Below are 54,791 nucleotides of genomic sequence, written 5' to 3' on the forward strand. Positions count from 1 at the left end.
TCGCCGGCCTGCTGATCACCACCGAGGCGATCATCACCGAGCAGCCCAAGAAGGACGCCCCCGCGATGCCGGGCGGCGGCGGCATGGGCGGCATGGGCGGCATGGATTTCTGATCCGCGCTCCCGAAACCTTGAAGAAGCCCCGGAGCGATCCGGGGCTTTTTTCGTCCGGGCGGCGATTTCGCGCGCATTTCCCGTCGGGCGTGAAATCGAGGCGCTTCCAAAACTTTGTGGATGTGCTCTAATTCGCGGGGGAGAAAATCAGGGGGGAGTCCGGTGACGACGGCAGCGTCGGAGCCGCGTTTGCGCGCGGCAAGGAGAACGGCCACTCGCGCGGCGCTGCTTGACGCCGTCTACGTCGCCTGCCCAGGGCTTTCGCGCGCCCAGGCGCGCCAGATCTTCGAGATGGCGCTCGAAGAAATCTGCGAGGCGCTGGTGCGCGGCGACAGCGTCAAGCTGCGCTCCTTCGGCCTCTTCTCGGTGCGCGCCAAGCGCGAGCGCGTCGGACGCAATCCGCGCACCGGCGTCGAGGCGCCGATCAAGCCGCGCCGCGTGCTCACCTTCAAGCCGTCGCCCGTGCTGCAGGCCTGGGTCAACGGCGCGCCCGACCCGCACGCCGAAGACTGAGCCCCGCCGCGCTTCCTCACATACAATTAAGATGTGACAGCCGCCTGAAAGCGGCTATAGCCCCTGCGACCAAGCTTCGCCAGCGCGCCCGTCGCCGCTCCGGATTCGGCGGACGCTCTCGAGCCACGCTTTCCCGCATTTTCCCGACGCGAAGTCTGCGGCCTTCGCTGAAAATGCTCTTGCCAGGGACGCTCCATGCGAACACTCGCCGCCGTCGTCGCCGTCTTCGCCCTCTCCGCCGCGGCGGTCGGCTTCCTGCATTTCGACGGGGTGACGCTGTTCCTCGCCGTCGTCTCGCTCATCTGCGCCTTCTGCGCCTGGCGCACGACGGTCACCTCGCCGCTCGCCGGCCCCTTCGCCCGGGCGCTTGGCGAGGCGCGCGCGCCGTGGCTGCGCCGCCTCTCGCGCGGCCTGACCGACGAGACCCCCGAGACCTCGACCTTCCTGCGCATCTTCATCGCCATTTTCGCAGCCGAGACGGTGATCTTCGGCGCCCTCGTGCTCATCGCCAAGATCGGGCTGTGGCCGGCGTCGATGGAGGACTATGTTCCGCCCGAAAGCGTGGCGCTCACCGTCGCCATGTTCGCGATCCTCGTCTACGGCATCTCGTTCTTTCCGGTGGTGCGCGCCATGACGCGCATCGGCGACCGCTATTTCGACGCGATGGGCCTGACCCATGCGCGGATCTGGCCGCTGCCCGCCTTCGCGATCCGGGAGCGCTGGCTCGCGACGGCCATGATCGTGTTTCTGGTCGTGATCAACCAGACGCAGGTCGGCATCAACGTCCGCCTGTCGTTCTTCTCGCGCGACTGGTTCAACGCCATCCAGAACAAGGACGCCGTGACCTTCTGGGCGCAGCTGCTCTGGGTGTTCGTGCCCTGGGCTTTCATCTACATCGCCTCGGCCATCGTCGAATTCGTGGTCGCCTCGACCCTCGTCATCCGCTGGCGGCGCTGGCTCACCGACAATTACGTGTCGCGCTGGCTCGACGGCCACGCCCATTACCGCATGGCCCTCGCCGGCGGCGCCGCCGACAACCCGGACCAGCGCATCGCCGAGGACGTCAACCGCTTCATCAACGGCGGGCAGGAAGGCTATGGCATCTATTCCTTCGCCATCCTGCTGATCGCCAACCTCTCCTCGCTGGTCTCGTTCTCGATCGTGCTGTGGGGGCTTTCGTCCAATTTCACCCTGCCCGGAACCTCGATCCCCGTGCCGGGCTTCCTGTTCTGGGTGGCGCTGATCTACGCCGGCGTCGGCACCTGGGTCACCCATCTCATCGGCCGCTCGCTGGTCTCGCTGTCGTTCCAGCGCCAGCGCTTCGAGGCCGATTTCCGCTTCTCGCTCGCCCGCCTGCGCGAATATGACGAGCAGGTCGCCCTGCTCGACGGCGAATACGCCGAAAAGGCCTCGCTCGGGCGCCGTTTCGGCGCGATCATCGCGAATTATTTCCAGATCGTGCGGGTGCGCAAGAATCTCATCGGCTTCACCGCCTGCTACGGCCAGCTGTCTCCGCTGATCCCCTACATCGTCGCCGCGCCCTTCTATTTCGCCAACAAGATCACGCTGGGCGTGATGACGCAGACGGCGCGCGCCTTCGGCAGCGTCGACAGCGCGCTGACCTTCTTCGTGACCTATTACGTCTCGCTCGCCGACTTCAAGGCGGTGCTCGACCGACTTTCGTCCTTCGACGCCTCGATCGAGGCGGCCCATGGACGCGTCGGCCTGCGCCATGCGCAGACGCACGGGCCGGACGCGCGCGAGATCGTCCTTTCCGACGTGACCCTGCGCCTGCCTGACGGGCGCGCCATCGTCGAGCACGCCGACCTGCGCCTCTCCCGGGGCGAATCGACGCTCCTGACCGGCGCCTCGGGCTCCGGCAAATCGACCCTGTTCCGGGCGCTGTCGGGCGTCTGGCCCTTCGGCGAGGGCCTCGTCACGACGCCCGAAGGCGCGAAGCTGATGCTGCTGCCGCAAAAGCCCTATCTGCCGATCGGCCCGCTGATCGGCGCCGTCACCTATCCGGCGACGCCCGACGCCTATGAGGAAGACGACGTGCGCGCCGCGCTCGCGGCGGTTCAGCTGCCGGGGCTCGCCGACCAGCTGTTCGTCGAGGACAACTGGGGCCATCGCCTTTCAGGCGGCGAACAGCAGCGCCTCGCCGTGGCCCGCGCGCTGCTCGCCAAGCCCGACTGGCTGTTCCTCGACGAGGCGACGGCGGCCATGGACGAGACGCTCGAAGCGGCGATCTATGACGCGCTGGCGCGCAACCTGAAAGACGCGACCATCGTGTCGATCGGCCACCGTTCGAGCCTGCTCGCCATGCATGACCGGCATGTCGAGCTGCGGCCTGCGGGCGACGGCGCCTCGAAACTGTTCGAGGCGACCGTCCCGGCGTGAGGCCGAAGCCCGCACGCCCCGGGCCGGTCGGCCGCGCATGACCGACGCGCGCGGCATGGCCCCCGGCCCCTCATTGCTGTCTTTCCTCGCGAGCGCGGAGGGGGCGCGGCTGCGCGCCCGCTTTGTCGAAAAGACCATGCCGAAAGGCGCGCTGTTCCGCGACCAGGACCGTGCCGACCGCGTCTTCGTCGTGCTGTCCGGGCGGCTGCGCGTCTATCTTGCGACCGAGGACCGCGAGCTCTCGCTCTCCTATCTGACCGAGGGCGACATTTTCTCGACCCATACGCGCGCGCAGCTCGCCGCCGCCGAGGAAAGCCGCCTGCTGCTCGCCGAGCGCGGCGTGCTCGAAGGCGAGCTCGACGCCTGCCCGCCGCTGCGCGCGGCGATCATCCGCGTGCTCGCCCGAACCCTGACGCAGAGCCTGACCGCGATCGAGGACCTCGCCTTCCATGACGTGCGCGGGCGGATCGCGCGGTTTCTGCTGCGCTGCGCCGAACGCGAAGGCGAGGCGCGCGCCGGCCGGATCATCGCGCCCGGCCTCGGCATGGACGAGATCGCCGCCCTGCTCGGCGCGAGCCGCCAGAGCGCCTCGACCGAATTCAACGCGCTGATCCGCGAGGGCGCGCTCGAGCGGCTCGACCGGCGCCGCCTGCGCCTCCTCGACGTGAGAAAATTGCGCGCCGCCGCCGGAAATGTCGCCGAGGCGACAGACCGGGTTCGACGCCGCCCCTAAAGCAAGGGTCCGTCAGCTTTCTGAAGGACCGCCGGAATGGGAAAATTCGACCGCTACGTCAGCTTCGTCAACGCCGACTGGCAGGGCCGCTCGGCCCGGGTGATGGAGGGCCTCATCGCCCATATCGAGGCGCGAGACAGCGCCTTCTGGCCCTATTTCGAGCGCCAGCGCGAACTCGCCCATGCGCGCGGCCTCGACGACCTGCGCGTGTTGCATAATTTCCTGCCGACCCTCAAGGAGCTTCTCGAGGAGCTCGGCGACGCGGCGACGCTCGAACAGCTCGAGGATCTCGAAGAAAACTGCATGTGAGGGCGCGGGCGGCGCGCCTCGCCGGACACGCGCGGTCACGTCCCGGCCGCGGCCGCCCGCGCCAAAAAGGCTGCGATTTACGCTCGGATGCTCTAGTTTGGCCCCGAATCGCCCGGAAGTCGGGCCTTGTCGGGGGCGGGACGGCATGAAGGCGCTTCTGTTTTCGATCGCGGCGCTCGCCGTGGTCATGGCCGGCGGCCCGGCGACGGCCGAGGACGGCGTGATCAGGGGAACGGTCGCCTATCGCGAGCGGATGGCGCTGCCGCCCAACGCGCAGGTCGAGGTCACGCTGGTCGACGTTTCGCGCGCCGACGCGCCGGCCGACGTCGTCGCCCGCGCCGTGTTCGAGGCGCAGGGCCGCCAGTCTCCGATCGCCTTCGAGCTGCCCTATGAGACGGCGGCGATCCAGCCGCGCGCCCGCTATGCGCTCGAAGCCCGCGTCACCATCGACGGCCGCATCGAATTCCGCACCGCCGCCTATCATCCGGCCTTTCCGGCGGGCGGGCGGCCGATCGAGCTCATGCTGCGCCGCGTCCGCATCCGCCCCGAGGCGCTCGCGCCCGAGACGCCGACCGGCCGCTGGCTCGCCGAGCGGATCGCGCCCGGCGCCGTCATCGACCGCGCGCAGACCACGCTCGAACTCACCGCCAGGGGCGGCGTCTCGGGCTCGGGCGGCTGCAACCGCTATTTCGGCAAGGCCGAGATCGACGGCGACAGGATCCGCTTCGGCAAGCTCGGCTCGACGCAGATGGCCTGTCCGGAGGCGCTCATGGAGCAGGAGCGCCGCTTCTTCGGCGTGCTCGAGGAGGCGCGCAGCTGGATCGTCGATCCGCTGCGCCGCAAGCTCACGCTGTTCGACGCCTCGGGCGCGCCGCTCGCGACGTTCTCGGCGATGTGAGCGGCGGCGCCTCGCGCCTGGGGCGTTTTCAGTAAAAGTTGCAGACTTTTACGTCAAGAAAATGCGTAAAAACAAGATTTTGGAGCGCGTTCACGACTCGATGAACGCGCTCTAGGGCCTGCTCCAGGAGAGACGGATTCTGAACTCCGGCGAGGCGTCCTCGCCGACCACCCACAGGTCGCCCTCGGAGCTGAGCGTCGCGCCGAATTCGACCTCCACGGTCTCGGGCCGGTTGGGCAGCGCGCCGACGGCGCGCTCGAGCGTCGCGGCGATCTCGCCCAGCGCGCCAAAGGCGCCCTCGAGCACGCTGGCGGCGGCGCGGGTCGCGCCGTTCATCAGCCCGCCGTCGGCGACGCCCTCCTCGGGGGCGCCCCCAAACAGCACGATCTGGCCTTCCGAAAAATCGATGATCATGCGTGCGGACATGGCGACCTCCTGTTTCGACGCGCCTCGCCTCAGTCGCCGCGACGCGACGCCGGGCCAAGGCGGGTCAGAAGCTTTTCGTAAAGCGGATTTTCGGCGGAAAACACATAATCGAGCGCCGCGACGCCGACATGACCGGCGCCCCGCGCGATCAGCCAGTCGGCGAGCGCCGCGGCCTGCGCGTGCGGGCAGTTGAGGCAGACCCGCCCATCCTCGGCGCGAAAGCGCAGCCGCGCCGCAAACAGCGTCTGCGCCTCCATGAACAGCGCCGGCGGCGCGCCGGGCAGAAACGCCGTCACCTCGCGCGTCGTGCGCGCCGTCTCTTCGGCGGCGATGCGCGACAGGATCACGCGCGCCCGTTCGAGCGACTCGCGGCTCCAGCGCGCCGGCAGCGAGGCGACGAGATTGGCCTGCGAGCGCAGGATGATCCCGTCGTCGAGAATCTTCAGCGCATTGGCTTCGAGCGTCGCGCCGGTGGTGGTGATGTCGACGATGAGCTCGGCCTGGCCGGCCGCCGGAGCGCCCTCGGTCGCGCCCGAGCTTTCGACGATGCGATAGTCCGACACATGCATTTTGGCGAAAAAGCGCCGGGTCAGGTTGACATATTTGGTCGCGACCCGCATCCGCCGCCCGCGCCGCGCGCGAAACCCGGCCGCGACGTCCTCGAGGTCGGACATCGCGCGCACGTCGATCCAGGCCTGCGGCACGGCGACGACCACATTGGCGAAGCCGAAGCCGAGCGGCGTCAGGAGCGCGAGCCGGTCGTCGGCGTCGGGCACGGATTCGCGCACCAGATCCTCGCCGGTCACGCCGAGATGGACCTGCCCCGAGGCGAGCTGGCTCGTAATGTCGCCGGCCGAAAGAAAGGCGATCTCGACGCCGGGGAGCCCGGCGAGCGCGCCGCGGTAGTCGCGCGCGCCGCGCCCCTTGACGATCTCGAGCCCCGCCCGCGCGAAAAAGGCCGAGGCGTTTTCCTGCAGCCGCCCCTTGGACGGCACGGCGAGGACGAGCGTGCCCGCCTCGTTCATGCCGGCGCTCCTGCCGGCGCTCCTGTCCGCGCTCATGGCCGGTCCTCCTGCGTCTGCGCGGGCCGCAGGCCGTCGACCCGGATCGCCGCGCCGACCGCAGGAATCGGCGCGCGCGCGCCGAGCGCCTTCAGGAGCCCGTCGTAGCGGCCGCCGGCGACGACCGGCCTTGCGTCGGGCGCCAGCCCGTCATGCGCCTCGAACACGAAGCCCGTGTAATAGTCGAGGTCACGCGTGAAGCCGGCCTCGAAGACGAGCGAGGCGAGGTCGAGGCCGAGCGCCGCGATGAAGCCGAGCCGCATGTCGAAGGCGTCGAGGCTCGCCGAAAGGTCGAGCCTGGCGTCGGCGGCGAGGCGGCGCATTTCGAGCGAGGCGACGTCAGGGTCGCCCTTGATCTGAAGAAAGCGCTCGACCACGGCGATCTTTTCGCGCGGCGCGCCGGCGCCGGCGTGGGTCGCCGCCTGCTCCAGAAAGCGGTCGGCGATCTCGGCCGCGCTGCGCCCGCCGACCGAGGCGATGCCGGCGATCGAGAGCAGATCTTCGACGAAGGCGCGCGCGCCCTTCATGTCGGCCCCCTGCAACAGCGAGATCACGCCCGAATGGTCGTGCGCGCCGCCGTTTTTCGCGGCGCTGAGGATTTCGGCGACGCTTTTTCCCTGCGCATGGCCGCGCATGATGCGCCGGCGCCATTGCGGACCGAGGTCGAGCGCCTCGATGAGCCGCGCGAACAGCCCGGCGTCGCCGATGCGCACCTTGTGGGCGCCCTCGCCCACGACGCTGGCGGCGTCGAGCGCGAGCGTCAAGATCTCGGCGTCGGCGGCTTCGAGGTCGGGCCGGCCGAAACTCTCGACGCCGGCCTGCACGAATTCGCACTTTTCGCCGGCGGCGTAGCGGAACACCGGCCCGCAATAGGAGAAAGCCGCCGCCTCCCCCGCAAGCTCGGAGGCGAGATAATGCTGCGACACGGGGATGGTGTATTCGGGCCGCAGGCAATATTCGGCGCCCGAAAGGTCGCTCGTCAGATAGAGCTGGCTGCGCAGATCCTCGCCCGAATCGAAGAAGATCGCGGCGGGCTGCAGGATCGACGGCTCGCAGCGCTGATAGCCGGCGTTGGCGAGATGGGCCGCCACGGCGTCGAAGGGATTTTGGGTCACGGCGGGCTCGGGAGACTGGGGCGCTGAGCCCTCGGCGGGCGAAGGCGGTCTGAGACGTCGAGGCTCTCTTAAGGCATGGGCGCGGCGAAGGGAACCGCGCTCCGCCTCAGCCTGCGCGCCGCGCCAGCACCTCGCGCACCGCCTCGACGAGCCGCGCCTCGGGGACTGCGACCTGCGCCCGCGCCCGCATTTCGAGATAATCCGCGCGGTCCTTGTTCATGCCGGCGATCTCGGCCCCGAGCGCGAGGTCGCGGATCATGACCTGCGGCCCTTCGGCGTGCTCGCGCTCGTTCGTGCCCTGGATGACGGCGCAGAGCGAGCCCCGCCGGTCGGCGTATTTGAGCTGCGCGTTCATGCCCGACGCGCCAAGATAAAGCTCGGCCCTGATCCCGGCCGCGCGCAGCTCGCAGACGAAGCGCTGGTAGCGCGCCGTTTCGCCCCTGTCGAGCGCCAGCACCACCACCGGCCCCGCCTGCGCGCCCGACGCGACGACGGGCGAGCCCGCAGCCTTCAGCGCCGCATAAAGCCGCGACACGCCGATCGAGAAGCCGGTCGCGGGCACGTTCTCGGCGCGGAAGCGGCCGACGAGCCCGTCATAGCGCCCGCCGCCGCCGACCGAGCCGAAGCGGACCGGCCTGCCGTCGTCGCCCGGGACTTCAAAGGTCAGCTCGGCCTCGAACACGGGGCCGGTGTAATATTCGAGGCCGCGCACGACGGAGGGGTCGATGCGGATGCGGTCCTCGTATCCGGCGGCGTTAAATAAGGCGGCCATCGCCTCAAGTTCGGCGCGACCCTCCTGCCCGATGGCGCTGTCGCGCAACCTGACGTCGATAGACGCGATATCGTCGCCCGCGTCTTTCGGGCGATCGAGCATGCCGAGCACGCATTCGATTTCCCCAGCGTTCAGCCCCGCGCCTTTCGTGAAATCCCCGCTCTCGTCCCTGCGCCCTGCGCCCAGCAGCAGCGCCACGCCGTCGGCGCCAAATTTGTCAAACTTGTCGATCGCCCGCAGCACGGTCAGCCTGCGCCCGGCGTTTTCCTCTCCGCCAAGGCCGATCGACTCCAGCACGCCGTCGAGCACCTTGCGACTGTTGACCTTGATGACGTAATCGCCGCGCCTAACGCCGAGCGCCTCCAGCGTGTCGGCGGCCATCATGCAGATTTCGGCGTCGGCGGCGACCGAGGCCGAGCCGACCGTGTCGGCGTCGAACTGCATGAACTGGCGGAAGCGCCCCGGCCCCGGCTTCTCGTTGCGAAAAACGTAGCCGGCGCGATAGCTGCGATAGGGTTTCGGCAGCCGGTCGTAATTCTCGGCCACATAGCGGGCGAGCGGCGCGGTGAGGTCGTAGCGCATCGACAGCCAGCTCTCGTCATCGTCCTTGAACGAGAACACGCCTTCGTTCGGGCGGTCGAGGTCGGGCAGGAACTTGCCGAGCGCCTCGGTCAGCTCGATGAACGGCGTCTCCACCGCCTCGAAGCCGTAAAGCTCGTAGACCTCGCGGATTTTAGCCAGCATGCGCTCGGTCGCGGCGATCTCGGCCGGCCCGCGGTCGCCGAATCCGCGCGGCAGCTTCGCGCTAGCGCGCGGTTTTTTCTCGTCAGTCACGCCCATCGTCCGTCGCGCCGGGCTGGCCCGGCCTTTCCAAAATTTAACGCGGCTTTCTACGGGCGGCGGGCGCGGGCCGCAAGCGCGCCCTCTGGCGCGACGCGGGGCGCGCCCTACCTATAAGGCGGCGGCGCGCCGCCTCCTTATCAACCGGAGTAGACCATGTCACCCGAGGAACGCCAGCTGATTCAGGGCCTGTTCGACCGGATCAAGGCCGCCGGCGACGGGCCGCGCGACAGGGAGGCCGAGGCGTATATCGCCGAGGCGGTCAAGGCCGCGCCCCATGCGCCCTATCTTCTCGCCCAGACCACCATCGTTCAGGACCAGGCGCTGCGCGCCGCGAGCGAGCGCCTGCAGCAGCTCGAGGCGCAGGTGCGCGACCTCAACGAGCGCCTGGCGCAGCAGCCGCCGCAGCAGCAGGGCGGCGGATTTCTCAGCGGACTCGGCTCGCTGTTCGGCGGCCAGCCGCAGCAGCCGCCGCAGCAGCAGGCTTGGGGCCGTCGTCCGCCGCAGCAGGGCGGATGGGGCGGCCAGCCGCAGCAGCCTTATGGCCAGCCCTTCGACCGCAACGGCCAGCCGATGGGCGGCCCGGCGGGCGGGCCGTGGGGCCAGCCCCAGGGCGGCCAGATGGGCGGTCCCCAGATGGGCGGTCCTTGGGGCCAGCAGCCCGGCATGATGGGCGGCGGCATGATGGGCCAGCCGGGCGGCGGCGGCTTCCTCAAGGGCGCGCTCGGCGCGGCGGCGGGCGTCGCCGGCGGCGTGCTGCTCGCGGATTCGATCAAGGGGCTGTTCGCCGGCGGGCATGACCCGCATGGCGTCAGCGCCGGCGTCGCCGATGCGGGCGCGGGCGACGCCGGAGCGGCCGACCTCGCCAGCGCGCAGGGCGGCGACACCATCATCAACAATTATTATGGCGACCAGGGGCCGCAGCAGGCGGACGCCGGCGGCTTCTCGACCGGCGGCGACTATCAGAACGCCGACTACGACCCGGGCTATGACGCCGGCTACGACTACGGCGACGATTCGACCGACGTCTAGGCCGACGCATCCAGGCCGCCCGCGCCGCCCGGGTCCCTGATCCGGGCGGCTTCCTGTGGACGCCCCCGGCGTGCGTCAGGTCCACACCCTTGCGCGAAGTCATGGCCCCGCGCGTCCGCCTCTGGTCGACTGGCGGGGACGCAATCCGGTCGCGGGAGGAACGCATGAAGGCGCTGGTCTATCAGGGTCCGGGCAGGAAGGCGCTCGAGGAGCGGCCGAAGCCGCGCGTCGAGGCGCCGGACGACGCGGTGGTCAGAATCGTCAAGACCACCATCTGCGGCACCGACCTGCATATTCTCAAGGGCGACGTGCCGAGCTGCGCCCCCGGCCGGGTGCTGGGCCATGAAGGCGTCGGGATCGTCGAGGAGGTCGGCCCCGCCGTCGCCATGTTCAGGCCCGGCGACCGCGTGCTGATCTCCTGCATCACCGCCTGCGGGCGCTGCGCCTATTGCCGGCGCGGCATGTTCTCCCATTGCGAAACCGGCGGCTGGATGCTCGGCAACACGATCGACGGGACGCAGGCTGAATATGTGCGCACGCCGCACGCCGATTCGAGCCTCCACCCCATTCCCGAAGGCGCCGACGAGGAGGCGCTCGTGATGCTGAGCGACATCCTGCCGACGGGTTTTGAGTGCGGCGTGCTCAACGGCAAGGTGAAGCCCGGCTCGACCGTCGCCATCGTCGGCGCGGGGCCGATCGGCCTCGCCGCGCTGCTCACCGCGCAATTCTATTCGCCGGCGCGGATCGTCGTGATCGACCTCGACGACAACCGGCTCGAGGTCGCGCGCCGCTTCGGCGCGACCGACGCCGTCAACAGCCGCGACGGCGGGGCCGCGCAAAAGGTTCTGGAGATGACCGGCGGGGTCGGCGTCGACACGGCGATCGAGGCGGTCGGCGCGCCGGCCACCTTCACGCTCTGCGAGGACATCGTGGCGCCTGGCGGCGTGCTCGCCAATGTCGGCGTGCATGGCGTCAAGGTCGACCTGCACATCGAGCGGCTGTGGGCGCACAACGTCACCATCACGACGGCGCTCGTCGACACCACATCGACCCCCATGCTGCTCAAGACCGTCGAGGCGAAGAAGCTCGAGCCGGCGAAGCTCGTCACGCATCGCTTCGGGCTCGACGACATTCTCGAAGCCTATGACACGTTTGGCCGCGCCGCCGAGACGCGGGCGCTCAAGGTGGTGATTTCGCCTTAGGCGTTTTCAGCGAAGGTCGCAGACGTTCGCTTGAAGACAATGCGCTTCAACAGCGAGCCGAAGCGCGTCGCCGGCGAGCGTCCGCCCGGCGCGCTTCAGGTCGCGGGCGGGCGCTCGCCGGCGAAGGAGAGCAGCACGTCGGCGTAGGCTTCGGCCCCATGCGCGCGCGCGAAATCGGCGGCGAGCGCCGAAGCCCGCGCATGGGCCGAGGGAAGCCTGGCCGCGAGCCGAAGGATCGCCGCGGCGAAGGAGCGCGCGTCATAAGGCGAAAAGATTTCGCCCTCGGCCTCGCCCCTGGCGATCGCCGCCGCAGCGAAGGTGCCCTGCGCCGCGACGACCGGGCGCCCCGCCGCCGCCGATTGCGTGAAGACGCCAGAGCCGCGCAGCCCGAACAGCGCCGGATCGTAAGGCAGCAGCATGGCGTCGACGCGCGCCGTCTCGGCGGCGTAGTCGGCGTCGCTCAGGGCGCCGTCGAGGAGCCGCGCCGCGCCGCTCGCGCGCAGGCGCCGCTCGGCCGCGATGGTCGCGGGCTCCCAGCCGCCGTGCTGGACCTGCACGACGAAATCCGCCTCGAGCTTTTTCGCGCGGCAGAGGTCGAGCGCCTCGGGCAGCAGATGAAAGCCCTTGTCGCATTTGGAATAGCCGAAGAAGCCGAACACGGGCCGCGCCGGAACCGCGCGCGCCGGCGCGACGTCGCCGAAGGGCACGGGCAGGATCGCCGCCTCGACGCCATAGGCCTCGCGGTAGGAGCGGGCGATCTCGACGTTCTCGGCAGAAAAGAACAGGCACTTTCCGGTCAGCGCGCGGGCGCGGCGGAAGGCCCTGGCGTAAATCTTCGGCGCGAGCCGGCCCTTGCGGCCCCAGGGCGTCCAGTCCGGCGCGAACATCAACTGGCAGAGGACGCGCGGCCGCCGTTCGGGCGGCGTCGCGAGCAGGGCCTCGACGAGGCCCGGAAGCTGGTGCTGCGACACGGCCGGCAGCACGACGAGACAGGTTTCGCGCGCGTCGGCCGGAAGCGCCAGAAAATCCTCCCGGAACTCGCGGTTGAGGAGTCGGGCCGAGGCATGTTCGGTCGGCGCGTCCGGATCGAAGCGCCGCATCGCCAGAAAGGCCAGCGCGCGACGCAGCCGCCATTCGTTCGACGAGGCGCCCACGCTTTCATAGAGCGAGCGCCGGAAATGCGCCGTCGCGCCGAGTTCGGCCAGCACCTCGGGGCGCGCGGCGCGCGGCGCGAAGACGCGCCAGCCGACGCCGCGGCGCGTCAGCGCCTCGCCGACCTGGCGGATCAGGCTGTAGCTGTGCTCGCCCTTTCCCAGAAGACCCGGATCGAGGAAACTTATTTTCATCTTCTGTCCGACGCCTTCCCCGCGCCCTGCCGCGCTTTATTCTGCGCTCATCGCGCTTTCCGGGCGGCGCGACTTGCCGGATTTCCGGAGCGGCCGATGCATCCCAATTCACGTGGCGCTGTCAAATCGTTCCAGTCTTTGATATGACCTTTGGCTTATCAAGGCGCTGCGGAGCGCATCGTGTCGCCTCTCGACGCGGCCGCGGCCTTGACCTCGATCAACTCCGTCGCCGCGCTCAAGTCATGCGCTGCGCCGGAACGCCCGCTTCAAGCGCAAATTGAGGACGACGCGCGGCTTACGCGATTCCTTTCGTCAGCATTCAGGACTTTGTCAAATTCCATGAAGTATTGACTCGCCAAAGATCTTCCATGACCGCGAGAGACAAAATCGCGGCGCGCATCGCGCCCGGCGCAGGGGCGCTCCAATATGACGACTTCAAGACCAGTCCGCAGGAGCGTTCTGTAATATCTGCAGCTTGACTTTTGTGCTCCGCCCGCTCATTATGTCGTCATCTGCAAGAAAAGTAGATGCAGGCGTCCCGGTTTCGAGAAGAACAAGCCTTTGTTCTCCTTCATGCGCCGGACCGCTTTTTTTGACGAACCCTCGTGCAGGGCGTCGACCGTTCCCAGCCGCAACCGCCCGATAAAGACGGCGGGACCGGCGCATCTGAAAGATCCCCCTTTGGACGATTTCTCCGGACTCGGCCTCGCCGAGCCGCTTCTCCTCGCCCTGGACAAAATGGGCTTTTCAAAGCCGACGCCGATCCAGGCGCAGGCCATCCCCCATGTCCTTTCCGGCCGCGACCTCGTCGGCATCGCCCAGACCGGCACCGGCAAGACCGCCGCCTTCGCCCTTCCCATTCTCCACAAGCTCGCCGAGAACCGCCAGCAGCCGCCCCGCGGCGGCGCCCGCGTGCTGGTGCTGAGCCCCACCCGCGAGCTCGCGAGCCAGATCGCCGAAAGCTTCCGCAACCTCGGCTCGCAGATGCGGCTTAATGTCGCCGTCATCTTCGGCGGCGTGCCGCATGGCGCGCAGATCCGCGCCCTGCAGCGCGGGCTCGACGTGCTGGTCGCGACCCCCGGCCGCCTCGTCGACCATCTCGACGCCGGCGCCGCGCATCTCGGCAAGACTGAATTCTTCGTCCTCGACGAGGTCGACCAGATGCTCGACCTCGGCTTCGTCAAGTCGATCCGCCGCATCGTCGGGACGCTGCCGCGCGAGCGCCAGAACCTGTTCTTCTCGGCCACCATGCCGACCGAGATCGCCAAGCTCGCCGGCGACCTTCTGAACAATCCGGCGCAGGTTTCCGTCACGCCGGTCGCCAAGACCGCCGACCGCGTGGCGCAGCAGGTGCTGTTCGTCGAGACGCACCGCAAGCGCGACGTGCTCGTCGACCTGTTCGCCGATCCGGCGCTGTCGCGCGCCATCGTCTTCACCCGCACCAAGCGCGGCGCGGACAAGGTCGCCCAGCATCTCGAGGAAGCCGGCGTCGCCGCCGCCGCCATTCATGGCAACAAGAGCCAGAGCCAGCGCGAGCGCTCGCTCGCGGCCTTCCGCTCGGGCCGCGTGCGCGCCCTGGTCGCGACCGACATCGCCGCCCGCGGCATCGACGTCGACGCCGTCACCCACGTCGTCAATTTCGAGCTGCCGGAAGTGCCCGAGGCCTATGTCCACCGCATCGGCCGCACGGCGCGCGCCGGCGCCGAGGGCATCGCCATCTCGCTGTGCGACGGCGCCGAACGCGACCTTCTGCGCAACATCGAGCGGCTGACGCGCCAGCGCGTGCCGTCGGAAGATCGCCGCGCGGCCCCGGGCTCGCCCGAATCGCGCCCGCCGCTGCGCACGCAGCAGCGCCCGCTCGACCAGCGCCGCGCGCCCTCCGCCCCGCCGGCGAGCCGCGTGCAGGAGCGCGGACCGGAACAGCGCGGCCGCGGCGCGCCCAACGGCGCGGCCGGAGGCCATGCGGCGGCCCATGCCGGCGCCCATCATGCCGGCGGCGCCCATCACGCCAACGCCCATGGGCCGGCGGGCCAGCCCGCAGGCCATGCCGGCAGGTCGCGCTTCCCGTCGAACCGGCCGCAGGGCGAGCGCCGCTCCAGCGACCGGCCGGCGCCGCGCCCCGCCTGACGCTGGCCGCGGCCCTGGCCGCGACAGAGCGGCTCATCTGAAAAGGCGCGGCGGCCGCTTCGGCCCCGTGCCTTTTTCATGTCGCGCGCCACCCTGTTTCAGATCGCCAGATTTCGCGTCGCGGACGGGCGCGCCGGAACCGGAAACGGCTCCGCGCAATTTCGCCGCTTCGCCAAGGCCGGCGCGCTTCGCCGCCTGAACCAGGCTCGCCGCCTGAACATTGTCCCGCGCCTGCGGAAAATATCGGAAACTTTGGCCATGACGCCCACGCCCCTCGCCAAAAATCCGGGACGGATCGCGCCGTCGCTTGCGCGGCTCGCCCTTTGCCTCGGGCTCTGCGCGGCGATCGCCGCTGTCGGCGGCGCGACGACCGCGCCGCAAATCGGCTCATGGTACGCTTCGCTCGCAAAGCCCGCGTTCACGCCCCCGAACGGGGCGTTCCCGATCGTCTGGCCGGCGCTCTACGGCCTCATCGCCGTGGCGCTCTGGCGGCTGTGGGACCGCGCCCCCGCCTCTCCACAGCGGCGCGCGGCGCTGCTGACGCTCGGCGCCAATCTGGCGCTGAACGCGCTCTGGTCGCCGGTCTTCTTCGGCCTCCACGCGACGAAATGGGGGCTCGCGATCATTCTTGCGATGATCGCGACGCTCGTCGCCGCGATCATCGGCGCGGCGCGGGCCGACCGCCTCGCCGCGGCCCTGCTCGCGCCCTATCTGGCCTGGATCGTCTTCGCGGCGGCGCTCAACGCCGAGATCGTCCGCCTGAACCCGTAAGGGCCCGCGGCCTCAGGCGGCCGTCCAGCCGCCGTCCATGGAAAGATTGGCGCCGGTGATCTGCGCGGCCGCGTCGGTGCACAGGAAGCAGGCGAGCGCGGCGACCTCGTCGACGGTGACGAACTGCTTCGTCGGCTGCGCCGTCAAAAGAACGTCATTGATGACCTGCTCGCGGGTCAGGCCGCGGGCCGCCATGGTGTCGGGGATCTGCTTTTCGACGAGCGGCGTCCAGACATAGCCGGGCGAAATGCAGTTGACGGTGACGCCGAAGGTCGCGAGCTCGAGCGCCGCCGTCTTGGTGAGGCCGTCGATGCCGTGTTTGGCGCTGACATAGGCCGACTTGAAGGGCGAGGCGACCTTGGAATGGGCCGAGGCGGTCGAGATGATGCGCCCCCATTTGCGCGCTTTCATGCCGGGGATCACGGCCGCCATGGCGTGGAACGCGGCCATCAGGTTGATGGCGATGATGAGCTCCCATTTCTCCGGCGGAAACTCCTCGATCGGCGCGACGTGCTGGATGCCGGCGTTGTTGACGAGCACGTCAACGGCGCCGAACGTCTTTTCGGCGTCGGCGACCATGGCGCGGATCTCGGGGCCCTTCGACATGTCGGCCGAGGAATAGACCGCCTTGACGCCGAACTCCTTCTCGATGCCGGCTCGCTCGGCTTCGATCGCCGCGGCGTCGCCAAAGCCGTTGATGACGACATTGGCGCCTTCCCTGGCGAAGGCGCGGGCGACGGCGAGGCCGATTCCGCTGGTGGAGCCGGTGACGATGGCTGTGCGGGACTTGAGCGACATTCAAAGCTCCATGCGTGCGATTTCAGGCGCGGGCCGCCGGCCGGCGGCGTGGACGGGCGCCATTTTGGCGCCATGACCGAATCCGCCTGGCGGCGAGAGAGTGCAGCAGCGCCGCCGCCCCGCGCAAGCCCCGGCCCGGGCGCGCCGGACGGCGTCGCACGCCAGCGCAGCCTCCGCCCCCAAGCTTGCGCGAACCCGGCGCAGGCGCGACGCGCGCGCAAAAAGCCTTTAAACTGCGCCCATGACGGATTCTTCGCACGGTCCAGCAAAGGCGGCGCCCACAAGGCCGGCTCCCGCAAGGCATGGCTCCCCCGGGCATGATTGCGCCGACGCTTCGCATGGCGTCTCGCATGACGGCGCGCGCGGCGCCGCCATGCCGGCGCATGAGCCCGCCGCGCGCCCCCCGGAGGGGCTGACCCCGAGCCGGCGTCGCGTGCTCGACATTCTCGCCGCCGCGAACCGCCCGCTCGGGGCCTATGACCTCATCGACCTCGTCGGCGAGGCGACCGGCAAGCGCCCCGCCCCGATTTCAATTTATCGCGCGCTCGATTTTCTGCTCGAACGCGGGCTCGCGCACCGGCTCGCCACGCGCAACGCCTATGTCGCCTGCGGCCACGCCCATGCGCGCGAGGCGACGGTGGTTTTTCTCATCTGCGAGCGCTGCGGGACGGTGGCCGAGGCCCATTCCGGCGCGGTCGCCGAAGCGCTCGACGCGCTCGCCGCAAGGGCCGGCTTCGCGCCGCGCACCCAGGCGGTCGAGGTCGCCGGCCTGTGCCGGGCTTGCGCCGGCGCGACGCCGGTCACTGGCTGAACACGCCGGCCCATTGCAACAGGGCCGGCAGGCCGATGCTGCTGATCGGCAGCGCGACGGCGGCGATGGCCGGCTGAGCGAGAAACGCGCTGAAGGAGCCCTCGCTATAAGAGCTCACCCATTCCCGGCATTCCGTCCAGCGATCCTTGTTCATCTCCCCATCCGCGCGAGCGTGATCCAGCGCGCCGAGAGTTTGCTCGCGCGAACGGTCCGCAGCATTATTCAACGCCAAGGCGCACCCGAAGGCCATGGCGAGGCCGGTCATGTGCAATAAAATGAACGGAATGCTGGTCGGAAAATTCGCGAAATAGGAGCTGTTCGCGACGATCAGAAGCGCAAAGACGATGAAGGGATACCAAATCAGGTTGTTCACGCATTTTGTCCGCTTGGCGATGAACAGCATGTCCAGATACTGGTTGCGCACGATCTGCTCGGCTCTGGATAGAGCGGCCATCCGATGCGAGCTGGCGTTAGTCGAGCCAAATCTTTTTTCCCAAAGGTAATATGAGCTTTGCGGCCATGCCGTTGTCACGGTTCCAAGCCGGCGCACAAAAAGAAAACACGATAATGTGACGTCAACGACAATATATAAAATAAATACGGCTAGCACTATGTTAATAGTGCATATTACATTGAAAATATGTATTGAGTAGATAGATTTTCCATGATTGCTCTGATTTAAAATGTATGCGCTAAAATAAAATATTATTATAAATGCCGGAATACAGAATACAATAAAAACACGAAACATCCTGACCAGGCCCGCGCCGTGCCTGATAAACACTTTCCAGTTATCTTCCATATTGTAAACAGATAAATTCGCGGACTTCTGCCGGCTGTCCTGCTCAGGTTCCGTGACGGCGCCTGTATAATATAAGATGTCCGCAAGACCGCGCCAGGAAAAGATAAGCTGCGCCTGCTTCAGCAGGCGCAGCGAGCAGCGGTGTGGCCCATTACCCTGCATCACGTCGTCAGGCGCCATCAAATGAAATGTATTCGCAATTTCAACGGCATTATTTTCAAGATGCCGCAACGCTGCAACAATGAACCAGAAGCTTAACACTGCGATGAACAAATGAAAGACGAGCGGCCCGATGAGGCTCACGCCGCTGAAAATCAGCAACGGCTCTCGTAATTTTTCTACAACTCCCAGCACGTGATCAAATCCAAAGACAATGAAGAGGATGGCTAAACCGCTGACGACTAAAAAAGCATTCCAGTAATATTTGTAAATATAGTATAGCATTCGACACGTCCTCTGCGGAGCAGACGGCGCGCCACGGTGCAGAAGCGGGGCCAAAATCCCAAGAAATATAAACGCGAACCCGAGTGTGGCGTAGGCGTAGTCGGCTGAATTCTTTTCCAGCTGCGGCTGAACGCTCGGCTTCTCGGCGCCCTCGCGTTCTCCGCGAAGCTCAATGAATTCGCCGCGACGGGAAAGTTCAAACAATCGCGCCGGCGTTTGCTGCGACTCCGGATGCTCCAACAAGCCCAACGTGTCAGACGACAGCTTTGGGTCGAGGCAACCCGGCCCGTCTACGCCCCCCTGTGAGCGCATCTTCACGCAAGCCTGCGCGAGAGCGATCTGGACGGCGAGAAACAGCGAGGTTTGATCCGAGTCGCGAAACTGGGGAATGTCGTTTTGCAGGGCCTGCGCCAGCTTTTCGCCGTAGCCGGAGGCGATCAGAAGGTTGCGCGAGTCGCGCTGGTGATCCGGCAGCGCGAGGTGGGCGTTATATTCCGTTGTGAAGAAGATGGCGTCCGGAAGCGCCGCCTTGAGGGCCTGCAGCAGAGACAGCTTGTCGAAGACGTCGTTGCCAAGCAGACCGACCGCCTTGATGCGCGGACGCTGGTCGCGACGGGCCTGATCGTTGATCTTTGCGAGTTCGGCGGCGAGACGACGGATGTAATCGAACTGACTGACGCCAATCGTGCTTTCGCGGGTGAACGGCTCACGCCAGGCCCGGACGAGCTGCTCCACCGTCGAGATCGGGTCTTTTGCGCCCGACTGCGGATCTTTCGCGCCGATCTTGTCGGACGACGCCACATCGCCGTCCACGCCTCGCAGATAGGTTCGGATGATAAGGTTTTCGTCCTCGCAATTGTTTTTCTCTTTTGTTGTTGAATTGGTCTTTTTCTGCTTAATAAGCTCCTTCTTCATGGTCTTGAGAAGGAGCCTTCCGTAAAGCGTGTCCCATTCGGCGACGAGCGCGATACGGTCGGGGCCGAGGTTAACGCCTCGGCGATCCAGCTCTTCAGCTATTACTTTTGATAATTTGTCATCCTGCGGTGTCGTCCGTTCTATTTTAAATTTGGACGAGGCCACGTGTCCGTTCTGTCCAGCTTCGCACGTCTTATCTGAGAGCAACTCATCGTCAGCCGCTGTGGCGTTGGCGGAATAGAAGAGAACATGATTTAAGTTGTTTATTTTTTCAAATTTTTCCTCGTCTTTAATATTTCTGCATTTTCCATATGTGCATTTATCGTATTCGGCGATGTCCCGCTTCAGCTTTTGGAGCCCATCCGAGGTCGATGGCGCGATGATCGCCACGGGATAAGTGTCGGGATGCCGCGTCACATGACCGACGACGCTCGAAAAATACTTGAGCGGGTCATCGACAAGGTTCGCCTCGTCCATCCAGAGGACGAGAACCTGGAGTTTGCGCGGCCGATCAGGCTGCGTCTCGAACACTTCGAACGGAATCGCCGCGCGCGAGGTGGCCGTATCGCAGTCTTTCTTCGACTCCGCGAGGTAAAAAAACCCGATATGCTCTCGGTCTTTCGGCGCGAACCCGTGTCTGCCGAGGGCGCTAACGGTGGCGTAGCGCGCTCTCCGCCGCGCCTCCTCGTCCGCCGCATAAGACGAGCCGCTGACCGAGATGGCGAGCGTGATGGTGTCCGGCGACAAAGAATTGACGTAAGAGTTCGGCGGCGGCTCTTCCCGATTGTTTTTTGGTTTCGGCGGCGCCTTGTCCGCTCGTCGCTTTTTGCCGGCCAGCGCGGACGATCCGTCCAAACTGTCGTGTTCCTTCACCAACACGCCCTTAGACGGGGCTATATGAAAGCATTTCGCTGTCTTGTCGGCCTCGGCGACAGTCTTCGCCCTCAGGACCGAGCCGAACGGGTCTTCCCAAAGACGCGCCTGAACTTCCTGCGGCGGCGAGGGCTGGTGCAGACGAGCGGTTTCCGCTTTCGGACGCGTGCCCTTGAGTTCGCCGTGTTGCGACGCCGCCAGAGCGACGAGGGAAAGCGCGGCGACGGCAATGGCGCCGACATTTGTGAAACCGCCGTTCGTCTCTCCAGGCATGACGGCGCCGTTTTTTTTAATGATTAAAATCAAATGCTATAATTTTGTCACAGTCGTAGCGGTCGGTTTTGCTGTCAAGCCTTTTTGCGATTCGTCGCCACGAAACGCCGGCGATTGACGCCCCACGCCATTTTCTCCACCACTGTGGCCGGCCGATCGGCTAGGATCGGGGCGACGCCATCAACGGGACCATCGCCCGCATGACCTCGACGACCGACGCCCTGACCGCCCCGCTCGCTTCATTGCAGACGCCCGCCTTCGACTACGCCGGCGAACTCGCCGCCGCCCCCGCGCCGCGCCGGCGCTCGGTCGGGGTTCTGGTCGGCGAGGGGCCGGCCGCGGTCATGGTCGGCGGCGGCGCGCCGATCGTCGTGCAGTCGATGACCAACACCGACACCGCCGACATCGACGCCACCGTCACGCAGATCCTCGCCCTCGCCCGCGCCGGCTCCGAGCTCGTGCGCATCACGGTCGACCGCGACGAGGCCGCCGCCGCCGTTCCGCATGTCCGCGAAAAGCTCGCCCGCAAGAACTGCTTCGTGCCGCTCGTCGGCGATTTCCATTACATCGGCCACAAGCTGCTCGCCGATCATCCGGCCTGCGCCGAGGCGCTCGACAAATACCGCATCAATCCCGGCAACGTCGGCTTCAGGGACAAGCGCGACCGGCAGTTCTCGGCGATCGTCGAAATGGCCATCCGCCACGGCAAGACCGTGCGCATCGGCGCCAACTGGGGCTCGCTCGACCAGGAGCTGCTGACCGCGCTGATGGACGAGAACGCGAAAAGCCCCGCCCCCGCCGCCGCCGACGCGGTGATGCGCGAGGCGATGGTGCGCTCGGCCCTGCTTTCGGCCGCGCGCGCGGAAGAGCTCGGCCTTTCGCGCGAAAAAATCATCCTGTCGGCCAAGGTGTCGGCGGTGCAGCAGCTCATCGCCGTCTATCGCACGCTCGCCGCGCGCAGCGATTATGCGCTGCATCTCGGCCTGACCGAGGCCGGCATGGGCTCGAAGGGGATCGTCGCCTCCTCGGCCGCGCTCGGCGTGCTGCTGCAGGAGGGCGTCGGCGACACGATCCGCGTCTCGCTGACGCCCGAGCCCGGCGGCGACCGCTCGCTTGAGGTCAAGGTCGGCCAGGAAATCCTGCAGACCATGGGCTTTCGCACCTTCGTGCCGCTGGTCGCCGCCTGCCCGGGCTGCGGGCGCACCACCTCGACCGTGTTCCAGGAGCTCGCGCGCGACATCCAGCGCTATATCGTCGACGAGATGCCGAACTGGAAGACGCGCTTTCCCGGCGTCGAGAACCTCAACGTCGCGGTGATGGGCTGCATCGTCAACGGGCCGGGCGAATCGAAACACGCCGACATCGGCATCTCGCTGCCCGGCACGGGCGAAACGCCCACCGCGCCGGTGTTCATCGACGGGCAGAAGGCCATGACGCTGCGGGGCGAAAACATCGCCGCCGAATTCAAGCAGATCGTCGACGATTACATTCTGCGCCGCTTCGGCGGGGCGAAAAGCGCGGCGGAATAGCGCCGCGCTCTTTGGCTCATTTGCCTCGCTGCATGTTCTTTTTGAGCTGCGCGTCTATGGCGTAGTCCGCCGGGGTCTCGACGACGCCGTTTTCTTTCACATAGCGGTCGTAAGCGGCGCGCAGCGCCGCGACGCGCTGCGGATCCTGCCCGGACAGATCCGTGGTCTCCGCGGGGTCGCGTTTCAGATTGTAGAGCCGCCATCTCGAGTCGCCGAACGGCGGCGCGTTGCGCGCAAGCTTGTAATCGCCGTCATAGACCGCCGCGCCGCCGGCGACCTCCTGCGCGAAAACCCGCCGTTCGGCGGCCTCGCCCGCCGGCCGGCCGAGGCGCTGCGCCATCGAAACGCCGAAAAACGCGCCCGCGGCCGGCGGCTTGCCGCTCGCGAGTTCGAGCAGGGTCGGCGCGATGTCGACCACGGACAGGAAAGCGTCCGACACCCGCCCCTGCGCGACCTTCTGCGGATAGCGGACGATGAGCGGCGCGCGCACGCCGCCTTCGGAAGCCGATCCCTTGAAATTTGAGAACGGCGTCATCGACGCGCCCGCCCACCCCGGGCCATATTCCGAGTAAGAGCCCTTTTCGCCAATTCGCTCGTAAGACAGGTCGAAGTTCCGGGCGTAATAGTCGGGAAACAGCTTCATCAGCTCGGCGCTTTCGCCGCCGTTGTCGCTGAGAAACAGGATGACCGTGTCGTCGAGGAGGTTTTTCGCCTTGAGATGGGCGACGATCTCGCCGACGCTCTTGTCGACATATTCGACCATGCCGGCGTAGGCGGCCATGCGCCTCGAAGACGTCCTTCTGTCGTCGTCGGACAGGCGGCTCCAGTCCGACACGGGCTCCGACGCCGCCTGTCCCGGCGGAAACAGGCCGATGTCGATCTGGCGCTCGCGGCGGACGTCGCCGATCGCCCGCCATCCTGCGTCATAGACATGGGCGTAGCGGTCGATGAAACTCCTGGGCGCCTGATGCGGCTGATGGACCGCCTGAAACGCGAGATAGCCGAAGAACGGCTTCCCGTCTCCGGCATGAGCGTCGATGTAGCCGAGCATCTTTTGGGCGTAAAATTGCGTCGAATAGAAATCCTTCGGCGGCTCGACCGGATGCGCGCCCTCGAAGTAATGCAGCGAGGCGTATCCCGGGGTGTAGGATTTGTTCTCGAAATTGTCGCCGCCGCCTTCGGCGAGAACGACCGACTCCTCGAACCCCTGCCCGATCGGCAGCGTCTCCGGGGTCTTGCCGAGGTGCCACTTGCCGGCCATGTAGGTGTGGTAGCCCTGCGCGCGCAACAGGGTCGCCACGGTCGGCGATCTGCCGTTGAGAAAGCCCTCATATCCCGGCCGGCCGCGCTGGTTGTCGGCCAGCAGTTCAGACATGTTGCCAAGGCCGACCGTGTGATTGTCCTGTCCCGTCATCAACATGCTGCGGGTCGGCGCGCAATAGGCGGAAGTGTGGAAATTCGTGAAGCGCACGCCCTGCGCGGCGAGTTCGTCGATGTTGTGCGTGTAGATTTCGCCGCCATAGGAGCCAAGGTCGGAATAGCCCATGTCGTCGACGAGAATCAGAAGGATGTTGGGCGCCGACGCGGCGAACGCCTGACCCGCGGCGCCGATGACGGCCGCGCCGCACGCCGCCGCCGCGACGCGCCTCAAAAATCCGGCGACGCGCATGTGACTTCTCCGATTCAGGCGCCCGGCTAGATCAGCCCGGCGGCGATGTTGATGGTCAGCGCCAGCACCGCGCTGTTGAAGAAAAACGCGATGATCGAATGCGCCAGCGAAACGCGGCGCATCTCCTTGCTGGCGATCGAGACGTCGGCCGTCTGCGACGCGACCCCGATGATGAAGGAGAAATAGAGAAAATCGAGATAGTCGGGAACGTCGGTGCCAGGGAATTTCAAGCCCCCAGCGAGTTCGGGCTTGTCATGCGGCGCGTCGCCGGGCTTGCGCACGCCGGCTTCCTCGTCGTCGATCTCGTCGAAATATTCATGCGCGTAATGCAGCGCGAAGGTCAGGTGGATAAAGGTCCAGGCGGTGACGATGGTCGCCGCCGCGAGCGTGACATGCAGCGCTTTGGCCAGCCCCGCCATGTCCTGCGACACGCCGAGCTCCCCGACGATGGCGGCCATCGAAACCGCCGCGGCGGCGCAGGTCAGGATCAGCGTGACGACGCGGCCCTCGTCGCTCGCCTTGGCGCGGCGGCGCATGGAGTCGCAGTCCGACGTCACGACCAGCATGCCGGCGAGCGCGAAATAGAGCAGCGCGCCGGCGTTCCAGCCGATCAGCAGCCGCGTGGCGAAGGCCCAGGGCGTCGGCGTGACGAGACCCGCGGCCGCCGGAATGGCGACATAGGCGAGCGCCGCCGCGGCGAAGGAGATGAACAGGCGCGGATGGCCGCGCATGATGCGAAACGGGTAGCCGAACAGATAGAGCGCGCCCTGCGAGTCGCCGTCGCGCGCCATGGTCAGCTGGTCCGGCTGGCGGCGAAGCGGGCGGCTTCCTTCAGGACATGCGCGTCGGCGCCCTGCGGGAAACGGTCGAGCGCGGCGACGGCCTCGGCGGCGAGCCGGTCGCGCCGCTCGCGCGCGGCCTCGAGCCCGAGCGCGGCGACGAGCGTCGCCTTGTTGCGCCCGGCGTCCTTGCCGGCGCGCTTGCCGAGCGCAACTTCGTCGGCTTCGACGTCGAGAATGTCGTCGGCGACCTGAAACGCCGCCCCGAGCGCCGCGCCGTAGGTCGAGAGCGCCTCGCGCGCGGCGAGCGTGGCGCGCCCCATGACCGCGCCGGCCATGACCGCGACATGCAGCAGCGCGCCGGTCTTCATGCTCTGCAGCCGGATCACCGCCTCAGCCTCATGGGGCGCGGTCGACTGCTCGGCCTCAAGATCAAGCACCTGCCCGCCGATCATGCCGCCAAAGCCCGCGGCCCGGGCGAGGCCGAGCACGAGTTCGGCGCGCACCGCCGGATCGGGGTCGGTCTTCGCGTCGGCGAGAACGTCGAAGGCGTAGGTCAAAAGCGCGTCGCCGGCGAGAACGGCGGTCGCCTCGTCATAGGCCTTGTGCGTCGTCGGCCGGCCGCGGCGCAGGTCGTCGTCGTCGAGCGCCGGCAAATCGTCATGCACCAGCGAATAGCAATGGATCATCTCGATGGCGCAGGCCGCGCGCAGCGCGCCCTCGCCGTCGGCGCCAAACAGCCGCGCCGTCTCCATCGTCAGAAAGGGACGCAGGCGCTTGCCGCCGCCAAGGCTCGAATAGCGGACGGCGTTGAGAAGGCGCGCCGGCCGCAGGGTCTCGCCCGGCAGGGGCGCGGAGCCAAGCAGCGCGGAAAGCGCCGTTTCGACGTCGTCGGCGACGGCCTTCAGCCTCTGGTGAAACTCCGCCGCGCCCGCCGTCATCGCCGCTTCTCCCCTTGTCCGCGCGTAAAAAACAGGGGCCCGGCTTGCCCGATCGACGCGCATCGGTCAAGGCTCGCACGCAGCTTCCGCAGGAACGGGACCGGGCTTTGCGGCGATTCGCGCTGATCCTCATGAGCCTCATTGTGGCGGCGGTCGTGGCGCTCGCCGCGCTCATGGCCGCCTATCGCTTCGTTCCGCCGGTCTCGACGCTGATGCTGGCGCGCTGGGCGACGGGCGAGCCCGTCACGCGCGACTATGTTCCGCTCGCGCAGATCTCGCGCAATCTTCAGGCGGCGGTGGTCGCCTCCGAGGACGCGAAATTCTGCCGTCACGACGGCGTCGACTGGGACGCGCTCATGGAGGTGATGGAGGAGGCCGACGAGGACGGTCCGTCACGCGGGGCCTCGACCATCCCCATGCAGACGGTGAAAAATCTGTTTCTGTGGCCATGGCGCACGGCGGCGCGCAAGGCGTTCGAGATCGCGCTCGCGCTCGCGCTCGACTTCGTCTGGCCGAAACGGCGCATCCTCGAAGCCTATCTCAACGTCGCCGAATGGGGCGACGGGCTGTTTGGCGCCGAAGCCGCGGCGCGCCGCTATTTTGGCCGCGCCGCGTCGGAGCTCGACGCGCGGCAGGCCGCCCTGCTCGCCGTCAGCCTGCCCAATCCGCGCCGGCGGGACCCGGCGCGCCCCTCGCGCTTCATGTCCTCGCGCGCGGCGACGATTCAGGCGCGCATGCGCGAGGCCGACCTCTCCTGCGTCAAATGAGAAGCGCGGGCGCGCTTTCGGCGCTGGCCAAACGGGCGGATTTTGTGTAAGAGGCCCGTTCACCTCGAAACGCTGTCGAGCCTGGGGCTCGCCAAAACAGAGACGACGAGACTTTAAGCCATGGCCGTTCCGAAACGAAAAACCTCCCCCATGAAGCGGGGCTTCCGCCGCTCCGCCGACGCGCTCGCCGCGCCGACCTATGTCGAGGACAAGGATTCGGGCGAGCTGCGCCGGCCGCACCACGTCGATCTCAAGACCGGCATGTATCGCGGCCGCCAGATCCTGACGCCCAAGGCCGCCAAGGAAAGCTGAGCGCCTTTTCAGGCGTTCAGCGTCCCGAGCGTTCAGCCTGACGCGCGCCGCCCGCAGCGGCGCGTTTTCTTTTTGTTCAGACCGCATTTCTTGATCGTCTGGCGGGCGTCGCTTTCCAGGCTATGCGAAAACCTGGCCGCCGCCTCGTCGGCCTCTGCGGTTCGAGGCGTTCAAGCCATCCGATCGGCGGCGCCGCGCGTTCGAAGCGGGCGATGGCGACGAACGGTTTGTTGATCCCGAGGGGCTACGCCGCTAGAATTGCACGCCGCAATAGAGTTGCAGGGTGGCGTCTCCTGCGCCTGCCGCCGCAGGTTCTTCCCCGCCACGGCGTCACCTCCAGTGGAGGGGCGCCCCTGCTGTGCTAGGGCGCCTCTCGTCCAAGGACGCTGAGCGCACATGCACTATCTCTATCTTGTCATCGCCATCGCCGCAGAAGTCACGGCCACCAGCTTCATGAAGTCATCCGAAGGCTTCACGAAACCGGTCCCTTCACTTGTCATGGTCGCTGGATATGCTGCGGCTTTCTATTTCCTTTCCCTGACTCTGCGCACACTGCCCACCGCAGTCGCCTATGCAGTCTGGTCAGGGTTGGGAGTCGTCCTGATCGCCGCCATTGCCTGGATCTTCCAGGGCCAGAAGCTCGACGCGGCCGCCGTTCTCGGCATGACGCTCATCGTCGCAGGCGTCGTCGTGTTGAACCTCTTTTCAAAGGTCAGCGCCCACTAGGGGTGGGTCTGTGAGAGCGGGCTTGCGTCAGCTTACGCGCCCGCGTCGCAGCCATTGAGTTTATTTGAACGTCTCCGAGGCCGCATGAGCTTCATCGAAGGAACGGTTCGCGCGCAGCGCGTCGACCCTGTCCTGAACGATCCTGTCTTGCGCGGGGTCGGTGCGCAGGGTGGCGCGGCGGGGTTCCTTTCGTCGCCCAGAAATTATGGATGCCGGCGACGAGATGAAGGATCCACAATCCTTGTCCGTGTCAAAGCTGGACGCGAGCCCGCACAGGCAGGGCTCGCCCTTCGCCGGATATTTGGCGATCGACGGTTCGGACGAGGCCGTCGACCATGGCGCGCAAGCCCGACGCCGGCGCGCCACGGATCGAAAATCAGGGTTCAGAGATCGGCGAAAGCGTGCTCCGCCGCCGCGCGCAGCCGCGCCGAGACGAGGTCGCGCAGCGCGCGCAGGTCGCGGCTGAACAGGCGCACCCCCTCGGCGAGCTTCTCGGTCGCCATGGCGTCCTCGTTGAGGAGGAGCCGGAAGGTCTTTTCGTCGAGCGACATTTTCGCCGGCGCGCGATCGTCCGCGACGTCAGGCGACAGGCGGCGCGGCAGCGGGCCCGAGGCGCGGGCGAGTTCGTCGAGCAGCTGCGGCGAGATGGTGAGCCGGTCGCAGCCGGCGAGCGCCTCGATCTCGCCGACGTTGCGGAAGGAGGCGCCCATCACCACCGTCGCGACGCCATGCGCCTTGTAATAGTCGTAGATCTGGCGGACCGACACGACGCCGGGGTCGGTTTCGGCCGTATAGCCCGAGCCGCCGGCCTTGACGTGCCAGTCAAGGATGCGGCCGACGAAGGGCGAAATGAGAAAGGCGCCGGCGTCGGCGCAGGCGGCCGCCTGGGCGAGCGAGAAGACCAGAGTCATGTTGCAGTCGACGCCCTCGCCCTGAAGGATCTCGGCGGCCCGGATCCCCTCCCAGGTGGCGGCGATCTTGATGAGGATCCGCTCGCGGCCGACGCCGCGGCGCTCATATTCGGCGATGATCGCGCGCGCTTTGGCGAGCGTGCCCTCGACGTCGAAGGACAGGTCGGCGTCGACCTCGGTCGAGACGCGGCCCGGCACGATCTTGGTCAGCTCCTCGCCGAAATTGATCGCGAGCCGGTCGGCGACCTCGCTCGTCAGATGATTGTGGCTGCGGCCCCAGAGAATCGCCTCGGCGAGGAGCGGCTCATAGGCCGGAAGCTGCGCGGCCTTCAGGATCAGCGTGGGATTGGTCGTCGCGTCGACGGGCGCGAAGGCGCGGATGGACTCCATGTCGCCGGTGTCGGCGACGACCGTGGTCATGGTCTTGAGCTGGTCGAGTTTGGACAGCATGGAGGGTCCCGCTTTCTGCGCCTCCCGCCTTATACCCGAAGCCCCCGCGTCGCGCCAAGACTCGGGAAGTCGCGCCAGGACTCGGGCGCCAGCCTTGGCGCGCGCAAAGACGCGGGGCGCGCGCAAGCCCCGCGCCAGCCTCGCGAGGCTTAATGGATCAGCGTCTGGAGCTTCTTGCCGTGCTCGGTCTCGAGCTCCTTGGCGTCCAGCGTGCCGTCCTTGTCGGGGTCGGCCAGAACGAAGAGCTTCTCGACGACGACGAGATATTCGTTCTTGTCGAGCGTGCCGTCCTTGTCCGGGTCGGCCTTGACGATCTCCATCTCCTCAAGGACCCCCTTGAGCTCAGGATGGTCGAGCGTGTGGTCGGGGTCCTTGTTCAGCGCGTCGAATTTGGCGGCCGCGGCGGCCTTCACTTCGGCGAGGTCGAGCGTGCCGTCATTGTCCTTGTCGAGCTTTTTCACCACGTCGGCGGCGGCGAAGGCGGCCGGCGCATAAGCGGCGAAGCCGGCCGAAAGCAGGCCCATGAGCGACAGGCGGGCGAGAAGCGAAGCGGTTTTCATGGTCGGGTTCCCCTTTGAACAGGCGTGTCATGGGAAATAGGCCGGGACCGGGAAAAAGTCCATATTCGAAAGGAATATTTCTCATGAAAATCATGTGAATTCAGCGCCTCGCCGCGCCCGCCGAAAATGCAGCCCCAAAAACGTAAAAGCCCGGCGCTGCGGCCTGCGCCGGGCCGACGCCGGTCAGCGGAAGTTGATCGGCACGGTGAGGGTGATCACCGAGCCGCCGATCTCGGACGGCGGCGGCGGGAACGGCGCGGCGCGCCTCACCAGGGCCACCGCCTCCTGGTCATGAAGGGGCGAACCGGAGCTTCGCACGAGATGGGCGGCGATCAGGCGGCCCGAGCGGTCGACGCTGAAGGAGACCGTGGCGAGGCCGCCCGCGCCGCCGAAGGTGCGCTTGGCGGCGTTGAGCCGGGCGTAGACGAGGCCGCGCCAGTTCGACCCCGACATGGACACGCCGCCCGCGCCGCCGCCGCCGCCGCCGCCGCCGCCCTGCCCCGCCACGCCGCCGGCGCGGCCGGGGCCGGTTCCGCTCGGCGGCCGCGCATGGGAGACGCGCCGCGGCGCGGGCTTATGCTCGACGCGCTTCCTTTTCGGCTCGACCTTCTCGATCTTCTTCGGCTTCGGCGTCGGCTTTTCGGGCTTGACCAGCACGGCCTCGGCCCTGGGCGCGGGCAGGATGTCGGGCACGGGCTCGGCCTCCGGCGTGGGCTCCGGCGGCGGTTCGGGAACGGCCTCGGGCTCGGGCTCGGCGTCCGGCTGCGTCTCCTGCTCGGTCTGGGGCGCGGGCGCGCCGCCGCCGTCGACCTGGCCCGGCGCGAGCGGCGGAAGGTCGAGCAGCACCGCGCCTTCAGGGGCCGACAGCGCCTGCTCGTCCTCGGGACGATGCATCAGCCACCAGGCGAACACGCCATGCAGCAACAGCACGACGAGCGCCGCCGCCGCCCACCGCCCGACGGGAGGCGTCTCCCGGGGCGGCAGGATGAATTCGGCCTGCATGGTCATTGAGCGGCGGGGGCTGGAGCGGCGGGGGCTGGAGCGGCGGGGGCTGGAGCGGCGGGGGCTGGAGCGGCGGGAGCGGCGGCGCCCGGCGCGGCCGGCTCCGTCGCGCCCTGCGGGGCTTCGAGGCCGACGAGGCCGATCTTCAGATAGCCGGCCGCGCGCAGCAGGTTCATCGCCTCCATGACCTCGCCATAGGACACGGATTTGTCGGCGCGCACGAAGATGCGCGTCTCCTTGTCGCCGCCCGTCCTGGCGTCGAGGGCGAGGCCGATCGAGGTCCGCGGCACGGTCTCCTCGCCGATCACGAGGGAGAGCTCGGGCGTGATGGTCAGGAAGACGGGCTTGTCGGGCCGCGGCGCGGGCTGGGCGGTCGAGGCCGGCAGATCCACGGCGACGTCGACCGTCGAAAGCGGCGCGGCCACCATGAAGATGATGAGCAGCACCAGCATGACGTCGATGAAGGGGGTGACGTTGATCTCATGGTTGAGTTCGAGATCGTCGTCCGCCTGTTCGGCGAGTTTCGCGCCCATGCGGTCACTCCGCCGGGCGGCGCATGGCGATCACCTGCCGGGCGCGTCCCTCGGGCGCGTCGGCGCGGTCGAGGTCGCGCGACAGATGCCGCAGCACTTCGGCCGAGGCGTCGCCGAGGCGCGCCCTGTAGCCCGAGATCCAGCGCGCGAACAGATTGTAGATCATCACCGCCGGAATGGCGGCGACGAGGCCGATGGCCGTCGCAAGCAGGGCCTCGGCGATGCCCGGCGCGACCACCGCGAGATTGGTGGTCTGCGTCTTGGCGATGCCGACGAAGGAATGCATGATGCCCCAGACCGTGCCGAACAGGCCGACGAAGGGCGCCGTCGCGCCGATGGTCGCGACGACCGGCGTGCCCCGCGCCATCTTGCGGCCGACCTGCGCCTCAAGCCGCGACAGAAGCGTCGCGACGCGCTCCTTGACGCCTTCGGACGGCATGCCCTGCGAGCGGCTCTCCTCGTCAAGCGCCGCCGCGACGAACCGGCTGATCGGCGACGGCCGTCCGCCAAGCGCCGCCGCTGCGGCGCGCAGGTCGGGCGCGGCGGCGAGCGTCTCGAGGTCGCGGCGGGCGCGGACGCTGGCGAAAAGGAATTCGACGGTCTTGGCGAGCGCCACCGTCCAGGTCACGATGGAGGCGAAGGCGAGGCCGAGCATGACCGCCTTCACCACCGCGTCGGCGTTGACGAACATGTCCCAGGGCGAAAGATCGCCCATGTGGCTGACCGGGCCCGGCCGCGCGGACGGCGCGGCGACGTCCTGATGAGCCGGCGCGGCGGCGCCAGCCGGCGCGGGCGCGGCGTCCGCGGGCGGCGGCGCGACGGGCGCAGGGGAAGCGCCCGGCGCGGGAGACGCCGGCGACGGCGCGGCCGGAGCGTCTGCGCCGGTCTGCGCGAAGGCGGGGGCCGCGGCGAAGACTTCGGCCGCCGCGATCTGCGCCGCAACGCCGAGAACCGCCAGACAGGCGAAGGCCAGACCCATGCTCCGCCTCGCGACGGGCCGCGCCGGGTCGGCGCGCCGCCCTCGGAGACTGAGGTATATGTCCGACGGCTTCATATATAAATTCCCGACTTGCTTAGAAAAATTCCCGGCCACGGGCGGCCGCCGCGCCACTATAAACCGGACGTTTGAGTCGGCCATAAATTTAAGAAAATTTTACCTCTTCTAAACTGTCCGGCGCCCTGGAGGGCCCGCGCGCGCGGGCGACATGACGGGCGCGCCGGCCCTTCTTCTTCTCGCCCGTCGCGTCTGACTTCGGCCTGCTCCAGACAGGCGCGCCGCGGAGACTCGCCGGAACGGACCGCGTTTCGACCGGACCGCGCGCCCGTCAGCCGCGAAGATCAGGCGCCGCCCTGGCGCGACGCCGGTCTCCGCGAGCTGTTAAGAGGGTGTTTACTTCAAAATGCCTTAATAGTGACGAATATCTTTACTTAACATTGCATATTTCTTAACGTTCCGAAGGCTTTCGGCGTCGTTGAGAAGCGCCCGGCCAGCGAGGCTCAGGAAAATGGGCGCGGTCACGTCGATTGCGGCGGTTCGCAATCAAAGAAACGCCGAAAAGCAAAAGACCCCGGACCCCGCCGCCCCGGCGGATCAGCTTGCGGCGCAGATCGAGAAGCAGCTCGCCGACGCCCGCCTGCGCCTGATCGAGACCTCGACGCGCAACCGCCTCATCCACATGCCGCGCGAGACCCGTCGCGGCCGCGGCCTGTCGATCGTCGGCGCGAAGGCCGACGCGCTGTTCACGCTGCTGACGCGCGAAGGCCGGCCGCTGCGCTTTCTGCCGGCGGGATCGGGCCGGGGCGCGGCGAAAATCGAGGCCGACGCCGGGGCCCGGAGCGCGGCGCGCGCCAGCCTGCAGACGCAGCTTCCGCCCGAGGCCCTGCACAGGCGGCTCCACGCCATCGCCCGAGACGCCCGCACCGCCGAGGAGGAGCGCGGCGTCAACGTGCTGTTTCTCGCGCTCGGCTTCCTGCGCTGGTATGAGAGCGACCGCTCCGCCGCGCCGCGCGAGGCGCCGCTCGCGCTCCTGCCCGTCTCGCTCGCGCGTGACGCGCGGCGTTCGACCTTCGACCTTGTCGCGCGCGAGGAGGAGATCGTCGCCAATCCCGCCCTGCAGGAGCGGCTGCGTTACGACTTCGGCCTCGCCCTGCCTGACGTTCCCGACGCCGAAGGCTGGCTGCCAAGCGGCTATTTCGCCGCCGTCGCCGCCGCCGTCTCGTCCAAGCCGCGCTGGTCGATCGACGCCGACGGCGCCGAACTCGGGTTCTTTTCGTCCTCGCGTCTCCTGATCGCGCGCGATCTCGACCCGGCCAACTGGCCGGACGGCGGCCTCGCCCGCCACCCGCTGCTGCGCGGCCTGCTGCGCGAGGGCTTTCCCAGCGAGCCGCCCTTTCCCCCGCCCGACGCGAACCTCGACGAGACGCTCGACCCGGAGGCGACGGTCCATGTCCTTGACGCCGATTCGTCCCAGGCCCGGGTGGTCGAAAGCGTGCGCGCCGGGCGCAATCTCGTGGTGCAGGGGCCGCCCGGCGCGGGCAAGTCGCAGACCATCGCCAATATCGTCGCCGCCGCCGTCCATGACGGCAAGACGGTGCTGTTCGTGGCCGAGAAGATGGCCGCGCTCAATGTCGTGCATGACCGGCTGAAAAGCGTCGGCCTCGGCGAGCTGTGCCTCGAACTGCACAGCCAGGCGGCCAACAAGCGGCTCGTCGCCGACGCGCTCGACCGCACGCTTCAGTCGACCGAGCCCGTCGCCGAGGACCCTGCGGCGGCGGACGAGCTGCGGCGCGCGCGCGACGCCCTCAACGCGGCGGCGCGGCGCCTGCACGCGCCGATCGGCGCCACCGGGCACACGCCCTTTTCGGCGCTCGGCGCGCAGATCGCCGCGAACCGGCGGCTCATGACGCCTGACCAGGCGCTGGTCGAGGCCGCGCGGGGCTGGACGCGGGCCGCCTATGAACTCAAGGCCGAGAACGTCGCGCGGCTCGCGGCGCTCGTCCAGAGCGCGGGGCCGCTCGTCCGGCATGTCTATTTCGGGGCGCGTCGGCGCGATCTCCAGCCGGCCGACTTTCTGCGCCTGACGCCGCAGATGCGCCGCCTCGCCGACGAGGCGACGGCGCTCGCGGCCGCGGCCTCGGGCCTCGCGCGCTTCGTCGGCCTCGGCGGCGGGACGACGCTTGCGGGCGTGGCGGATCTCGTGCGGCTGCTGCGGCTCGCGGCGGCGCTGCCGGCGGGGGCGCCGCCCGCGGCCCGCGCGCTCGCCCGGTCGAACGCGCTCGACGCCGTCGCCGCCGCGGCGTGCAAGGGCCTTGAATGGCGCCGGCTCAAAACCCGCTGCGACGCCTATTTCAGGCCGACGGCGTGGTCCGCGCCGGTCGCCGAGCTGCGCGAGCTGCGGCCGCGCCTCGCCCGCGCGGCGGCCATCTGGCCGGCGCGGCTCGCCGCCCGCTCGCGCGACGCCGAACGGCGCCTGCGCGCGCTCGCCACCGTGGCGCCGCCGCGCCGCCTCGCCGACCGCCTCGCCCTGCTCGACGACCTGATCGCGGCGCAGGAGCTGGCGCAGGCGCTGGGCGACGACGCCGACATGCTGCGCGACGTGCTCGGCGACCTCTGGCGCGGGCCGCAGACGGATTTCGCGCGCCTGCTCGAAACCGCCGAGGCGACGCGGGCGCTCATCGCCTTCGATCCCGACATCGACGTCGACCGGCTCGTCGGGCTCGCCGAGGACCGCAGCGCCGCCCTGTTCGCCGACGGGCTGCAGGGCGCGCTCGACGCGCTCGCCCCGCTCGCCGCATCGCTCACGCAGGCGCTCGACCTCGACCTCGCCGCGGCCTTCCACGTCAAGACGGTCGCGGCGATCGACCTCGAGCGCCTCGCCGCGCGGGCCGGCCAGTGGGCCCGCCATCCCGAGCTTTACGAGCAGTGGCTGCGCCTTTCGGACGCCGACCGGCGCCTGCGCGAGAGCGGCCCCGTCGCCTTCGCCGACGCGCTCGCGGCCGGGACGCTCGCGCCCGAGCGCGCCGGCCGGACGCTCGAGGCGGCCTTCGCCGAGGCGGCGTGGCGGCTCGCGCTCGAAGCCGACCCGCCCCTCGCCGAGTTCGACGGCGCGCGCCAGGACGCGCTCGTCGCCGCCTTCCGCGTGCTCGAGGCGCGCCTGCGCCGCGCCGCCGCGCTCCGCGTGCGCGCGCGCCACCAGGCCGGGCTGCCGCGTGGCGCGCTCGGGGCCATGGGCGTGATCCGCGGCGAGATCGGCCGCAAGCGCAACCACATGCCGCTGCGCAAGCTGATGAAGGCCGCCGGCTCGACGATCCAGAAGATCAAGCCCGTCTTTCTGATGAGCCCGCTCTCGGTGGCGCAGTTCCTGCCCCCGGGCGCCGTCGAATTCGACCTGCTCGTCATCGACGAGGCGAGCCAGGTGCGCCCCGCCGACGCGCTCGGCGTGGTCGCCCGCTGCCGCCAGATGGTCGTCGTCGGCGACCGGAAACAGCTGCCGCCGACGCAGTTCTTCGACCGCATGCTGGCCGACGAGGCCGAGCCCGCCGAAGACGACGACGAGACGGCCGGGGCCGGGACCGCGCTCGCGCCCGTCAACGACCTCGAAAGCATCCTGACGCTGTGCGAGGCGCGCGGCGTCGAAAGCCAGATGCTGCGCTGGCATTACCGCTCGCGCCATCCCTCGCTGATCGCCGTCTCGAACGCCGAGTTCTACCGTCGCCTGATCATGCCGCCGGCGCCCACGCTCGAGCGCGGCGAGCGCGGCCTTCTCCTGCGCCGTGTCCCCGGGGCCTATGACCGCGGAGGGATGCGCGTCAACGTCGTCGAGGCGGAGGCGATCGCCGAGGCCTGCGCCGCCCATGCGCGCGACACTCCGGGCCTCTCGCTCGGCGTCGTCGCCTTCTCGACGCCGCAGCGCGACCTCGTCAGCGAGCGGCTCGAGGCGCGCCGCCGCGCCGATCCGCTGCTCGACGCCTTCCTGCGCGGCGGCGGACGCGAGGACGCCTTCGTGAAAAATCTTGAAAACGTGCAGGGCGACGAGCGCGACGTGATCTTCGTCTCGGTCGGCTACGGCCCGCGCGAGCCGGGCCAGCCGATCGAGCGCATGGCCTTCGGCCCCGTCTCGAGCGAAGGCGGCGAGCGGCGCCTCAACGTCATCTTCACGCGGGCGCGGCTGCGCTGCGAGATCTTCGCCTCGTTCGGCTCGGGCGACATCGACCTCGAACGCGCCACGGGCCTGGGGCCGCGCGTGCTCAAGCGCTTCCTGCATTACGCCGAGACGGGCCGCCTCGACGACGACGCGCCGACCGGCCTTGGCTTCGACTCGCCGTTCGAGGCCGACGTCGCGGCGACGATCGAATCCATGGGCTACCGGGTCGAGCCGCAGTTCGGCTCGGCGGGCTTTCGCATCGACATCGCCGTGCGCGATCCGGCGCGGCCGGGGCGCTTCATCCTGGCCGTCGAATGCGACGGCGCGACCTATCATTCGGCGCTGTGGGCGCGCGAGCGCGACCGGCTGCGGCAGGAGACGCTCGAAGGGCTCGGCTGGCGCGTGTGCCGGGTCTGGAGCACGGACTGGTTCTATCGCCGCGACGAGCAGATCCGCAAGCTGCGCGCCGCGCTCGACGCCGCGCGCGAGAAAGCCGGCCTCGACGCCGCGCGCCGCCCGCCCGCCGCCCGCGCCGCTCAGGCCGCCGCCCCGCAGGCCGCCGCCGCCCCGCAGGCCCCCGCCGCGCCGCCGCAGCCGGCGCCCGAGCGCGCGGCCGAGACGCCGGCCCCCGCCAGCCCGCCGCGCCCCGGCGGGAGCGCGCCGCCGTCGTCAGGGCCGGAGCGCGTCGCGCACCGCATCCGCGCCATGGTCGAAGCCGACGGCCCGCTGACCCAGGCCGAAATCATGCGCAGGCTCGCGCGCGGCCGCCCGGGCCGAAAGCTCGCGCAGGACGCGGAGGCGGCCTTCGCGCTTCTCGGCGGCCCAAACGGCGGGCTGCGCCGCGACGGCGAGCTCTGGACCCTGCGCCGGCGCGCCGGGCGCCCCGCCACGCGTGCGAAAACGCGCCGGGCCGCGCGTCCGGAGGGCGGACTATCCAGCTGAGCCGGACGCCACGCCGATTTAGTTGCCTAGTCAACCAGCGAGGTCGGCATATCTTCGGCCCGGCATGTCTTCGGCCCGGCCTGTCCCGGGACTCGCCGCGCATGTCGGTTTCTGGCTGCGCATGGCGTCGAACCACGTCTCCCGCGCCTTTGCGGCCAGGCTGGCCGACAGGGAGGTGACGGTGGCCGAATGGCCGCCTGACGCGCGCGCTCTACGGCAGGGAGCCGGCGTCGGCGAGCCCTTTCCAGATCAGGAGACGACGGCCGCCGTCTCCTGAGATGATCGAGCCATGGGCGGCCGGAAACGGGCAAGCGCCGCCGAAGGGGCTGCGTCGAAGGACCAGCGAAACGATCCGCCGCCGCGCAGGCGAGGGGCTCTCGATTCGTCGCGTTCAACCTCTTTCACGCCGCAAACGCGTCCCGAGCCATTGCGGCCGCCCCGGGCCGGCGCCGCACAGGCTACGTCTCCGGCGCCCGGCCGGCGCTGGCGTCGCCCGGCCGGGCGTCTGGCGCGGCCCGCCGCGGGGCGCCCGCGCCGCGCCCGCGGCCTGACAGGCGCGCCGCCGCGAGGATCGCCGCGACGCCCGCCTCGGCGAGCGCCGACGGACCGCCGAGGCGGCGCGGCGGCGGCACGTGAATGAAGCCGACGGGGGCCGCGCCCGCGCGCCCAAGGGACAGATAGAACAGTTCGTTGCAGAGATAGTCGCCGGCGTCGTTCGAAAGGGCGGCCGCAAATCCCGCCCGTCTCAGGCTCGCCGCGATCTGCGCCGCCGGCCACAGCGCGCGACGCGCGGCGGGGCCGCCGGGCTCGACGAGAGGCGACGGCGCGCGGCGGCCGGCGGCGTCGGGCCGCAACGGCCCGGCGCGGTTCAGCGCGCGCGTCTCGACGCCGATCACGCGCCTGCGCCCCGCGACGCCGAAATGCAGGACGAGGTCAGGGCCGGCGCGGCCGGAAGCCTGGTCGAGCGCGTCCGTGAGCGCGTTGCGGATCGCGTCGCGGCGCACGGGCAGCACGGCGAGCCGAAGCTCGATTCCGGCGAGCAGGAGGCGGCGTCGGCGCCGCGCCAGCGCGCGGACGAGGGCCTGAGTCGGATTGCGCGGCTGGCCGGGAAAGCCGCCAAAGCCGGTGACGAGACAGATCATGTCTCACGAAGCTTTGCGCGGGCGCGGGCGCGGCGCAAGCCCGTGGGCCGCAAAGGCGACATGTTCACAGCCGATCATGTCTTCGCGCCGCGGCGGAAACCTTTCGTTAAGGCCGCGCGCTCAAACGAGGGACGGGCCGCCGACGGCCCATGGAGGCGAAGCGAGCATGCGGCATGCGCGCCGGGCGCGAGGCGCCCGCAGGTTTCTTCCGACGGCGCTCGCCGCGGCGGGCCTCTGCGCGCTCGCGCTTGCGGGCTGCGGCGGCGGCGGGGATCTCGGCGCCGAGGCCGCCGGCCCGCGCCAGACGGCGATGTTCGTCGTCTCGACGCGCAGGGGCGAGACGCCGCCCGCGAGCGAAGCCTCGAACGACGGCGTCGGGCGCTTCTCGCTGCAGTTCGTCAGCACGCCGCCCGGCCATCGCGTCGGCCAGCTCGAGGCCCCGTCCATCGGCGCCCCCGACCCTGCGCGCCATTTCGCGCTCGTAAAACGCCGCCCGCTCGACGAAGACGGCTTTCTGACGACGCTCGCCACGCATCTTTCGGGCCGCGTCGGCTCGAACCGCGACGTGCTGCTCTATGTGCACGGCTTCAACACGAGCTATGACGAGGCGCGCTTCCGCCTCGCGCAGATCGTCGAGGACGGGCGCTTCGGCGGCGTGCCGGCGCTGTTCACCTGGCCCTCGACCAACGCGCTGCTCGACTATGGCGCGGCCAAGGAGAACGCGACCATCTCGCGCGACGCGCTCGCCCGCGTCATCCGCGAGCTGACCCAGACGCCGGACGTCGGACGCGTGCACATCCTCGCCCATTCCATGGGCTCGTGGCTGACCATGGAGGCGCTGCGCCAGAACGCCATCGCCTATGGCCCGGCCGCCGGCGAGAAGCTCGGCGACGTGATGCTGGCCGCGCCCGACATCGACCTCAACGTGTTCCGCCAGCAGATCTCGCGGCTCGATCCCTCGCATGTGTTCGTGCTGGTGGCGGCGAACGACCGCGCGCTGTCGCTGTCGCGCACCCTCGCCGGCGACCGGCCGCGCCTCGGCGCGCTCGATCCCACGGCCCCCGTCGACCGGGCCGCGCTCGAGGCGCTCGGGGTCCGCGTCTATGACCTGACGCGCGAGGCCGACATCTTCATCGGCCATGGCGCCTATTCGGCGCCCGACGCCGTCCGCTCGATCGGCGCGCAGATCGCCGCGCCGCGCGCGCAGGACGCGAACGTGCAGTCGGTGCTCGGCGAACGGCCGGTCGACGACCGCATCCTGTCGACGCCGCTCTCGCCGCTCGCGCCCGCCGCCGCGGCGGCCCCGGCGCTCGGCTCCGCGCCGTCCTCCGCCCCTGCCCCGGTCGTCGCGGCCGCCGCGCCGGCGCCGGCCGCCCCCGCGCCCTGAGCGCGGATTTTCCGATTTTCGCCGGAACCGTGCGTCCGCCTGCGCGTTATCAAGCGCAAGTTGTGTCTTTGCGCACTGCGCTTTGATCTAGCTTGGCCGAGAAACGTTTCGCTTCACGAACAAACGAAGTCAAACGAGCGACAAAACCTCAGTTGGACAAGTTTTAATCGCATTGAAGCTAAACTAGACTTTGGCCGCCTCGAAACCGCTTCAATCAAGTGTGTGCCGCACAATTCTTCACACAGTTGTGCTGCGAGGCAACATAAATAATTCACATTGACGACCTAATGTGAATAGTATTAATTAATGTGGCGGAGGCGTTATGGCGGCGCCGTCGAATTCATCCATCGTCTTCTGGTCGCGCGCGCTCCGGCGCTCGCGCCGTTCAGTCGAGAGGCGAGCAATCAAAGCGAGGGTGTCATGTGCTTGATCGCTGAAGTCGTGCATTCGTGCTCACACGAGAAGGTGGCCCATGCGGCCGTCGCCTCGATCGGCTCGGATTTCGCCGGCAAGGTGCAGGCCACAGCCACCACCTACGGCCTGTCCATGGGCGCCTTCGCCGCCCAGACCGTCACGCAATTCGGCCGGACCTGCGGCGGCGAAGAGAAGCAGGCGCTCCGCCGCCTCATGAAAGGCGCGGACCAGCCGATCCTCATCGCGCTCGAACATATTCTCCGTCCGGCCGTCGAGCAGGCCTTCGTCCAGGAGCCGGCCGAAGCCTGAGCCCGGCGGGACGCGCAAACCGAACGCGCCATCGACCCGAACGCGAGACGGCCAGGGTCGGGAACAGGAGCCAGAACCAAAAGAGCGCCATGCGGGCGCTCTTTTTGTTTTGCGCGCCCTTTATCTTCCTCAGGCGCTGCGGCGGAACGGCTCGCCCGCAAGCAGCGCCTGGCCTTCGACCTCCGCGACGATCGCCGTCACGAAAGCGTCGAGGTCATCCGGCGTGCGGCTCGTGATCATGCCCCCCGTGACGACCGCCGGCCTGTCGACCCACAGCCCTCCCGCATTGACCACGTCGGCGCGGATCGCGGGGACGCTGGTCAGCTCGCGCCCTTCGACCACGCCCGCCTCGATCAGCAGCCAGGGCGCGTGGCAGATCGCGGCGACGATCTTTCCCGCCGCGAGAAAGTCCTTCACGAGGCCGATGACGCGGGGGTCGAGGCGCAGCCGGTCGGGATTGAGCACGCCGCCCGGCAGGACGAGGACGTGAAACCCGCCGGCGGACACCTCGTCGAGAAGGGCGTCGACCTCGATCTCCTCGCCCCAGTCCGTTTCGTTCCAGCCGCGGATGCGCGGGCCATGCGGCGCGGCGAGCGTGACGGCGGCGCCGGCTTCCGCCAGCTTCCGTCTCGGGACGAGCAGCTCAGACTGCTCGACGCCGTCGGTCGCGACGATGAGAATTTTTGCGTTCTGGACGTCCGTCATCCGAAGCTCCATCTGGCGAGGCGGCTCCCGGCCGCTTTCCCGCCGAACCCGCCCGGGCGCGGCGGGTTCCGGAGCGGGGATTCAGCGCGCGGCGGGGGCGTTCTGCGGCGCGGGCTCGGCGTCGGCGCGCAGATGCAGGCCGCATTCGGTCTTGGCCCTGCCGCGCCAGCGGCCCGCGCGCGCGTCTTCGCCGGGCCGCACCTTGGAGGTGCAGGGCACGCAGCCGATCGACGGATAGCCCTGCGCCACGAGCTCATGACGCGGCAGGGCGTGCGCGTCGAGATAGGCGGAGATCTGCGCCGCGCTCCAGTTCGCCAGCGGATTGACCTTGACGCGGCCTTCGTCGAGCTCGAACAGCGGCAGGGCCGCGCGCGTCGCCGCCTGGAACCGCTTGCGCCCGCTGATCCAGGCCGAAAATCCGCCGAGCGCCCGTTCGAGCGGCGCGACCTTGCGCAGCGCGCAGCAGCGGTCGGCGTCGCTCGACCACAGGAACGTCTCGGGGTCCTCGCGCGCGAGCGCGTCGGGGTCGGGCCCGACGTCGCGCACGTCGGCGAGCCCCAGACGCTCGACGAGCCTGTCACGATAGGCGAGCGTCTCGGGAAACAGCACGCCCGTGTCGATGAAGAGCACGGGAAGCGCGCGGTCGATCTGCGCGGCCATGTGCAGCAGCACCGCGGAATCGGCGCCAAAGCTCGACACCAGCGCGATCCCGCCCGGGAAAAGATCCTCGACCGCAAAGCGCAAAAGGCGCTGCGGGTCGAGCGCCCAGAGCTTTTCGGCGATGAGCGCGCGCGCCGCCGCGTCGCCCATGAGATCGGCCCGCTCCGTGATCCTGTCCGCGTCTCCGGCTTCGCTCATGGGTCGCTCCTTTCGGGCCGTCGCGCCGGCGCGTCGCGGCGTCGGCGCTGCTGATATAGTCTATATCCACATAAAATGCGATAAATTGATTTATACACATAAATTATGTGTATAAAGGGCCTTGCAGGCGTCCGGGTTCTCGGCTAGCTTAATTCCACTCTTTCTGTAGAGAATATCTATTCTACAGACTAAACCGCAGCGCCCGCGCCGCCCGAACCGAAAGTTCCGCCGTGTCGTCGACGAGCCTGTCCCTCAAGCCCCGCTCGATCCTGCCGGGCTTCGGCCTTTCGCTCGGCTACACGCTCGCCTATCTCGGCCTCGTCGTGCTGGCGCCGCTCGCGGCCCTGGCGCTCGCCGGCGGGCGGCTCGGCCTTGCCGGCGTCTGGGAGATCGGGATCGAGCCGCGCGTCTTCGCCGCCCTGCGCGCCAGCTTCACGCTGGCGCTCGTCGCCGCCGCCGTCAACGTCGTGTTCGGGGCCATCGTCGCCTGGACGCTGACCCGCTATGATTTTCCCGGCCGGCGCCTGCTCGACGCCGCGGTCGACCTGCCTTTCGCGCTCCCGACCGCCGTCGCCGGCGTCGCCCTGACGGCGATTTACGCGCCGACGGGCTGGATCGGGCGCCTGGTCGAGCCGCTCGGCTGGAAGGTCGCCTTCACGCCGGCGGGCGTCGTCGTGGCGCTCGTCTTCGTCGGCCTGCCCTTCATCGTGCGCACCGTGCAGCCCGTCATCCTCGACCTCGAGAAGGACGTCGAGGAAGCCTCCGCCTCGCTCGGCGCGACGCGCGTCCAGACGCTCGCCCGCGTCGTGCTGCCGGCCCTGCTGCCGGCGCTCCTGACCGGCTTCGCGCTCGCCTTCGCCCGCGGCGTCGGCGAATATGGCTCGGTCATCTTCATCGCCGGCAACGTGCCTTTCGTGTCGGAGATCGCGCCGCTGCTCATCGTCGTGAAGCTCGAGGAGTTCAACTATGAGGCGGCGACCGCCGTCGCGTTGTGGATGCTGGCGATCGCCTTCCTGATTCTCCTCGCCGTCAACCTGATCCAGTCCTGGAGCCGCCGGAGGTTCGGCAAATGACCGACGCCGGCCCCTGGGGCGCCGCCCTGTCCGAGCCCGCCGCCGCCGCGGCCCATGCGAGACGCGCCGGACGCGGCGCGGCCAAAAGCGGCGTGGCCAAGAGCCGCGTGGCCAAGAGCGGCGCGACGGCCGAGAGCCCGCTCCTCGCTTTCGCGCTGATCGCCCTGACCTTCGGCTTTCTCGCGCTGTTCCTGTTCTTTCCGCTCGTCGTGGTGTTCGCCGAGGCCTTCCGCAACGGCCTGCGCGCCTATTTCGCCGCGCTCGTCGAACCTGACGCGCTCGCCGCCATGAAGCTCACCTTGCTCGTCGCGGCGATCGCCGTGCCGGCCAACGTCGTGTTCGGCCTCGCCGCCGCCTGGGCCGTCGCCAAGTTCCGCTTCCCCGGCCGCAGCCTGCTCGTCACGCTCATCGACCTGCCCTTTTCGGTGTCGCCGGTCGTCGCAGGCCTGATGTTCGTGCTGCTGTTTGGCGCGCAGGGCCTGTTCGGCCCCTGGCTTTCGGCGCATGGCGTCGACGTCGTCTTCGCCGTTCCGGGCGTCGTGCTCGCCACCGTCTTCGTGACCTTCCCCTTCGTCGCGCGCGAGCTCATCGCGCTGATGGAGGACCAGGGGACGGCCGACGAGGAGACCGCCCTCTCGCTCGGCGCGAGCGGCTTCTCGACCTTCTGGCGCGTCACCCTGCCCAATGTGAAATGGGCGCTGCTCTATGGCGTCCTGCTCTGCAACGCGCGCGCCATGGGCGAATTCGGCGCGGTCTCGGTGGTCTCGGGCCACATCCGCGGCGAGACTAACACGCTGCCGCTGCAGATCGAGATCCTCTACAACGAATACGCGATTTCGGCGGCCTTCGCCGTCTCCACCCTGCTCGCGCTTCTGGCCATGGCGACCCTTGTGCTGAAAGCCGCGCTCGAAGCCGTCGCCGGCGCGTCCGGCAATTAAAGACCCACCCCAACGTCCGGGCGGAGACCCCATGCGGATACGCGCCGAAAACATCGTCAAGACCTTCCCCGGCGCCGGGCGCGCCGCCCTGCGCGACGTCAGCCTTTCCGTCGCATCGGGCGAGCTCGTCGCCCTGCTCGGCCCCTCGGGCGGCGGCAAGACGACGCTGCTGCGCGTCATCGCCGGGCTCGACGCGCCCGATTCCGGCGCGGTCTTCTTCGGCGACCTCGACGCCTCGCGCGCGAGCGTGCAGGAGCGCCGCGTCGGCTTCGTGTTCCAGAGCTACGCCCTGTTCCGGCACATGACGGTCGAGGAGAACGTCAGCTTCGGGCTCGACGTGCGCGCCCGCGCTGACCGTCCGTCAAAGGCCGAGATCCGCCGCCGCGCGCATGAGCTCATCGAGCTCGTGCAGCTCAAGGGCTTCGAGAAGCGCCGCCCGGCCCAGCTTTCGGGCGGCCAGCGCCAGCGCGTCGCGCTCGCAAGGGCGCTTGCCGTCGAACCGCGCGTGCTGCTGCTCGACGAGCCCTTCGGCGCGCTCGACGCCAAGGTGCGCCGCGAGCTGCGCGGCTGGCTGCGCGAGCTGCATGACCGCACCGGCCACACCACGATCTTCGTGACGCACGACCAGGACGAGGCGATGGAGCTCGCCGACCGCGTCGCCGTGCTGAACGGCGGCCGCATCGAGCAGATCGGCGCGCCCGACGAAATCTACGACCATCCCGCCACCGCCTTCGTGCATGAGTTCATCGGCGAATCGAGCGCCCTCGACGCGCAGATGCGCGAAGGCCGGCTGTTCCTCGGCGACCGCGCGCTCGACGTGACGCAGCCGCACGCCGCGGCCGGGACGCTCTGGGGGGCGGGCCGCCTGTTCGTGCGGCCGCAGGACGTGGTCATCGGCGAAGACGGCCCCGACGCGGTCGAGGCCGAGATCGTGTCGGTGCGCCGCGCCGGCGCTGCGCGTCGCGCCGAGATCGCGCTTCCCTTCGCGCCGCGCGCGCGGCTCGAAGCCGAGGCGCCGGTTCTGGCGTCGCTGCGCCCGGGCGAGCGCGTTCCGGTGCGCTTCCGCCGCGCCGCCTTCTACCCGGTCGAGGCGGTCGCGGCGGAATGAAGGCGCGCCCGCTCCCGTCTCCTGCGGCTCCGCTTGGCCGCCGGAAGGAAGACGGTTAGGCTCGCCTCTCGGCCCGTCCTTTCTCGCGAGCGGACGCTCACTTGACCCTGGCGCCTGCGCTCGACCAGATCCTCGCCCTCCTTGAACATTACGGCCTGTTCGCCGTGTTCTTCGGCGTCGCGGTCGAAAGCGCCGGCGCGCCGTTTCCGGGCGAAACGCTCCTGCTCGCCGCCGCCGTCGCCTCGGGCGCGCACGCCGGGCCCGGCGCCCTGCCGCTGCCGGGCGTCATCGCCGCCGCGGCGGCGGGCGCGATGTTCGGCGACAATCTCGGCTACTGGATCGGGCGCGGGCTCGGCCTTCCGCTGCTCGAACGCTACGGGCCCAGGATCGGGCTCAGCCGCGAGCGGCTCGCGATCGGCGAGCGCCTGTTCCGCGACCATGGCGGCAAGATCGTCTTCTTCGGCCGTTTCGTGGCCTTCCTGCGCGCCTACGCCGCCCTGCTCGCCGGCGCGATGCGGCTCGACCCCGGCCGTTTCTTTCTGTTCAACGCCGCCGCGGCGATCGTCTGGGCGAGCCTTTTCGGCGTTCTCGGCCATGTCTTCGGCAAGGAGGCGCACCGGCTGACGGGGCCTGTCGGCTTCGTCGGCCTCGCCCTGGCTGCGGCGTTTTTTACTTTCATATGGCGCTTCTATAAAACCCAGGAAGCGCGCCTGAGGGCGCAGGGCGGGCCGCCGCCGTCGCCTCCCGAAGACATGGCCGTCTAGCGTCCGCGCGCATCCGTTTCAGGAGCCTTCGTGTTCATCGAGCAGATCCAGCCCTTGATCGCCCAGCATGGCTACTGGGCCGTTTTTCTCATCGTGCTGCTTGAAAGCGCCGGCGTCCCCCTGCCCGGCGAAACCGTCCTTCTTCTCGCCGCGGGCTATGCGGGGGCGACGGGCGAGCTTGACGTCGTGTGGATCGTCGCCGCGGCCGCCGCCGGCGCCATTCTCGGCGACAATGTCGGCTACTGGGTCGGGCGCAAGTTCGGGGCCGGACTTCTGCAGCGTTATGGCAAGTTCATCCATCTGCCGCCCGACCGGCTGCTGCTCGGCCAGTATCTGTTCGAGAAGCACGGCGGCAAGATCGTCTTCTTCGGCCGCTTCGTCGCGTTCCTGCGCGTGCTCGCCGCGCTGCTCGCCGGCGTCAATCAGTACGCCTGGGGCCGGTTTCTGTTCTTCAACGCCACCGGCGGCCTCGTCTGGGCCACGATCATGGGAACGGGCGCCTATCTCTTCGGCGACGCCATGCATCGCGTCAGCGGCCCGCTCGGCCTGATCGCGCTCGGCGTGGTGGTCGCCGCCGCCGTCGCCGCCATCGTGCTGGTGCGGCGCGAAGAAAAGCGCATGGCGCAGCAGGTCGCGGCCGAACGCGCGCCGCAGGCGCAGGAAGCCTGACCATGGGCGAGGCGCGCGGAACGATCGGCGCGGCGGCGGCGTTGGCCGCCCGGCCCGACCCGTTCAGGAGACCTCGCCATGACACGAGACACGAAGAAACGAGACAGGGCGCCGAGCGCCGCGGCGCTCGCCGCAAGCCTCGCCCTGTTCGCGTTCGCGCCGGGCGCGGCGCAGGCCCAGACCGCCCCCGGCGCGCCGGGAACGCCGAACGCCCTTCCCCAGAAACAGGCCATTCCCGAGAAGGTCGACGAGCCGCTGCGCTCCGGCCGCAGCGAGAGCCTGAGCGACAGGCTCGACGAGACGAACGGCGTCGTCAAGCCGCCGCCCGGGGTCGACCCGGGCATCGTCCAGCCTGCTCCCGTCCCTCATCCCAATTCGACGCCGGTCATTCCGCCGCCGCCCGGTCCGCAGGCGAAATAGCCGCGCGCCCGCAGCCTCAGGCGCCGCCATGAGCGCCGCGCCGCCCTTCCTGCGCGATTTCAGCGCGCCGGCCGGGCGCGCGGTGGAGCTTTCGCCGCTCGTGCGCCGCGTGCTCGCGCCGAACGCCGGCCCGATGACCTTCACCGGCACCTGCTCTTATGTCGTGGGGCGCGGCGAGGTGGCGGTGATCGACCCCGGCCCCGCCGATCCCGCCCATGTCGCGGCGCTGCTGGCCGCGACGGCGGGCGAGCGCGTCGCCGCCATTCTCGTCACCCACACCCACGCCGATCATTCGGGCGCCGCGCGGCTCCTGCGCGAAAAGACGGGCGCGCCCCTGCTCGGCTGCGCGCCGCACCGGCCGACCGGGGCCGCGCGCGCCGACGCCGTGCACGACCTCGCCTATGCGCCGGACGGCGCGCTGCTCGACGGCGAGAGTTTTGAGCGCGAAACCTTCTCGCTGACGGCGATCGCGACGCCGGGCCACACGGCGAACCATCTGGCCTTCGCGCTGGCGCAGGAGAAGGCGCTGTTTTCGGGCGATCACGTCATGGGCTGGTCGACCTCGGTGGTGATCCCGCCCGACGGCTCGATGGACGCCTATATGGCCTCGCTCGACCGGCTGCGCGGCCGCGACGACGTCGTCTACTGGCCGGGCCATGGCGGGCCCGTCGCCGAGCCGCAGCGGCGGCTGCGCGCCCTGCGGCATCATCGCCGCCAGCGGGAGCTCGCGATCCTGTCGCGTCTCGAAAAGGGCGCGGCCCGGGTCGACGAGATCGTCGCCGCGGTCTATCCGGGCCTCGACGCGCCGCTTCTGCGCGCGGCCGGCCTGTCGACGCTCGCCCATCTTGAAGAGCTCGCCGGGCGCGGCGTGGTCAGGGTCGAGGGCGCCCCTTATGACGCGGACGCCCGCTTCAGCCTCGCGTGAGGCTCATTTGTGGTCGACCGCCGCCTCGAGCGCGGTCTCGAAGGCGGCGATGTTGCGGGCGTTGACGCCGAAGTCGATCGGGCCGAAGCGCGAGGCCGAACGCACGTCGACGCGGCTCTGCTCGACGACCGGCCTGAGCCTGACCGTGACATAGGACGGCAGCCCCAGGATCGGGCTCGCGGCGATCGCCTCGATATGGCCGAGCCCCATGCGCCCGCCGGGCGGAACCGCCTCGACGACCTTCCAGCCGGCGCTTTTGACGGCGCGGCGCAGCGCGGCGAAGGCGTCGTCGGCGTCGAGGTCGAGCAGCATCGGCAGGATTTTCGGATAGGCTTTGGCCTGCTCCGCCCGCGCTGAGGCCGGCGGCGTCGGCGGCGGCGCCCCGCGCGCGGCGTAGGCGGCGCGTGAAAAGGAAAAGGCGGGCGGATCGGCGAGATCGGTCGAAAGGTCGGTCAGGCGCGGCCCCTGCGCCGCCCGCGCCAGCATATAGGCCGGATAGGCGAGCAGCAGGGCCGCGAGCACGAGGCCCGTTCCCGCCCGCCCGGCGCCGCGGCGGCCGGTGCGCCACACGACGACAAGCCCCGCCAGCGCGCAGACGACGGCGGCGAGCGCGAAGCCGATCGAGCCGCCGAGCACGGCGAACGCCGCCGGCGGGTCGAGCCCGGCGCGCGAGGCGAAGACGCCGATCGCCGCCACGGCCAGCGCGAAGGCGGCGAGCCTGCGGCTCGCGACCGCGGCGCCCGAAAAAGGCTCCTCGAAGACGAGCCGCCGCATCGCCGCTAGCCGAGGTCGGCGCGCGGATTATAGGGCTTCTGCGCCTCCCATTTGCGCATCAGGGCGGCGAGATCGGGGTCGCTTTCGTCGGGCAGCACGATGCGCAGCGTCACGAACAGGTCGCCCGCGCCGCCTGCGGCATGAGGCAGGCCCTTGCCGCGCAGCCGCAGCGTGCGGCCGCCGTTCGAGCCCGCCGGCACGGCGAGCTCGACCATGCCGTCGAGCGTCGGCGCGTTCACCTTGGCGCCGAGCACCGCCTCATAGAGGGTCACGGGCAGGTCGAGCCGGAGATCCTTGCCGTCGACGCGGAAGAAGGGATGCTTCGCGATCCTGACCGTGACGATGGCGTCGCCGGGCTCGCCGCCGACGAGGCTCTGGTGACCCTGCCGCTTGAGCCTGATCTGCTTGCCGTCCTCGATGCCCGCGGGGATGGTCGCCTCGAGCGTGCGCCCGCTCGGCAGGGCGACGCGCGCCGTCGTCCCCTTGACCGCCTCGGCGAGGCCGATGGTCACGGCGGCGACGGCGTCTTCGCCGCGCTGCGGCGGCGGCGGCGGCGCGGAAGAAGCGCGGCCCCGGCGGCCGGCGCCGCCGAACATCTCGTTCAGAATGTCGCCCGGGTCGAAGCCTCCGGCCGCGCCCGGGCGCGCGCCGCCGAAATTGAACTCGAAGCCCTCGAAGCCGCCGCCCGGCCGGCGTCCGCCGAAGCCGCCGGGCCCGCCCGCGCCAAACCCCTCGAAGCCCGGATGGCGCGGCTTGCCCTCGGCGTCGATCTCGCCGCGGTCGAAGGCGGCGCGCTTCTTCTCGTCGCCAAGGATTTCATAGGCCGTGTTGATCTCGGAGAATTTCTCCTTGGCCTTCGGCTCGGTGCTCTGGTCCGGGTGAAATTTCTTGGCGAGCTTGCGGAAGGCGGATTTGATGGCCGCCGCGTCGGCGCCCTTCGTCACGCCGAGGACAGTATAGGGGTCACGCATTCTGAGGATCACGCATCGTTCGAGCTCGTTTGCGGCGCCCGGCCGGCCCGCGTCCGCGGCGCGGGCCCGGCGCCGCGCGACGGAGTTTTTCGCGGCCAGGATCTTTTCATGACAAGGACCGCTTCATGACAAGAACAGTCTCATGACAAGAACAGTCTCATGACGGAGCCGGCGTCATGACGAACGCCGTTTTCCGACGAGAGGCTTTGTCGTGAAAATGTCGTTCCCGCCGTCAAAATGGGGGAGGCCGGGGCGCGGCGCAAGCCTCGCCGGCGCGCAGGCGCAGGCTTTTGCGGCGCCGCAGCGCGCTTTGGCCGCAAGCCGGCTGCCGGATCGCAAATCAGCGCTCTATCGCAAATCAGCCTTTGGCGAGCGGGCGGGCCCTGACGATCGCCCAGTCGCCGTTCTTGTCGGCGCAGGCGGTGCCTTCGGCCTTTTCGGATTTGTCCTTGCGCCGCGCGTCGCCGCGAAACTTGCGGCAGACCTGGCCGTCGACCGGAAACGGCGAGCCCTGCGGCGCGAAGGCGCCGCGCGCGCCCGATTCGGGATTGTTCCAGCCGACCTCCGCGCCATTGCCCTGCGGGTCGAGCGCGGTCGAGAGCGCCGCGCGGGCGCGCCGCCAGTCCTCGGCGTCGAACAGGGCGTCGAAGGGAGAGGCGGCGATCGAGCCGGTCGCGTCGTCGTCGGGGAGCGAGAATTTCGCCACCTGCATGGAGACGGCGCAGCCGCCGAGCCCGGCGGCCAGCGCGCCGGCCGCCAGAAGGCGCGACAGAAGATGGCGCCACGCCGCGCCGGACCGGTCCGCGCTGGAGACGCGGGTCGATCGGTGATAATGGCGCGAAAGCCGAACAAAAAGCGCCACGGGCCGAACGCTCGCGAAAAAGTTGCCGTCGCGGAGATCTAGCCTTGAACAAGTTAATGGGGGGTGACTTCACCCGCGCGAAGGACCCCTTCGCTCTCTTCGCCGAATGGTTCAATGAGGCGAAAACGTCTGAAATCAACGATCCCGACGCCATGGCGCTGGCGACCGTCGACGCCGAAGGCCTGCCCGACGTGCGCATGGTGCTGCTCAAGGAGGCGACGCCGCAGGGTTTCGTGTTCTACACCAACGCCGAAAGCGCCAAGGGACAGGAGCTCGCCGCCTGCATGAAGGCGGCCGGCGTCCTGCACTGGAAGTCGCTGCGCCGGCAGGTGCGTTTCCGCGGCCCGGTCGAGCCCGTGAGCGGCGCCGAGTCCGACGCCTATTTCGCCTCCCGCGCGCGTGAAAGCCGCATCGGCGCCTGGGCGAGCCGGCAGTCGCGCCCGCTCGAGAGCCGCTTCGCGCTCGAGACGGCGGTCGCCAGATATGCGCTGAAATACGCCGTCGGCGAGGTGCCGCGCCCGCCCTATTGGGGCGGCTATCGCATCGTCCCCGCGCAGATCGAATTCTGGGCCGACGGCGCGTTTCGCCTGCATGACCGTCTCGTGTTCCGGCGCGCCGCGCCCGCAGAGCCATGGACGACCGAGCGGCTCTATCCGTGACGGCGTCTTCGCCCGACGGGCGGCTCTATCCGGCCCGGCCCCTGCTCGCGGTCTCGATCGCCGTCTTCCGGGCGGGCGAGGTTTTGCTCGCGACGCGCGTCAATCCGCCTTACGCCGGGCTCTATTCGCTGCCGGGCGGGCTCGTCGAGGCCGGCGAGACGCTCGAAGCGGCGGCCCTGCGCGAACTTTTTGAAGAGGTCGGCGTCACGGCGCGCGTCGTCGCCTTCAACCGGCACGTGCAGTCGATCGAGCGCGACGCGGACGGAAGGACGCGGCGGCATTTCGTGATCGCCTCCTTCGTCGGCGACTGGATCTCGGGCGAGGGGACGCCCGGGCCCGAGGCCGGAAAAATCGTCTGGGCGCGCCCCGAACGGCTGGCGGGCCTCGCCTGCACGCCCTTCACCGAGGAGGTGCTGTCGCGCGCGGCCGCGCTCCGGGCGGCGCGCGACGCGTAAGGCCCCGCTTTGTGCCGGCGACGAAAGCGGCTAGGCTTTTCACGCAAGCTCACGGGCCGGACGATGACGCGAAATTTTCCAGCGCACGGATATGGCGCCGCGGCCGCCGCTTTCGCGGCTTTCTCCTGCGCCCTGCTCGCCTTCGCCGCGCCCGCCGCGGCGCAGCTGCCGGACTGGCTGCACATTCCCTTTCTCACCCCGCAGAAGCCGGCCGAGCAGGCGCAGCCCCCCGCCGAGGCGCCCAAGGCCGCAAAGCCCAGGCCGAAGAAAGAGGCCAGGCCCGCCACGCCCAGAGAGGCGAAGAAGGAGCCCGCCGGCCCTCCGCCCGAGCCGCCGCCCCCGCCCTATGAACCCCAAGTCCTGCGCCTCGCCGAGATTTTGGGCGCGCTCGCCTATCTCGAAGACCTGTGCGGCTCGAAAGAGAACTGGCGCGCCCGCATGCAGACGTTTCTGGAGGCCGAAGCGCGCACGCCGGACCGCAAGGAGCGGCTCGCCGGCGCCTTCAACCGCGCGTTCCATGATTATGAAGCCTCCTACCGCAGCTGCGGCGGCAACGCCGAAGCCGTCATCGCGCGCTTCCTGCGCGAGGGAGGCCGGATCGCCCGCGACGTCGCGGCGCGCTACAGCGAGACCTGAGGCGGCTTCGTGAACAACCTCATCACCGACGTCGCCGGCGTTCTCGTCGGCTCGGCGCAGGACGAGAATCTCGCCTCCGGCGTCACGGCGGCGCTGTTCGACGCTCCGGCGATCGCCTCAGTGGCGGTTCATGGCGGCGCGCCGGCCGGCCGCGACACGGGGCTGCTCGAACCGGGCTTCACGGTCGAAAGCGTCGACGCGCTGGTCCTGTCGGGCGGCTCGGTCTTCGGCCTCGACGCCATGGGCGGGGTCATCGCCTGTCTGCGCGCGCAAGGCCGCGGCTTTCCCGTCGGCGGCGTCCGCGTGCCGATCGTTCCGGGCGCGGCCCTGTTCGACCTGCTGAACGGCGGCGACAAGAGCTTTTCGGACGCCGTCTACTGGCGGCTCGGCTTCGACGCCGCAGCCGTCGCCGCGGAAGACTTCGCGCTCGGCACGGCGGGCGCGGGCTTTGGCGCGACGACGGCCACCTTCAAGGGCGGGCTCGGCTCGGCGAGCGCGAGAACCTCCGCCGGCTTCACGGTGGGCGCGCTCGTGGCGGTCAACGCGGTCGGCTCGGCGACCGTCGCCGACGGGCCGCATTTCTGGGCCGCGCCCCATGAGCGTGGCGCGGAGTTCGGCGGCCTCGGCTGCCCCGCCGTGTGGCCTGAGGCCGATTTCCAGATCAAGAGCGTCGAGCCGCGCAACACCACGATCGCCGTCGTCGCAACCGACGCGGCGCTGACGCGGGCGCAGGTCAAGCGCCTCGCGGTGATGGCCCATGACGGCATGGGCCGCGCGCTGCGCCCGGCCCATGCGGCGATGGACGGGGACACGGTGTTCTCGGCCGCGACCGCGCGGGCGCGGCAGCCGCCAAGCCTCGCCGATCAGGCCGAGATCGGCGCCTTGGCCGCCGACTGCCTGGCGCGGGCGATCGCGCGCGGGATTTTCGAGGCGACGGCGCTGCCGTTCGCGGGCGCGCAGCCGGCCTGGCGCGACGCCTTTGGCTGAAAGCCCGGCGCATTTCGTCTTGTCGTCAGGAAAAGCGCGACGATAATTCATGCGGCGAATCGACCGATTGAGCGACCGCCATGCAACACGCGCTGCAATCCCCCCCGTTTCAGGTCTACGCCTTTTTCGGCGCCTTCGTTCTGGTCCTTCTGGTCAACGCGACCGGCGTCGTCAGCAAGGTCATCACGCTCTATACGAACATCTTCGCGCATGAATTCATCAGTTCGCGCAACCATCTGTTTCTGCGCCTGAAAGACAAGGTCGAGCTTTCGGCCGCCGTTGGCGTCGTCGAGCAGACGCTCTATCTTTACGCGCTGTTTTCCGGCCTGACCGGAATCCTGACCAGCGTGCTGATTTTCAAGGCCTTCAACGGATGGCTGACGATCGCCGCGCCGACCGGCGCAGACCTCCAGACGCCGAACGCGCAGACGCCGACCATCCTGCCCCAGACCGCACAGACCCAGACCATCCCGCCCCAGACCATCCCGCCCCAGACCGCACAGCCCGCCGAAGGTCATGTCGCCCTTGAAAACCTCATCCGCTTCTACGGCTATGCGATCGGCAATTTCATCTCGCTGATGTTTGCGATCGTCATCTTCGAAGCGACGAAATACGCCTTTCAGCATGTGGGCGCGCTTCAGCCCTACTGGCTGTAAGCCTGTCGATCGTCTCGGGCCTCGCGCGCGTGAGGCCCGGGTCGCGCGGGCTTTGCCTTTCGCCCGGCCTGCATGCTAGAGCGCTCCCTTCACACGGGAGCCCCTGATGATCCCCCGCTATTCCCGCCCCGAGATGGCCGCCGTCTGGGAGCCGCAGACGCGCTTTCGCATCTGGTTCGAGATCGAGGCCCACGCCTGCGATGCGCTCGCCGAGATCGGCGTCATTCCGAAGGAGTCCGCGAAGGCGATCTGGGACAAGGCCGGCGGCGTCGCTTTCGACGTCGCGCGCATCGACGAGATCGAACGCGTCACCAAGCATGACGTGATCGCCTTTTTAACCCATCTCGCCGAATTCATCGGCCCCGATTCGCGCTTCGTGCATCAGGGCATGACCTCGTCGGACGTGCTCGACACCTGCCTTTCGGTGCAGCTCGCGCGCGCCTCAGACATTCTGATCGACGACGTCGACGCCCTGCTCGCCGCGCTGAAAAAGCGCGCCCACGAGCACAAGCTGACCCCGACCATCGGCCGCTCGCACGGGATTCACGCCGAACCCGTCACCTTCGGGCTCAAGCTCGCCCAGGCCTACGCCGAATTTTCGCGCGCCCGCGAGCGGCTCGTCGCGGCCCGCAGGGAGGTCGCGGTCTGCGCCATCTCGGGCGCCGTCGGCACTTTCGCCAACATCGACCCGCGCGTCGAGGCGCATGTCGCCGAAAAGCTCGGCCTTGCGGTCGAGCCGGCCTCGACGCAGATCATTCCGCGCGACCGCCACGCCATGTTCTTCGCGACGCTCGGCGTCGTCGCCTCCTCGCTGGAGCGGCTCGCGATCGAGATCAGGCACCTGCAGCGCACCGAGGTGCTCGAGGCCGAGGAATATTTCTCTGAAGGCCAGAAAGGCTCCTCGGCGATGCCGCACAAGCGCAATCCGGTGCTGACCGAGAACGTCACCGGCCTCGCCCGGCTCGTGCGCGGCATGGCCCTGCCGGCCATGGAGAACGTGGCGCTCTGGCACGAGCGCGACATCTCCCATTCCTCGGTCGAGCGGATGATCGGCCCCGACGCCACGGTGACGCTCGATTTCGCCCTGCATCGCATGACCGGCGTGATCGAGAAGCTGCTCGTCTACCCCGCCAACATGAAGAAGAATCTCGACCGGCTCGGCGGGCTGATCCATTCGCAGCGCGTGCTGCTGGCGCTGACCCAGAAAGGCGTCTCGCGCGAGGACGCCTATGCCTATGTG

Annotated in this window: 52 protein-coding genes (1 of these 52 running past the window's edge); 31 read left to right on the forward strand and 21 right to left on the reverse strand. The window is 69.2% G+C overall.

Annotated features, from left to right (window positions below; genetic code table 11):
• Nucleotides 1-302 precede the first annotated feature (302 nt).
• The 5 genes from ACILRB_RS08665 (at nucleotide 303) to ACILRB_RS08685 (ending at nucleotide 4,966) form a co-directional block, all read left to right on the forward strand.
• Complete coding sequence (locus tag ACILRB_RS08665) at nucleotides 303-626, forward strand: integration host factor subunit alpha (RefSeq protein WP_395665892.1); 324 nt, start codon at nucleotides 303-305, stop codon at nucleotides 624-626.
• Nucleotides 627-821: 195 nt separating this feature from the next.
• A complete protein-coding gene (locus ACILRB_RS08670; protein WP_395665893.1) occupies nucleotides 822-3,026 on the forward strand; it encodes an ABC transporter ATP-binding protein/permease in 2,205 nt (734 codons plus the stop codon).
• Between the two features lie 37 nt (nucleotides 3,027-3,063).
• A complete protein-coding gene (locus tag ACILRB_RS08675; protein ID WP_395665894.1) occupies nucleotides 3,064-3,759 on the forward strand; it encodes a Crp/Fnr family transcriptional regulator in 696 nt (231 codons plus the stop codon).
• 36 nt (nucleotides 3,760-3,795) lie between these two features.
• On the forward strand, nucleotides 3,796-4,068 hold the full coding sequence (cowN, locus tag ACILRB_RS08680; RefSeq protein ID WP_395665895.1) for a N(2)-fixation sustaining protein CowN: 273 nt from the start codon (nucleotides 3,796-3,798) through the stop codon (nucleotides 4,066-4,068).
• A 145-nt stretch (nucleotides 4,069-4,213) separates the two neighbouring features.
• On the forward strand, nucleotides 4,214-4,966 hold the full coding sequence (locus tag ACILRB_RS08685; RefSeq protein ID WP_395665896.1) for a YbaY family lipoprotein: 753 nt from the start codon (nucleotides 4,214-4,216) through the stop codon (nucleotides 4,964-4,966).
• A gap of 111 nt (nucleotides 4,967-5,077) precedes the next feature.
• On the opposite strand, the gene ACILRB_RS08690 is transcribed toward ACILRB_RS08685, so the two are convergent.
• The 4 genes from ACILRB_RS08690 to hisS form a co-directional block, all read right to left on the reverse strand.
• Nucleotides 5,078-5,392 carry a CU044_2847 family protein gene (locus ACILRB_RS08690; protein WP_395665897.1) on the reverse strand — a complete coding sequence of 105 codons (315 nt, stop codon included), beginning with the start codon at nucleotides 5,390-5,392 and terminating at the stop codon, nucleotides 5,078-5,080.
• 29 nt (nucleotides 5,393-5,421) lie between these two features.
• On the reverse strand, nucleotides 5,422-6,417 hold the full coding sequence (gene hisG / locus ACILRB_RS08695) for an ATP phosphoribosyltransferase (RefSeq protein WP_395665959.1): 996 nt from the start codon (nucleotides 6,415-6,417) through the stop codon (nucleotides 5,422-5,424).
• 32 nt (nucleotides 6,418-6,449) lie between these two features.
• Nucleotides 6,450-7,568, reverse strand: coding sequence for an ATP phosphoribosyltransferase regulatory subunit (locus ACILRB_RS08700; protein ID WP_395665898.1), 1,119 nt, complete (start codon nucleotides 7,566-7,568; stop codon nucleotides 6,450-6,452).
• A gap of 106 nt (nucleotides 7,569-7,674) precedes the next feature.
• Nucleotides 7,675-9,180 carry a histidine--tRNA ligase gene (gene hisS / locus ACILRB_RS08705; protein WP_395665899.1) on the reverse strand — a complete coding sequence of 502 codons (1,506 nt, stop codon included), beginning with the start codon at nucleotides 9,178-9,180 and terminating at the stop codon, nucleotides 7,675-7,677.
• 156 nt (nucleotides 9,181-9,336) lie between these two features.
• Here hisS and ACILRB_RS08710 point away from each other — a divergent pair, with 156 nt between their 5' ends.
• Together ACILRB_RS08710 and ACILRB_RS08715 are read left to right on the forward strand one after the other, a co-directional pair.
• Nucleotides 9,337-10,212: a DUF2076 domain-containing protein gene (locus tag ACILRB_RS08710; protein ID WP_395665900.1), complete on the forward strand. Its 876-nt coding sequence runs from the start codon at nucleotides 9,337-9,339 to the stop codon at nucleotides 10,210-10,212.
• Nucleotides 10,213-10,376: 164 nt separating this feature from the next.
• Nucleotides 10,377-11,414 (forward strand): zinc-dependent alcohol dehydrogenase family protein, encoded by a 1,038-nt coding sequence (locus tag ACILRB_RS08715; protein ID WP_395665901.1) that lies wholly within the window; start codon nucleotides 10,377-10,379, stop codon nucleotides 11,412-11,414.
• Nucleotides 11,415-11,509: 95 nt separating this feature from the next.
• Here ACILRB_RS08715 and ACILRB_RS08720 read toward each other — a convergent pair whose 3' ends face one another.
• Nucleotides 11,510-12,760 (reverse strand): glycosyltransferase, encoded by a 1,251-nt coding sequence (locus ACILRB_RS08720; RefSeq protein WP_395665902.1) that lies wholly within the window; start codon nucleotides 12,758-12,760, stop codon nucleotides 11,510-11,512.
• A 681-nt stretch (nucleotides 12,761-13,441) separates the two neighbouring features.
• Between ACILRB_RS08720 and ACILRB_RS08725 the strand changes: the two genes are divergently transcribed.
• Together ACILRB_RS08725 and ACILRB_RS08730 are read left to right on the forward strand one after the other, a co-directional pair.
• On the forward strand, nucleotides 13,442-14,887 hold the full coding sequence (locus tag ACILRB_RS08725) for a DEAD/DEAH box helicase (protein ID WP_395665903.1): 1,446 nt from the start codon (nucleotides 13,442-13,444) through the stop codon (nucleotides 14,885-14,887).
• Between the two features lie 258 nt (nucleotides 14,888-15,145).
• Nucleotides 15,146-15,658, forward strand: a complete 513-nt coding sequence (locus ACILRB_RS08730; RefSeq protein ID WP_395665904.1) for a TspO/MBR family protein — start codon at nucleotides 15,146-15,148, stop codon at nucleotides 15,656-15,658.
• A 12-nt stretch (nucleotides 15,659-15,670) separates the two neighbouring features.
• Here ACILRB_RS08730 and ACILRB_RS08735 read toward each other — a convergent pair whose 3' ends face one another.
• The gene (locus ACILRB_RS08735) at nucleotides 15,671-16,456 is read right to left on the reverse strand and encodes a 3-hydroxybutyrate dehydrogenase (RefSeq protein WP_395665905.1); all 786 of its coding nucleotides are present in this window, start codon (nucleotides 16,454-16,456) and stop codon (nucleotides 15,671-15,673) included.
• Between the two features lie 373 nt (nucleotides 16,457-16,829).
• Between ACILRB_RS08735 and ACILRB_RS08740 the strand changes: the two genes are divergently transcribed.
• On the forward strand, nucleotides 16,830-17,267 hold the full coding sequence (locus ACILRB_RS08740) for a transcriptional repressor (protein ID WP_395665906.1): 438 nt from the start codon (nucleotides 16,830-16,832) through the stop codon (nucleotides 17,265-17,267).
• Here the strand turns inward: ACILRB_RS08740 and ACILRB_RS08745 are convergent.
• On the reverse strand, nucleotides 17,257-20,607 hold the full coding sequence (locus ACILRB_RS08745; RefSeq protein ID WP_395665907.1) for a hypothetical protein: 3,351 nt from the start codon (nucleotides 20,605-20,607) through the stop codon (nucleotides 17,257-17,259). The two genes, ACILRB_RS08740 and ACILRB_RS08745, sit on opposite strands and share 11 nt — an antisense overlap.
• Nucleotides 20,608-20,774: 167 nt before the next feature.
• Between ACILRB_RS08745 and ispG the strand changes: the two genes are divergently transcribed.
• Complete coding sequence (gene ispG, locus ACILRB_RS08750) at nucleotides 20,775-22,103, forward strand: flavodoxin-dependent (E)-4-hydroxy-3-methylbut-2-enyl-diphosphate synthase (RefSeq protein ID WP_395665908.1); 1,329 nt, start codon at nucleotides 20,775-20,777, stop codon at nucleotides 22,101-22,103.
• A gap of 16 nt (nucleotides 22,104-22,119) precedes the next feature.
• Here the strand turns inward: ispG and ACILRB_RS08755 are convergent, their stop codons facing one another.
• From ACILRB_RS08755 to ACILRB_RS08765, 3 genes are read right to left on the reverse strand one after another with little or no spacing between them, the layout of a single operon-like run.
• The gene (locus ACILRB_RS08755) at nucleotides 22,120-23,772 is read right to left on the reverse strand and encodes an arylsulfatase (protein WP_395665909.1); all 1,653 of its coding nucleotides are present in this window, start codon (nucleotides 23,770-23,772) and stop codon (nucleotides 22,120-22,122) included.
• 26 nt (nucleotides 23,773-23,798) lie between these two features.
• Nucleotides 23,799-24,563 carry a DUF1345 domain-containing protein gene (locus ACILRB_RS08760; RefSeq protein ID WP_395665910.1) on the reverse strand — a complete coding sequence of 255 codons (765 nt, stop codon included), beginning with the start codon at nucleotides 24,561-24,563 and terminating at the stop codon, nucleotides 23,799-23,801.
• Nucleotides 24,564-24,565: 2 nt separating this feature from the next.
• Nucleotides 24,566-25,492, reverse strand: coding sequence for a polyprenyl synthetase family protein (locus tag ACILRB_RS08765; protein ID WP_395665911.1), 927 nt, complete (start codon nucleotides 25,490-25,492; stop codon nucleotides 24,566-24,568).
• Between the two features lie 107 nt (nucleotides 25,493-25,599).
• Here ACILRB_RS08765 and mtgA point away from each other — a divergent pair, with 107 nt between their 5' ends.
• From mtgA to ACILRB_RS08780, 3 genes are all read left to right on the forward strand, one after another.
• Complete coding sequence (gene mtgA, locus ACILRB_RS08770) at nucleotides 25,600-26,259, forward strand: monofunctional biosynthetic peptidoglycan transglycosylase (protein WP_395665912.1); 660 nt, start codon at nucleotides 25,600-25,602, stop codon at nucleotides 26,257-26,259.
• 120 nt (nucleotides 26,260-26,379) lie between these two features.
• Nucleotides 26,380-26,571, forward strand: a complete 192-nt coding sequence (gene rpmF / locus ACILRB_RS08775; protein ID WP_395665913.1) for a 50S ribosomal protein L32 — start codon at nucleotides 26,380-26,382, stop codon at nucleotides 26,569-26,571.
• Between the two features lie 396 nt (nucleotides 26,572-26,967).
• Nucleotides 26,968-27,297 (forward strand): DMT family transporter, encoded by a 330-nt coding sequence (locus ACILRB_RS08780; RefSeq protein WP_395665914.1) that lies wholly within the window; start codon nucleotides 26,968-26,970, stop codon nucleotides 27,295-27,297.
• A 383-nt stretch (nucleotides 27,298-27,680) separates the two neighbouring features.
• Here ACILRB_RS08780 and tal read toward each other — a convergent pair whose 3' ends face one another.
• The 5 genes from tal to exbB all read right to left on the reverse strand — a co-directional run bounded on the left by tal (nucleotide 27,681) and on the right by exbB (nucleotide 31,732).
• Nucleotides 27,681-28,658, reverse strand: a complete 978-nt coding sequence (gene tal, locus ACILRB_RS08785; protein ID WP_395665915.1) for a transaldolase — start codon at nucleotides 28,656-28,658, stop codon at nucleotides 27,681-27,683.
• Between the two features lie 149 nt (nucleotides 28,659-28,807).
• Complete coding sequence (locus ACILRB_RS08790; protein WP_395665916.1) at nucleotides 28,808-29,218, reverse strand: EF-hand domain-containing protein; 411 nt, start codon at nucleotides 29,216-29,218, stop codon at nucleotides 28,808-28,810.
• A 183-nt stretch (nucleotides 29,219-29,401) separates the two neighbouring features.
• Nucleotides 29,402-30,226 carry an energy transducer TonB gene (locus ACILRB_RS08795; RefSeq protein ID WP_395665917.1) on the reverse strand — a complete coding sequence of 275 codons (825 nt, stop codon included), beginning with the start codon at nucleotides 30,224-30,226 and terminating at the stop codon, nucleotides 29,402-29,404.
• Entirely contained in the window at nucleotides 30,223-30,753 is a 531-nt protein-coding gene (exbD, locus tag ACILRB_RS08800; protein WP_395665918.1) for a TonB system transport protein ExbD, read from the reverse strand. Before exbD ends, ACILRB_RS08795 begins: the two co-directional genes overlap by 4 nt.
• Before the next feature lie 4 nt (nucleotides 30,754-30,757).
• Nucleotides 30,758-31,732, reverse strand: coding sequence for a tonB-system energizer ExbB (gene exbB / locus ACILRB_RS08805; RefSeq protein ID WP_395665919.1), 975 nt, complete (start codon nucleotides 31,730-31,732; stop codon nucleotides 30,758-30,760).
• A gap of 526 nt (nucleotides 31,733-32,258) precedes the next feature.
• On the opposite strand from exbB, the gene ACILRB_RS08810 reads away from it, so the two are divergent.
• Complete coding sequence (locus tag ACILRB_RS08810; protein WP_395665920.1) at nucleotides 32,259-36,839, forward strand: DUF4011 domain-containing protein; 4,581 nt, start codon at nucleotides 32,259-32,261, stop codon at nucleotides 36,837-36,839.
• A gap of 121 nt (nucleotides 36,840-36,960) precedes the next feature.
• On the forward strand, nucleotides 36,961-37,116 hold the full coding sequence (locus ACILRB_RS08815) for a hypothetical protein (protein WP_395665921.1): 156 nt from the start codon (nucleotides 36,961-36,963) through the stop codon (nucleotides 37,114-37,116).
• Nucleotides 37,117-37,297: 181 nt separating this feature from the next.
• On the opposite strand, the gene ACILRB_RS08820 is transcribed toward ACILRB_RS08815, so the two are convergent.
• On the reverse strand, nucleotides 37,298-37,981 hold the full coding sequence (locus ACILRB_RS08820; RefSeq protein WP_395665922.1) for a peptidase C15: 684 nt from the start codon (nucleotides 37,979-37,981) through the stop codon (nucleotides 37,298-37,300).
• Between the two features lie 166 nt (nucleotides 37,982-38,147).
• Between ACILRB_RS08820 and ACILRB_RS08825 the strand changes: the two genes are divergently transcribed.
• Together ACILRB_RS08825 and ACILRB_RS08830 are read left to right on the forward strand one after the other, a co-directional pair.
• Complete coding sequence (locus ACILRB_RS08825) at nucleotides 38,148-39,368, forward strand: alpha/beta hydrolase (RefSeq protein WP_395665923.1); 1,221 nt, start codon at nucleotides 38,148-38,150, stop codon at nucleotides 39,366-39,368.
• 420 nt (nucleotides 39,369-39,788) lie between these two features.
• Nucleotides 39,789-40,091 (forward strand): hypothetical protein, encoded by a 303-nt coding sequence (locus ACILRB_RS08830; RefSeq protein ID WP_395665924.1) that lies wholly within the window; start codon nucleotides 39,789-39,791, stop codon nucleotides 40,089-40,091.
• A gap of 129 nt (nucleotides 40,092-40,220) precedes the next feature.
• Here the strand turns inward: ACILRB_RS08830 and ACILRB_RS08835 are convergent, their stop codons facing one another.
• Together ACILRB_RS08835 and ACILRB_RS08840 are read right to left on the reverse strand one after the other, a co-directional pair.
• Nucleotides 40,221-40,796, reverse strand: a complete 576-nt coding sequence (locus tag ACILRB_RS08835; protein ID WP_395665925.1) for a type 1 glutamine amidotransferase domain-containing protein — start codon at nucleotides 40,794-40,796, stop codon at nucleotides 40,221-40,223.
• 81 nt (nucleotides 40,797-40,877) lie between these two features.
• Entirely contained in the window at nucleotides 40,878-41,654 is a 777-nt protein-coding gene (locus tag ACILRB_RS08840) for a phosphoadenylyl-sulfate reductase (protein WP_395665926.1), read from the reverse strand.
• A 230-nt stretch (nucleotides 41,655-41,884) separates the two neighbouring features.
• Here ACILRB_RS08840 and cysT point away from each other — a divergent pair, with 230 nt between their 5' ends.
• The 7 genes from cysT to ACILRB_RS08875 all read left to right on the forward strand — a co-directional run bounded on the left by cysT (nucleotide 41,885) and on the right by ACILRB_RS08875 (nucleotide 47,551).
• Nucleotides 41,885-42,727, forward strand: coding sequence for a sulfate ABC transporter permease subunit CysT (cysT, locus tag ACILRB_RS08845; RefSeq protein ID WP_395665927.1), 843 nt, complete (start codon nucleotides 41,885-41,887; stop codon nucleotides 42,725-42,727).
• Nucleotides 42,724-43,665 (forward strand): sulfate ABC transporter permease subunit CysW, encoded by a 942-nt coding sequence (cysW, locus tag ACILRB_RS08850; protein WP_395665928.1) that lies wholly within the window; start codon nucleotides 42,724-42,726, stop codon nucleotides 43,663-43,665. Before cysT ends, cysW begins: the two co-directional genes overlap by 4 nt.
• Nucleotides 43,666-43,696: 31 nt before the next feature.
• A complete protein-coding gene (locus ACILRB_RS08855; RefSeq protein WP_395665929.1) occupies nucleotides 43,697-44,773 on the forward strand; it encodes a sulfate/molybdate ABC transporter ATP-binding protein in 1,077 nt (358 codons plus the stop codon).
• A 101-nt stretch (nucleotides 44,774-44,874) separates the two neighbouring features.
• Nucleotides 44,875-45,537: a DedA family protein gene (locus ACILRB_RS08860; RefSeq protein ID WP_395665930.1), complete on the forward strand. Its 663-nt coding sequence runs from the start codon at nucleotides 44,875-44,877 to the stop codon at nucleotides 45,535-45,537.
• Nucleotides 45,538-45,567: 30 nt separating this feature from the next.
• A complete protein-coding gene (locus ACILRB_RS08865; protein ID WP_395665931.1) occupies nucleotides 45,568-46,206 on the forward strand; it encodes a DedA family protein in 639 nt (212 codons plus the stop codon).
• A gap of 78 nt (nucleotides 46,207-46,284) precedes the next feature.
• A complete protein-coding gene (locus tag ACILRB_RS08870; RefSeq protein WP_395665932.1) occupies nucleotides 46,285-46,626 on the forward strand; it encodes a hypothetical protein in 342 nt (113 codons plus the stop codon).
• Between the two features lie 28 nt (nucleotides 46,627-46,654).
• Nucleotides 46,655-47,551, forward strand: coding sequence for an MBL fold metallo-hydrolase (locus tag ACILRB_RS08875; RefSeq protein ID WP_395665933.1), 897 nt, complete (start codon nucleotides 46,655-46,657; stop codon nucleotides 47,549-47,551).
• 3 nt (nucleotides 47,552-47,554) lie between these two features.
• On the opposite strand, the gene ACILRB_RS08880 is transcribed toward ACILRB_RS08875, so the two are convergent.
• The 3 genes from ACILRB_RS08880 to ACILRB_RS08890 all read right to left on the reverse strand — a co-directional run bounded on the left by ACILRB_RS08880 (nucleotide 47,555) and on the right by ACILRB_RS08890 (nucleotide 50,158).
• Complete coding sequence (locus ACILRB_RS08880) at nucleotides 47,555-48,325, reverse strand: DUF1499 domain-containing protein (RefSeq protein WP_395665934.1); 771 nt, start codon at nucleotides 48,323-48,325, stop codon at nucleotides 47,555-47,557.
• Nucleotides 48,326-48,330: 5 nt separating this feature from the next.
• Complete coding sequence (locus ACILRB_RS08885) at nucleotides 48,331-49,296, reverse strand: DnaJ C-terminal domain-containing protein (RefSeq protein WP_395665960.1); 966 nt, start codon at nucleotides 49,294-49,296, stop codon at nucleotides 48,331-48,333.
• Nucleotides 49,297-49,654: 358 nt separating this feature from the next.
• Nucleotides 49,655-50,158, reverse strand: coding sequence for an RT0821/Lpp0805 family surface protein (locus tag ACILRB_RS08890; RefSeq protein ID WP_395665935.1), 504 nt, complete (start codon nucleotides 50,156-50,158; stop codon nucleotides 49,655-49,657).
• A 44-nt stretch (nucleotides 50,159-50,202) separates the two neighbouring features.
• Here ACILRB_RS08890 and pdxH point away from each other — a divergent pair, with 44 nt between their 5' ends.
• The 6 genes from pdxH to purB form a co-directional block, all read left to right on the forward strand.
• Complete coding sequence (gene pdxH, locus ACILRB_RS08895) at nucleotides 50,203-50,817, forward strand: pyridoxamine 5'-phosphate oxidase (protein ID WP_395665936.1); 615 nt, start codon at nucleotides 50,203-50,205, stop codon at nucleotides 50,815-50,817.
• The gene (locus ACILRB_RS08900) at nucleotides 50,814-51,272 is read left to right on the forward strand and encodes an NUDIX hydrolase (protein ID WP_395665937.1); all 459 of its coding nucleotides are present in this window, start codon (nucleotides 50,814-50,816) and stop codon (nucleotides 51,270-51,272) included. The genes pdxH and ACILRB_RS08900 overlap by 4 nt, the downstream gene beginning before the upstream one ends.
• Before the next feature lie 63 nt (nucleotides 51,273-51,335).
• A complete protein-coding gene (locus tag ACILRB_RS08905; protein WP_395665938.1) occupies nucleotides 51,336-51,908 on the forward strand; it encodes a TIGR02301 family protein in 573 nt (190 codons plus the stop codon).
• 9 nt (nucleotides 51,909-51,917) lie between these two features.
• On the forward strand, nucleotides 51,918-52,895 hold the full coding sequence (locus ACILRB_RS08910) for a P1 family peptidase (RefSeq protein WP_395665939.1): 978 nt from the start codon (nucleotides 51,918-51,920) through the stop codon (nucleotides 52,893-52,895).
• An 80-nt stretch (nucleotides 52,896-52,975) separates the two neighbouring features.
• Nucleotides 52,976-53,551: a hypothetical protein gene (locus ACILRB_RS08915; protein ID WP_395665940.1), complete on the forward strand. Its 576-nt coding sequence runs from the start codon at nucleotides 52,976-52,978 to the stop codon at nucleotides 53,549-53,551.
• 106 nt (nucleotides 53,552-53,657) lie between these two features.
• Nucleotides 53,658-54,791: the 5' portion of an adenylosuccinate lyase gene (purB, locus tag ACILRB_RS08920; RefSeq protein WP_395665941.1), read on the forward strand. 177 nt of this gene lie beyond the right edge of the window; the window shows 1,134 of its 1,311 coding nt (coding positions 1-1,134); the start codon lies at nucleotides 53,658-53,660; its stop codon lies beyond the right edge, outside the window.

It is taken from the genome of Methylocella sp. (assembly GCF_044226135.1).
GTDB lineage: Bacteria > Pseudomonadota > Alphaproteobacteria > Rhizobiales > Beijerinckiaceae > Methylocapsa.

What these genes read in the sequence shown, in the direction of transcription:
- ACILRB_RS08670 (WP_395665893.1), top strand. Translation starts at nt 822, where the DNA reads ATGCGAACACTCGCCGCCGTCGTCGCCGTCTTCGCCCTCTCCGCCGCG.
- ACILRB_RS08675 (WP_395665894.1), top strand. Translation starts at nt 3,064, where the DNA reads ATGACCGACGCGCGCGGCATGGCCCCCGGCCCCTCATTGCTGTCTTTC.
- cowN (WP_395665895.1), top strand. Translation starts at nt 3,796, where the DNA reads ATGGGAAAATTCGACCGCTACGTCAGCTTCGTCAACGCCGACTGGCAG.
- ACILRB_RS08685 (WP_395665896.1), top strand. Translation starts at nt 4,214, where the DNA reads ATGAAGGCGCTTCTGTTTTCGATCGCGGCGCTCGCCGTGGTCATGGCC.
- ACILRB_RS08690 (WP_395665897.1), bottom strand. Translation starts at nt 5,392, where the DNA reads ATGTCCGCACGCATGATCATCGATTTTTCGGAAGGCCAGATCGTGCTG.
- hisG (WP_395665959.1), bottom strand. Translation starts at nt 6,417, where the DNA reads ATGAACGAGGCGGGCACGCTCGTCCTCGCCGTGCCGTCCAAGGGGCGG.
- hisS (WP_395665899.1), bottom strand. Translation starts at nt 9,180, where the DNA reads ATGGGCGTGACTGACGAGAAAAAACCGCGCGCTAGCGCGAAGCTGCCG.
- ACILRB_RS08710 (WP_395665900.1), top strand. Translation starts at nt 9,337, where the DNA reads ATGTCACCCGAGGAACGCCAGCTGATTCAGGGCCTGTTCGACCGGATC.
- ACILRB_RS08715 (WP_395665901.1), top strand. Translation starts at nt 10,377, where the DNA reads ATGAAGGCGCTGGTCTATCAGGGTCCGGGCAGGAAGGCGCTCGAGGAG.
- ACILRB_RS08720 (WP_395665902.1), bottom strand. Translation starts at nt 12,760, where the DNA reads ATGAAAATAAGTTTCCTCGATCCGGGTCTTCTGGGAAAGGGCGAGCAC.
- ACILRB_RS08730 (WP_395665904.1), top strand. Translation starts at nt 15,146, where the DNA reads ATGACGCCCACGCCCCTCGCCAAAAATCCGGGACGGATCGCGCCGTCG.
- ACILRB_RS08735 (WP_395665905.1), bottom strand. Translation starts at nt 16,456, where the DNA reads ATGTCGCTCAAGTCCCGCACAGCCATCGTCACCGGCTCCACCAGCGGA.
- ACILRB_RS08740 (WP_395665906.1), top strand. Translation starts at nt 16,830, where the DNA reads ATGCCGGCGCATGAGCCCGCCGCGCGCCCCCCGGAGGGGCTGACCCCG.
- ispG (WP_395665908.1), top strand. Translation starts at nt 20,775, where the DNA reads ATGACCTCGACGACCGACGCCCTGACCGCCCCGCTCGCTTCATTGCAG.
- ACILRB_RS08755 (WP_395665909.1), bottom strand. Translation starts at nt 23,772, where the DNA reads ATGCGCGTCGCCGGATTTTTGAGGCGCGTCGCGGCGGCGGCGTGCGGC.
- ACILRB_RS08760 (WP_395665910.1), bottom strand. Translation starts at nt 24,563, where the DNA reads ATGGCGCGCGACGGCGACTCGCAGGGCGCGCTCTATCTGTTCGGCTAC.
- ACILRB_RS08765 (WP_395665911.1), bottom strand. Translation starts at nt 25,492, where the DNA reads ATGACGGCGGGCGCGGCGGAGTTTCACCAGAGGCTGAAGGCCGTCGCC.
- rpmF (WP_395665913.1), top strand. Translation starts at nt 26,380, where the DNA reads ATGGCCGTTCCGAAACGAAAAACCTCCCCCATGAAGCGGGGCTTCCGC.
- ACILRB_RS08780 (WP_395665914.1), top strand. Translation starts at nt 26,968, where the DNA reads ATGCACTATCTCTATCTTGTCATCGCCATCGCCGCAGAAGTCACGGCC.
- tal (WP_395665915.1), bottom strand. Translation starts at nt 28,658, where the DNA reads ATGCTGTCCAAACTCGACCAGCTCAAGACCATGACCACGGTCGTCGCC.
- ACILRB_RS08790 (WP_395665916.1), bottom strand. Translation starts at nt 29,218, where the DNA reads ATGAAAACCGCTTCGCTTCTCGCCCGCCTGTCGCTCATGGGCCTGCTT.
- ACILRB_RS08795 (WP_395665917.1), bottom strand. Translation starts at nt 30,226, where the DNA reads ATGACCATGCAGGCCGAATTCATCCTGCCGCCCCGGGAGACGCCTCCC.
- exbD (WP_395665918.1), bottom strand. Translation starts at nt 30,753, where the DNA reads ATGGGCGCGAAACTCGCCGAACAGGCGGACGACGATCTCGAACTCAAC.
- exbB (WP_395665919.1), bottom strand. Translation starts at nt 31,732, where the DNA reads ATGGGTCTGGCCTTCGCCTGTCTGGCGGTTCTCGGCGTTGCGGCGCAG.
- ACILRB_RS08810 (WP_395665920.1), top strand. Translation starts at nt 32,259, where the DNA reads ATGGGCGCGGTCACGTCGATTGCGGCGGTTCGCAATCAAAGAAACGCC.
- ACILRB_RS08815 (WP_395665921.1), top strand. Translation starts at nt 36,961, where the DNA reads ATGGCGTCGAACCACGTCTCCCGCGCCTTTGCGGCCAGGCTGGCCGAC.
- ACILRB_RS08820 (WP_395665922.1), bottom strand. Translation starts at nt 37,981, where the DNA reads ATGATCTGTCTCGTCACCGGCTTTGGCGGCTTTCCCGGCCAGCCGCGC.
- ACILRB_RS08825 (WP_395665923.1), top strand. Translation starts at nt 38,148, where the DNA reads ATGCGGCATGCGCGCCGGGCGCGAGGCGCCCGCAGGTTTCTTCCGACG.
- ACILRB_RS08830 (WP_395665924.1), top strand. Translation starts at nt 39,789, where the DNA reads ATGTGCTTGATCGCTGAAGTCGTGCATTCGTGCTCACACGAGAAGGTG.
- ACILRB_RS08835 (WP_395665925.1), bottom strand. Translation starts at nt 40,796, where the DNA reads ATGACGGACGTCCAGAACGCAAAAATTCTCATCGTCGCGACCGACGGC.
- ACILRB_RS08840 (WP_395665926.1), bottom strand. Translation starts at nt 41,654, where the DNA reads ATGAGCGAAGCCGGAGACGCGGACAGGATCACGGAGCGGGCCGATCTC.
- cysW (WP_395665928.1), top strand. Translation starts at nt 42,724, where the DNA reads ATGACCGACGCCGGCCCCTGGGGCGCCGCCCTGTCCGAGCCCGCCGCC.
- ACILRB_RS08855 (WP_395665929.1), top strand. Translation starts at nt 43,697, where the DNA reads ATGCGGATACGCGCCGAAAACATCGTCAAGACCTTCCCCGGCGCCGGG.
- ACILRB_RS08870 (WP_395665932.1), top strand. Translation starts at nt 46,285, where the DNA reads ATGACACGAGACACGAAGAAACGAGACAGGGCGCCGAGCGCCGCGGCG.
- ACILRB_RS08875 (WP_395665933.1), top strand. Translation starts at nt 46,655, where the DNA reads ATGAGCGCCGCGCCGCCCTTCCTGCGCGATTTCAGCGCGCCGGCCGGG.
- ACILRB_RS08880 (WP_395665934.1), bottom strand. Translation starts at nt 48,325, where the DNA reads ATGCGGCGGCTCGTCTTCGAGGAGCCTTTTTCGGGCGCCGCGGTCGCG.
- ACILRB_RS08885 (WP_395665960.1), bottom strand. Translation starts at nt 49,296, where the DNA reads ATGCGTGACCCCTATACTGTCCTCGGCGTGACGAAGGGCGCCGACGCG.
- ACILRB_RS08905 (WP_395665938.1), top strand. Translation starts at nt 51,336, where the DNA reads ATGACGCGAAATTTTCCAGCGCACGGATATGGCGCCGCGGCCGCCGCT.
- ACILRB_RS08915 (WP_395665940.1), top strand. Translation starts at nt 52,976, where the DNA reads ATGCAACACGCGCTGCAATCCCCCCCGTTTCAGGTCTACGCCTTTTTC.